The sequence below is a fragment of the Ralstonia flatus genome (genome assembly GCF_958439105.1).
GTDB classification, from domain to species: Bacteria; Pseudomonadota; Gammaproteobacteria; order Burkholderiales; family Burkholderiaceae; genus Ralstonia; species Ralstonia flatus.
The window spans coordinates 1-56,365 of the sequence record NZ_CAUDLI010000009.1 but is presented as its reverse complement, the minus strand read 5'-3'; the positions used below and the strand labels follow the sequence as shown (position 1 = coordinate 56,365).

Annotated in this window: 55 protein-coding genes (1 of these 55 cut by a window edge); 21 read left to right on the top strand and 34 right to left on the bottom strand. The window is 64.2% G+C overall.

The window, feature by feature from the left end; all coding sequences use genetic code 11:
- The 23 genes from purF to R2676_RS19240 all read right to left on the bottom strand — a co-directional run.
- Window positions 1-1,395, bottom strand: partial view of an amidophosphoribosyltransferase gene (purF, locus tag R2676_RS19350; RefSeq protein ID WP_206275213.1) — the 5' portion only. Its footprint begins 141 nt before the window's first position; only the first 1,395 of its 1,536 coding nucleotides appear in the window; the start codon lies at window positions 1,393-1,395; its stop codon lies off the left edge, out of view.
- Between the two features lie 98 nt (window positions 1,396-1,493).
- Window positions 1,494-1,991 carry a CvpA family protein gene (locus R2676_RS19345; RefSeq protein WP_102067533.1) on the bottom strand — a complete coding sequence of 166 codons (498 nt, stop codon included), beginning with the start codon at window positions 1,989-1,991 and terminating at the stop codon, window positions 1,494-1,496.
- A 66-nt stretch (window positions 1,992-2,057) separates the two neighbouring features.
- Window positions 2,058-2,903 carry an SPOR domain-containing protein gene (locus R2676_RS19340; RefSeq protein ID WP_206275212.1) on the bottom strand — a complete coding sequence of 282 codons (846 nt, stop codon included), beginning with the start codon at window positions 2,901-2,903 and terminating at the stop codon, window positions 2,058-2,060.
- A gap of 13 nt (window positions 2,904-2,916) precedes the next feature.
- On the bottom strand, window positions 2,917-4,215 hold the full coding sequence (gene folC / locus R2676_RS19335; RefSeq protein WP_206275211.1) for a bifunctional tetrahydrofolate synthase/dihydrofolate synthase: 1,299 nt from the start codon (window positions 4,213-4,215) through the stop codon (window positions 2,917-2,919).
- Between the two features lie 93 nt (window positions 4,216-4,308).
- Window positions 4,309-5,181, bottom strand: a complete 873-nt coding sequence (gene accD / locus R2676_RS19330; protein WP_027681093.1) for an acetyl-CoA carboxylase, carboxyltransferase subunit beta — start codon at window positions 5,179-5,181, stop codon at window positions 4,309-4,311.
- 30 nt (window positions 5,182-5,211) lie between these two features.
- Entirely contained in the window at window positions 5,212-6,009 is a 798-nt protein-coding gene (gene trpA, locus R2676_RS19325) for a tryptophan synthase subunit alpha (RefSeq protein WP_206275210.1), read from the bottom strand.
- 14 nt (window positions 6,010-6,023) lie between these two features.
- Window positions 6,024-6,845, bottom strand: a complete 822-nt coding sequence (locus R2676_RS19320) for a DNA-methyltransferase (RefSeq protein ID WP_206275209.1) — start codon at window positions 6,843-6,845, stop codon at window positions 6,024-6,026.
- 10 nt (window positions 6,846-6,855) lie between these two features.
- The gene (gene trpB / locus R2676_RS19315; RefSeq protein ID WP_102067528.1) at window positions 6,856-8,049 is read right to left on the bottom strand and encodes a tryptophan synthase subunit beta; all 1,194 of its coding nucleotides are present in this window, start codon (window positions 8,047-8,049) and stop codon (window positions 6,856-6,858) included.
- Between the two features lie 95 nt (window positions 8,050-8,144).
- Window positions 8,145-8,846, bottom strand: a complete 702-nt coding sequence (locus R2676_RS19310) for a phosphoribosylanthranilate isomerase (RefSeq protein WP_206275289.1) — start codon at window positions 8,844-8,846, stop codon at window positions 8,145-8,147.
- A 14-nt stretch (window positions 8,847-8,860) separates the two neighbouring features.
- The gene (gene truA, locus R2676_RS19305) at window positions 8,861-9,685 is read right to left on the bottom strand and encodes a tRNA pseudouridine(38-40) synthase TruA (protein ID WP_316887313.1); all 825 of its coding nucleotides are present in this window, start codon (window positions 9,683-9,685) and stop codon (window positions 8,861-8,863) included.
- A gap of 83 nt (window positions 9,686-9,768) precedes the next feature.
- A complete protein-coding gene (tapV, locus tag R2676_RS19300) occupies window positions 9,769-12,690 on the bottom strand; it encodes a FimV/HubP family polar landmark-like protein TapV (RefSeq protein ID WP_206275208.1) in 2,922 nt (973 codons plus the stop codon).
- A 387-nt stretch (window positions 12,691-13,077) separates the two neighbouring features.
- The gene (asd, locus tag R2676_RS19295; protein WP_206275207.1) at window positions 13,078-14,181 is read right to left on the bottom strand and encodes an aspartate-semialdehyde dehydrogenase; all 1,104 of its coding nucleotides are present in this window, start codon (window positions 14,179-14,181) and stop codon (window positions 13,078-13,080) included.
- 82 nt (window positions 14,182-14,263) lie between these two features.
- Entirely contained in the window at window positions 14,264-14,410 is a 147-nt protein-coding gene (locus R2676_RS19290; protein ID WP_009241003.1) for a hypothetical protein, read from the bottom strand.
- A gap of 110 nt (window positions 14,411-14,520) precedes the next feature.
- On the bottom strand, window positions 14,521-15,591 hold the full coding sequence (gene leuB, locus R2676_RS19285; RefSeq protein WP_206275206.1) for a 3-isopropylmalate dehydrogenase: 1,071 nt from the start codon (window positions 15,589-15,591) through the stop codon (window positions 14,521-14,523).
- Between the two features lie 29 nt (window positions 15,592-15,620).
- Complete coding sequence (gene leuD, locus R2676_RS19280; protein ID WP_065856633.1) at window positions 15,621-16,271, bottom strand: 3-isopropylmalate dehydratase small subunit; 651 nt, start codon at window positions 16,269-16,271, stop codon at window positions 15,621-15,623.
- Between the two features lie 23 nt (window positions 16,272-16,294).
- Window positions 16,295-17,704 carry a 3-isopropylmalate dehydratase large subunit gene (gene leuC, locus R2676_RS19275; protein ID WP_316887312.1) on the bottom strand — a complete coding sequence of 470 codons (1,410 nt, stop codon included), beginning with the start codon at window positions 17,702-17,704 and terminating at the stop codon, window positions 16,295-16,297.
- 228 nt (window positions 17,705-17,932) lie between these two features.
- Complete coding sequence (gene gltA / locus R2676_RS19270) at window positions 17,933-19,234, bottom strand: citrate synthase (RefSeq protein ID WP_004634431.1); 1,302 nt, start codon at window positions 19,232-19,234, stop codon at window positions 17,933-17,935.
- Between the two features lie 122 nt (window positions 19,235-19,356).
- Window positions 19,357-19,644, bottom strand: a complete 288-nt coding sequence (locus R2676_RS19265) for an FAD assembly factor SdhE (RefSeq protein WP_009241006.1) — start codon at window positions 19,642-19,644, stop codon at window positions 19,357-19,359.
- Between the two features lie 71 nt (window positions 19,645-19,715).
- The gene (locus tag R2676_RS19260) at window positions 19,716-20,417 is read right to left on the bottom strand and encodes a succinate dehydrogenase iron-sulfur subunit (protein WP_009241007.1); all 702 of its coding nucleotides are present in this window, start codon (window positions 20,415-20,417) and stop codon (window positions 19,716-19,718) included.
- A 22-nt stretch (window positions 20,418-20,439) separates the two neighbouring features.
- Window positions 20,440-22,218 (bottom strand): succinate dehydrogenase flavoprotein subunit, encoded by a 1,779-nt coding sequence (gene sdhA / locus R2676_RS19255; RefSeq protein WP_065856639.1) that lies wholly within the window; start codon window positions 22,216-22,218, stop codon window positions 20,440-20,442.
- A gap of 3 nt (window positions 22,219-22,221) precedes the next feature.
- Window positions 22,222-22,587 (bottom strand): succinate dehydrogenase, hydrophobic membrane anchor protein, encoded by a 366-nt coding sequence (gene sdhD, locus R2676_RS19250; RefSeq protein ID WP_012762259.1) that lies wholly within the window; start codon window positions 22,585-22,587, stop codon window positions 22,222-22,224.
- A gap of 10 nt (window positions 22,588-22,597) precedes the next feature.
- Complete coding sequence (gene sdhC, locus R2676_RS19245; protein WP_027681081.1) at window positions 22,598-23,008, bottom strand: succinate dehydrogenase, cytochrome b556 subunit; 411 nt, start codon at window positions 23,006-23,008, stop codon at window positions 22,598-22,600.
- 271 nt (window positions 23,009-23,279) lie between these two features.
- Window positions 23,280-24,089 (bottom strand): GntR family transcriptional regulator, encoded by an 810-nt coding sequence (locus R2676_RS19240; RefSeq protein ID WP_027681080.1) that lies wholly within the window; start codon window positions 24,087-24,089, stop codon window positions 23,280-23,282.
- Window positions 24,090-24,441: 352 nt separating this feature from the next.
- Here R2676_RS19240 and R2676_RS19235 point away from each other — a divergent pair, with 352 nt between their 5' ends.
- The 10 genes from R2676_RS19235 to R2676_RS19190 all read left to right on the top strand — a co-directional run bounded on the left by R2676_RS19235 (window position 24,442) and on the right by R2676_RS19190 (window position 36,024).
- Complete coding sequence (locus R2676_RS19235; RefSeq protein ID WP_316857566.1) at window positions 24,442-25,428, top strand: malate dehydrogenase; 987 nt, start codon at window positions 24,442-24,444, stop codon at window positions 25,426-25,428.
- A 117-nt stretch (window positions 25,429-25,545) separates the two neighbouring features.
- Window positions 25,546-26,526 (top strand): HpcH/HpaI aldolase/citrate lyase family protein, encoded by a 981-nt coding sequence (locus R2676_RS19230; RefSeq protein WP_206275204.1) that lies wholly within the window; start codon window positions 25,546-25,548, stop codon window positions 26,524-26,526.
- Window positions 26,527-26,549: 23 nt separating this feature from the next.
- Window positions 26,550-27,446: a methylisocitrate lyase gene (prpB, locus tag R2676_RS19225; RefSeq protein ID WP_027681077.1), complete on the top strand. Its 897-nt coding sequence runs from the start codon at window positions 26,550-26,552 to the stop codon at window positions 27,444-27,446.
- A 262-nt stretch (window positions 27,447-27,708) separates the two neighbouring features.
- Window positions 27,709-28,257, top strand: a complete 549-nt coding sequence (locus tag R2676_RS19220; RefSeq protein WP_206275203.1) for a hypothetical protein — start codon at window positions 27,709-27,711, stop codon at window positions 28,255-28,257.
- Window positions 28,258-28,292: 35 nt separating this feature from the next.
- Window positions 28,293-28,691, top strand: coding sequence for a 2-methylcitrate dehydratase (locus tag R2676_RS19215; protein WP_206275202.1), 399 nt, complete (start codon window positions 28,293-28,295; stop codon window positions 28,689-28,691).
- 76 nt (window positions 28,692-28,767) lie between these two features.
- A complete protein-coding gene (gene acnA / locus R2676_RS19210) occupies window positions 28,768-31,473 on the top strand; it encodes an aconitate hydratase AcnA (RefSeq protein WP_206275201.1) in 2,706 nt (901 codons plus the stop codon).
- Between the two features lie 216 nt (window positions 31,474-31,689).
- On the top strand, window positions 31,690-31,971 hold the full coding sequence (locus tag R2676_RS19205; RefSeq protein ID WP_206275200.1) for a hypothetical protein: 282 nt from the start codon (window positions 31,690-31,692) through the stop codon (window positions 31,969-31,971).
- A 97-nt stretch (window positions 31,972-32,068) separates the two neighbouring features.
- Complete coding sequence (locus R2676_RS19200) at window positions 32,069-33,280, top strand: DUF2863 family protein (protein ID WP_206275199.1); 1,212 nt, start codon at window positions 32,069-32,071, stop codon at window positions 33,278-33,280.
- 161 nt (window positions 33,281-33,441) lie between these two features.
- Window positions 33,442-35,040, top strand: coding sequence for an ABC transporter substrate-binding protein (locus tag R2676_RS19195; RefSeq protein WP_027681072.1), 1,599 nt, complete (start codon window positions 33,442-33,444; stop codon window positions 35,038-35,040).
- Between the two features lie 147 nt (window positions 35,041-35,187).
- Window positions 35,188-36,024, top strand: coding sequence for a BspC domain-containing protein (locus R2676_RS19190; protein WP_206275198.1), 837 nt, complete (start codon window positions 35,188-35,190; stop codon window positions 36,022-36,024).
- A 40-nt stretch (window positions 36,025-36,064) separates the two neighbouring features.
- On the opposite strand, the gene R2676_RS19185 is transcribed toward R2676_RS19190, so the two are convergent.
- Window positions 36,065-37,210, bottom strand: a complete 1,146-nt coding sequence (locus tag R2676_RS19185; RefSeq protein ID WP_206275197.1) for a M14 family metallopeptidase — start codon at window positions 37,208-37,210, stop codon at window positions 36,065-36,067.
- A 14-nt stretch (window positions 37,211-37,224) separates the two neighbouring features.
- A complete protein-coding gene (yaaA, locus tag R2676_RS19180) occupies window positions 37,225-37,998 on the bottom strand; it encodes a peroxide stress protein YaaA (RefSeq protein ID WP_206275196.1) in 774 nt (257 codons plus the stop codon).
- Between the two features lie 37 nt (window positions 37,999-38,035).
- On the opposite strand from yaaA, the gene R2676_RS19175 reads away from it, so the two are divergent.
- A complete protein-coding gene (locus tag R2676_RS19175; RefSeq protein ID WP_206275195.1) occupies window positions 38,036-38,560 on the top strand; it encodes a putative toxin-antitoxin system toxin component, PIN family in 525 nt (174 codons plus the stop codon).
- Window positions 38,561-38,572: 12 nt separating this feature from the next.
- Window positions 38,573-39,745 (top strand): pyridoxal phosphate-dependent aminotransferase, encoded by a 1,173-nt coding sequence (locus tag R2676_RS19170; protein WP_206275194.1) that lies wholly within the window; start codon window positions 38,573-38,575, stop codon window positions 39,743-39,745.
- Between the two features lie 20 nt (window positions 39,746-39,765).
- Here R2676_RS19170 and R2676_RS19165 read toward each other — a convergent pair whose 3' ends face one another.
- Entirely contained in the window at window positions 39,766-40,419 is a 654-nt protein-coding gene (locus tag R2676_RS19165; protein WP_206275193.1) for a glutathione S-transferase, read from the bottom strand.
- A gap of 46 nt (window positions 40,420-40,465) precedes the next feature.
- Here R2676_RS19165 and R2676_RS19160 point away from each other — a divergent pair, with 46 nt between their 5' ends.
- From R2676_RS19160 to R2676_RS19145, 4 genes are read left to right on the top strand one after another with little or no spacing between them, the layout of a single operon-like run.
- Window positions 40,466-42,037 (top strand): 3-hydroxyacyl-CoA dehydrogenase, encoded by a 1,572-nt coding sequence (locus R2676_RS19160; RefSeq protein ID WP_206275192.1) that lies wholly within the window; start codon window positions 40,466-40,468, stop codon window positions 42,035-42,037.
- A gap of 49 nt (window positions 42,038-42,086) precedes the next feature.
- Complete coding sequence (locus R2676_RS19155) at window positions 42,087-42,866, top strand: oxepin-CoA hydrolase, alternative type (RefSeq protein ID WP_206275288.1); 780 nt, start codon at window positions 42,087-42,089, stop codon at window positions 42,864-42,866.
- A gap of 12 nt (window positions 42,867-42,878) precedes the next feature.
- A complete protein-coding gene (locus R2676_RS19150) occupies window positions 42,879-43,613 on the top strand; it encodes a histidine phosphatase family protein (protein ID WP_027681063.1) in 735 nt (244 codons plus the stop codon).
- Between the two features lie 38 nt (window positions 43,614-43,651).
- Window positions 43,652-44,740 carry a phosphotransferase gene (locus R2676_RS19145; RefSeq protein WP_206275191.1) on the top strand — a complete coding sequence of 363 codons (1,089 nt, stop codon included), beginning with the start codon at window positions 43,652-43,654 and terminating at the stop codon, window positions 44,738-44,740.
- Between the two features lie 9 nt (window positions 44,741-44,749).
- Here the strand turns inward: R2676_RS19145 and R2676_RS19140 are convergent, their stop codons facing one another.
- Complete coding sequence (locus R2676_RS19140; protein WP_206275190.1) at window positions 44,750-45,169, bottom strand: VOC family protein; 420 nt, start codon at window positions 45,167-45,169, stop codon at window positions 44,750-44,752.
- Window positions 45,166-45,879, bottom strand: a complete 714-nt coding sequence (locus R2676_RS19135; RefSeq protein WP_206275189.1) for an SDR family oxidoreductase — start codon at window positions 45,877-45,879, stop codon at window positions 45,166-45,168. The genes R2676_RS19140 and R2676_RS19135 overlap by 4 nt, the downstream gene beginning before the upstream one ends.
- 118 nt (window positions 45,880-45,997) lie before the next feature.
- Between R2676_RS19135 and R2676_RS19130 the strand changes: the two genes are divergently transcribed.
- Window positions 45,998-46,984, top strand: coding sequence for a LysR family transcriptional regulator (locus R2676_RS19130; RefSeq protein ID WP_206275287.1), 987 nt, complete (start codon window positions 45,998-46,000; stop codon window positions 46,982-46,984).
- A 6-nt stretch (window positions 46,985-46,990) separates the two neighbouring features.
- Here the strand turns inward: R2676_RS19130 and R2676_RS19125 are convergent, their stop codons facing one another.
- Together R2676_RS19125 and R2676_RS19120 are read right to left on the bottom strand one after the other, a co-directional pair.
- Window positions 46,991-48,019 carry a transporter gene (locus tag R2676_RS19125; RefSeq protein ID WP_206275188.1) on the bottom strand — a complete coding sequence of 343 codons (1,029 nt, stop codon included), beginning with the start codon at window positions 48,017-48,019 and terminating at the stop codon, window positions 46,991-46,993.
- A gap of 139 nt (window positions 48,020-48,158) precedes the next feature.
- Entirely contained in the window at window positions 48,159-49,103 is a 945-nt protein-coding gene (locus R2676_RS19120) for a LysR family transcriptional regulator (protein ID WP_206275187.1), read from the bottom strand.
- 93 nt (window positions 49,104-49,196) lie between these two features.
- On the opposite strand from R2676_RS19120, the gene R2676_RS19115 reads away from it, so the two are divergent.
- The 4 genes from R2676_RS19115 (at window position 49,197) to R2676_RS19100 (ending at window position 52,623) form a co-directional block, all read left to right on the top strand.
- Window positions 49,197-49,634 carry a PaaI family thioesterase gene (locus tag R2676_RS19115; RefSeq protein ID WP_206275186.1) on the top strand — a complete coding sequence of 146 codons (438 nt, stop codon included), beginning with the start codon at window positions 49,197-49,199 and terminating at the stop codon, window positions 49,632-49,634.
- An 80-nt stretch (window positions 49,635-49,714) separates the two neighbouring features.
- Window positions 49,715-50,974 carry an acyl-CoA dehydrogenase family protein gene (locus R2676_RS19110; protein ID WP_012762281.1) on the top strand — a complete coding sequence of 420 codons (1,260 nt, stop codon included), beginning with the start codon at window positions 49,715-49,717 and terminating at the stop codon, window positions 50,972-50,974.
- Between the two features lie 169 nt (window positions 50,975-51,143).
- On the top strand, window positions 51,144-51,836 hold the full coding sequence (locus tag R2676_RS19105) for a glutathione binding-like protein (protein WP_206275185.1): 693 nt from the start codon (window positions 51,144-51,146) through the stop codon (window positions 51,834-51,836).
- A 127-nt stretch (window positions 51,837-51,963) separates the two neighbouring features.
- Complete coding sequence (locus R2676_RS19100; RefSeq protein WP_206275184.1) at window positions 51,964-52,623, top strand: methyltransferase family protein; 660 nt, start codon at window positions 51,964-51,966, stop codon at window positions 52,621-52,623.
- Window positions 52,624-52,690: 67 nt separating this feature from the next.
- Here R2676_RS19100 and R2676_RS19095 read toward each other — a convergent pair whose 3' ends face one another.
- The 4 genes from R2676_RS19095 to ureE all read right to left on the bottom strand — a co-directional run bounded on the left by R2676_RS19095 (window position 52,691) and on the right by ureE (window position 55,042).
- Window positions 52,691-52,993, bottom strand: coding sequence for a hypothetical protein (locus R2676_RS19095; protein ID WP_206275183.1), 303 nt, complete (start codon window positions 52,991-52,993; stop codon window positions 52,691-52,693).
- Window positions 52,994-53,071: 78 nt separating this feature from the next.
- A complete protein-coding gene (gene ureG, locus R2676_RS19090) occupies window positions 53,072-53,698 on the bottom strand; it encodes an urease accessory protein UreG (RefSeq protein ID WP_206275182.1) in 627 nt (208 codons plus the stop codon).
- 11 nt (window positions 53,699-53,709) lie between these two features.
- Window positions 53,710-54,399 carry an urease accessory protein UreF gene (locus R2676_RS19085; RefSeq protein WP_206275286.1) on the bottom strand — a complete coding sequence of 230 codons (690 nt, stop codon included), beginning with the start codon at window positions 54,397-54,399 and terminating at the stop codon, window positions 53,710-53,712.
- Window positions 54,392-55,042 carry an urease accessory protein UreE gene (gene ureE / locus R2676_RS19080; protein WP_206275181.1) on the bottom strand — a complete coding sequence of 217 codons (651 nt, stop codon included), beginning with the start codon at window positions 55,040-55,042 and terminating at the stop codon, window positions 54,392-54,394. Before ureE ends, R2676_RS19085 begins: the two co-directional genes overlap by 8 nt.
- Between the last annotated feature and the right edge of the window lie 1,323 nt (window positions 55,043-56,365).

Genomic DNA, 56,365 nt, shown 5'->3' with positions numbered 1-56,365 from the left:
GTACTTGCCGTCAAAGCACGAGGCGTCGAAATCCTTCAGTGCCGGGTTGACGTCGCGCACGGCGCGCTTCATGTCTTCCACGTCCTGATACACGAGCTGGTCTGCGCCGATGATCTTGGCGATCTCTTCGTGCGTGCGGCCATAAGCCACCAGTTCGCCGCGCGTCGGCATGTCGATACCGTACACGTTGGGGAACTTCACCGGCGGTGCGGCCGAAGCGAAGATCACCTTCTTGGCACCGGCATCGCGCGCCATCTGCACGATCTCCGACGACGTCGTGCCACGCACGATGGAGTCGTCGACGATCAGCACGTTCTTGTCCTTGAACTCGATCGCCATGGCGTTGAGCTTCTGGCGCACGGACTTCTTGCGCACCGCCTGGCCCGGCATGATGAAGGTGCGACCCACGTAGCGGTTCTTGAAGAAACCTTCGCGGTACGGCACGCCCAGGTGATTGGCCACCTGCATGGCAGCCGGGCGGGACGAATCCGGAATCGGCATCACCACGTCGATCCGGTCGGTCACCTCGCGCTTGATCTTCTCGGCCAGGTAATCGCCCATGCGCAGGCGGGCGTCGTACACCGACACACCGTCCATGCGGGAATCCGGACGGGCCAGGTAGACGTATTCAAAGATGCACGGCGAAAGCACCGGGTTGGCGGCGCATTGCTTGGTGTGCAGCTTGCCCTCGAGGTCGATGAAGATCGCTTCGCCCGGCGCGACGTCACGCTCGAACTTGAAGCCGATGCCTTCCAGCGCCACCGACTCCGACGCGACCATATATTCGATGTGGCCTTCCGGCGTTTCCTGGCTACCCAGTGCCAGCGGGCGGATGCCAAACGGATCGCGCACAGCCAGCACGCCGTAGCCCGAAATCTCGGCAGCGATGGCGTACGAGCCGCGCACGCGGCGGTGCAGGCCTTCCACCGCGGTGAAGATGGAATCGCTGTTCAGCGGAATATCGTTGCTGGCGCGTTGCAATTCGTCGGCCAGCACGTTGAGCAGCACTTCAGAGTCAGACTGCGTGTTGATGTGGCGGCGGTCGCGCCGGAACATCTCTTCACGAAGCTGGTCGGAGTTCGTCAGGTTGCCGTTGTGTGCCAGCACGATGCCGAACGGTGCGTTGACATAGAACGGTTGGGCCTCTTCCTCGCTGGACGAGCCTGCGGTTGGATAACGCACCTGGCCGATGCCGCTCGTGCCCGGCAGGCCGCGCATGTTGCGGGTGCGGAACACGTCGCGCACCATGCCGTTGGCCTTGTGCATGTGGAAAGTGCTGCCTGATGCGGTGGCGATGCCCGCCGCGTCCTGCCCCCGGTGTTGCAGAAGCAACAGGCTGTCGTAGATCAGCTGATTGACGGGCGTGGCGGAGACCACCCCAACGATACCGCACATGTCGAACTCCAGCGAGAACGTATTTGATGGCGCCCACACCCGTTGCGGGCACCGAAAAAGCTTCCCGGATCGCCTAGCTTGTGGCCAGACGCTCCAGATCAATAGTGAACATACTTTGCGACATCCGGCGGCAACAACGGCTTGGCCGCTTGTGCCGCCTGCTCCGCATAGGGCCGCGTGATCGCATCGCGCCAAAACGGTTGCTCGGGCAGACTGGTGAAACCGGCCACCGTCATCAACACGAGGATGATCACGCCACCGCGTGCCAATCCGAACACCATCCCCAGGCCGCGATCTGCGGGCTTGAGCCCTGCGCTTGCCAGCGCCGCCGAAAGCAGCGCACCAACCAGCGAAGTTGCAATCACCGTCACGATAAACAGTAGGACGAAACCGAGAATGGTGCGTGCCACCGGGCCACCAGGCAGCGATTCCGGCATCCAGCCCGCCGCTACACCCGAAAACGTGTACGCCACCCACGCGGCAAACAACCACCCGAGCAGCGCCAGCACTTCGCGAATCAGCCCGCGAAACAACCCGATCAGCGCCGACGTGACGATGATGAACAGCACACCGTAGTCAAAAAAAGTCGGTTGCATCAGGCAGCGGCTTGAATTGACGGTGGCGGAATGCGGCGTGCGCTGAATACACGGTCGGCCGCATCGTCATTGCTGTACGAGCTTGGGCGTCAGGCCGATCTGCTCGGCACGTTTCTGCGCCGCTTCGGCGGACGCACGATCGTTGAACGGGCCCGCACGCAGCAGCGCCAGATCGCCCTTTTCAGGCACCTTCTTGTGTTCGATGTAACCGGGAATCTTTTCGCCCTTGAGCTTGCCCAGCCAATTGCGGGCGCGGTCTTCGGAAGCGAAGGCGCCGATCAGCAGGATGAACTTGCCGCCGCTGGCATCGGTGCTCGGTGCAGCTGCTTGCTGTGCGGGTTGGGCGGGTTTCGTCGCTGGCTTGGGCTCGGCGGGTGGCGTCACGCTGGCGACGGGCTTGGGCGGTGTCGCCGGCTTGGCTGCAGCCGGTGCGTCCTGAGCTGCCGGCGCTTCATTGTTAGCGACGACCTCTTCGCCCTGATCAAGCGCCTGCGCCTGATCGCTCGACGAATTTGCAGGACGCGACGCAGAGCGCCGGCTGGCGACCTTCGGCTCGTCGGTCGACGGCTTTGCCCCACGATCGACCGGCTGATCCTGGATCTGCACGGCCACGGCATCCGCCACGGGGCGCGGCTTGGCGTCGAATATGAGCGGCAGCACGATCACGGCGGCGCCCACGAGCACCACGGCGCCGATCAGCCTGCGGCGAGCACGTTGTTTTTGCGGGAGTTCGGGATCAAGGCCGTCGTCGTCATCGTCGGTGCGACGCGAGGCCCGGCTGCGGGCATTCGACGATGCGCGAGATCCGCGCACCGCATCGCGGGCCACATCGGCAGCACTGCCGGCGGTTGCGCCGCGTGTGCGTTCGCCTTCAGCGTTCTTGCGGGAGGAGAAGATGGAAAACAGTCCCATGAGGGCCCCGGGTTTAGTGCGCGCGACTCTTGCGCTCCGCCAGCACGCCGGCAACGGTGTAGAACGATCCGAAGACCACGATTCTATCATCCTCGGTCGCCCGCTCCATGGCGTTGCGATAGGCTGTGGCGGGATCGCTGAATGTGCTCACGCTGGACTCCTTGCCTTCGCGGAAACCGGCATCGGCCAGCGCCTGGGCCAAGCTCGCGGCGCTCGCCGCGCGCGGCGTGGGCAAATCGGTCAGGCACCAGTGGTCGACCTTGTCGAGCATGTGGCCGAGCACACCGGCGATGTCCTTGTCCTGCATCGCGCCGAACACCGCGTAGGTGTAGCGGTAGAAGCCCATGTTCTCGAGGTTCTGACCAAGCGCGGCCGACGCGTGCGGGTTGTGGGCGACGTCCAGGACGACGGAAGGACGCCCCGGCAGCACCTGGAAACGCCCCGGCAGCACCACCTGCGACAGCCCCAGACGCACGTCCTGCGCCGAGATCGGCAACCGGTCGCGCACCGACTCCAACGCTGCCAGCGCGGCCGATGCATTCAGCAGTTGGTTCGCCCCGCGCAATGCCGGGTAGCCAAGGCTCGGCCAACGACGCCCGCGCCCGCTGAAGCCCCACTGCTGCTTGTCACCCTGGAAGTTGAAATCGCGGCCGATCAGCCAGAGGTCTGCGCCGATCGCTTCAGCGTGTTTGACCAGGGAAATGGGCGGCACCGGGTCAGAACAGATCGCCGGCTTGCCTGCGCGGAAGATACCGGCCTTCTCAAAGCCGATGGCCTCGCGGGTGTCCCCCAGGTAGGCCATGTGGTCGAGATCGACACTGGTGATGACGGCACAATCTGTATCGACAATGTTGACCGCATCCAGCCGACCGCCCAGGCCGACTTCCAGGATCACCGCATCGAGACCCGCGTTGGCGAACAGATGCATGATCGCCAGCGTGGTGAATTCGAAGTACGTCAGGCTGACGGGCTCGGGAAAGCTGCAGCGCGCGCGTTCCACCGCCTCAAAGTGCGGCAGCAGCATCGCGTCGGCGGCGATCTCGCCATTCACGCGTGCACGCTCGTTGAAATCGATCAGGTGCGGCGAGGTATGGCAACCCACCTTGTAGCCAGCGGCCAGCAGGATCGCCTCCAGCATCGCGCAAGTCGAGCCTTTGCCATTGGTACCGCCCACCGTGAAGACGACTGATTTGAACTCCAGCCCGAGCGCATCGCGCACGCGACTGATGCGCGCCAGGCCCATGTCGATGCCGACCGGGTGTGCGGTTTCCAGGTGAGCGAGCCAGTCGGGCAGCGTATCGAATGTAGGCATGCGAAATAGGTGGCGCGGCATCAGCGAATCGGGCCGCGCAAAAACAAGAAGCGCGGACTCTCGCCCGCGCTTCGGTTCAACAGATGTGCGGCATCAGGCCAGTGCGTCGGCCGGTTGCTTCTGCAGGAGCGCCAGAAGCTCGGCGATCTCGCGGCGCATGTTGCGGCGATCGACGATCATGTCGATGGCACCTTTCTGCAGCAGGAACTCGGCGCGCTGGAAGCCTTCCGGCAGCTTCTCGCGAACGGTCTGTTCGATCACGCGCGGGCCGGCAAACCCGATCAGCGCCTTCGGTTCGGCGATCACCACGTCGCCCATGAACGCGAAGCTGGCGGACACGCCGCCCATGGTCGGATCGGTCAGCACGCTGATGAACGGCAGCTTGGCTTCAGCCAGCTTCTGGATCATCGACGTCGTCTTCGCCATCTGCATGAGCGACAGCAGGCTTTCCTGCATGCGCGCGCCACCGGTGGCCGACACGCAGATGAACGGCACCTTCTGCTCCAGCGCCGTCTGTGCGCCGCGCGTGAAACGCTCGCCCACCACGGAGCCCATCGAGCCGCCCATGAATTCGAACTCGAAGCACGCCACGACGACCGGCAGCGCGTGAATGGCGCCGCCCATCACGACCATGGCGTCGGTTTCACCCGTGTCGTCCATCGCCGCCTTAATGCGGTCGGGGTACTTCTTCGTGTCCTTGAACTTGAGCGCGTCGACCGGGAGGATCTCCTGGCCCAGCTCATAGCGGCCTTCGGCGTCCAGCAGTGCGTCCAGGCGGGCGCGGGCGCCGATGCGCATATGGTGATCGCACTTCGGGCAAACGTGCAGGTTGGCCTCGACGTCGGTCCGATACAGCACTGACTCGCAAGCCGGGCATTTGACCCACAGGCCTTCGGGAATGCCCTTGCGCTGCGACGGGTCGGTCTGTTGGATCTTGGGCGGAAGCAGTTTGTCCAGCCAGCTCATGCGTGCTCCTTGAATGCAGTGTCGCGCAGATCAGGCGTCCAGCGCCTGGCGGATCTCCGCGATGAAATCAGTCAAGTATTGTACCGCTTGTTCGCGAGGAGCTTCCTCCAACAATTGCACAATGCGGGATCCGATGACCACCGCATCCGCAACACCGCCGATCGCACGTGCAGTTGCCGCATCACGGATGCCGAAACCGACGCCCACGGGCAGCCGCGCGTGCTGGCGGATCTGCGGGATGCGCTCAGCCACCGCGTCCAGGTCGATGGTGGCCGCGCCCGTCACGCCTTTGAGCGACACGTAATAGATGTAGCCACTCGCCACACGGGCAATCTGCGCGATGCGTGCTTCGGTGGAGGTGGGCGCCAAGAGGAAGATCGGATCGATGCCGACGGCCCGCATGGTCTTGGCAAAGGCCTCGCATTCTTCGGGCGGGTAGTCGACCACGAGCACACCGTCCACGCCCGCTTCGGATGCCGCCTTGGCAAAGGCTTCGACGCCCATCCGCTCGATCGGATTGGCGTAACCCATGAGCACCACGGGTGTCGTCGAGTCGGTGGTGCGGAAAGCACGCACATACTCCAGCACCGTGCGCAGGCCCACCTTCTTGGCCAATGCGCGCTCGGACGCACGTTGGATCACCGGACCATCGGCCATCGGGTCGGAAAACGGCACGCCCAGTTCGATGACGTTGGAGCCGCCCTTGACCAGCGCGTGCATTAGGTCGACCGTCATCTCGGGGTACGGATCGCCGGCCGTGATGAACGGAATCAGGCCCTTGCGGCCCTGCGCAGACAGTTGTGAGAAGGTTTGAGCGATGCGGGACATAGGGGGATCAGGTTTCAGGCGACCCTGATGGTCTCAGGCGCCTGCGATTCAGTCGGTTGCGCGTTGGCGTCAGCGGCGGCATGCACAGCAGCCACCCGTTCGCGCGCCACGCGGCAATAGTCGGCGTTGATCTCGAAGCCGGCGAAACGGCGGCCCAGCCTTGCACACGCGGCCGCCGTGGTGCCGCTGCCCAGGAACGGGTCCAGCACCAGGCCGCCCGGCGGGCAGCTTGCCAGGATCATGCGTTCCACCAGTTCCAGCGGCTTCTGCGTCGGGTGCTCGGCGCGCTCCGGATCTTGCCGGTGCAGGCGCGACACGCTCCACACGTCCTTCGGGTTGTAGCCGACTTCCAGCCACTTCTTGCCCTCGAAACGCTTGCGGCTGCGTGCTTTCTTCGTTTCGGCGTCGTACGGAATGCGCACGGCGTCGACATCGAAGTAGTAATCGCGCGAAGCGGCAAAAAAGCCGATGTTGTCGTGCACCGACGAGAACTTGCGCGTGCTGCCGCCCATGCTCGGCACGCGGCGGTCCCAGATGATCTCGTTGACCATGGTCAGGCGTCGCTTGAGCATCACGAACAGTTCCGGCGCGTATTGCCACGTGCAGAACAGGTAGAGCGATCCGTTGCGCGCCAGCTTGGGCAGCACCGCATCGATCCAGCGCTCAGACCAGGCGAGATAGGCATCGCCCGACAGCTTGTCGGAATCGTTGCCGTAATCTTTGCCCAGGCCGTACGGCGGATCGGCGATGACGAGGTCGACGCTACCGTCGGCCAGATGCCCGACCCCGGTAATGCAGTCCTCGTTGAAGATGCCGTCGATGGCGCGCTCGGTCATGCGGCGTCCGTCAGAGCTTGATGCCGGAGAATTCGGCGACGGTATGCATATCCTTGTCGCCGCGGCCCGACAGGTTCACCAGCAGGATCTTGTCCTTCGGGAGCGTCGGCGCCAGCTTGCACGCATACGCCAGCGCGTGGCTCGATTCCAGCGCAGGGATGATGCCCTCCATCCGGCACAGGTCATGGAAAGCCTGCAGGGCTTCCTTGTCCGTAATGCCGACGTATTCGGCGCGCTGCACGTCCTTCAACCAGGCGTGCTCCGGACCGACGCCCGGGTAATCGAGCCCCGCCGAAATCGAATGCGTCTCGATGATCTGGCCGTCTTCATCCTGCAGCAGATAGGTGCGGTTGCCGTGCAGCACGCCCGGCGAGCCACCCGTGAGCGACGCGGCGTGGCGGCCGGTTTCGATGCCCTCGCCCGCCGCCTCCACGCCGATCAGCTTGACGTCGGCATGGTCGATGTACGGATAGAAGATGCCCATGGCGTTGGAGCCGCCGCCCACGCAGGCGATCACGGCATCCGGCTGGCGCCCGGTCATCTCGGGCATCTGCACCTTGCATTCCTCGCCGATCACGGCCTGGAAGTCGCGCACCATCATCGGATACGGGTGCGGGCCTGCCACCGTGCCGATGATGTAGAAGGTGTCGGCCACGTTGGTCACCCAGTCGCGCATGGCTTCGTTCAGCGCGTCCTTGAGCGTGCGTGAGCCCGATTCCACCGGCACCACGGTCGCGCCCAGCAGCTTCATGCGGTAAACGTTCGCGGCCTGGCGGCGCACGTCTTCGCTGCCCATGTAGACGACGCATTCCATGCCGTAGCGGGCCGCAATCGTGGCGGTGGCAACGCCGTGCTGGCCCGCGCCCGTTTCCGCAATCACGCGCGGCTTGCCCATGCGGCGCGCCAGCAGCGCCTGGCCGATCACGTTGTTCACCTTGTGCGCGCCGGTGTGGTTCAGGTCTTCGCGCTTCAGGTAGATCTGCGCGCCGCCGCAGTGTTCGGTCAGGCGGCGTGCGTGATAGATCGGCGACGGCCGGCCGACGAAGTGCTTCAGCTCGTATTCGTATTCCTTGATGAACTCGGGATCGTGCTGGTAACGCGCATAGGCGTCGCGCAGTTCATCCAGCGCGTGGGACAGCGTTTCCGCAACGAAGGTGCCGCCGTAGGGGCCGAAATGGCCGTGGGCGTCGGGCAGGTTGTACATGGCAATCTCTCGAGGCGTCCGCCGAGGTCAGGGTGAAGCCCCGTCGGCGGAGATATTCAGGAAGGCGTGCGTCGCGAAAGACCTGCCGGATCGGCTCAGGCCTGCACCGATGCGCCCAGGGCTGCATCGGCCTCGCGGACCGCACGCACAAATGCGGTCATCCGGGCGTGATCTTTCACGCCCCGTGCGGCTTCGATTCCGCTGCTGACGTCAACAGCGTAAGGCCGCACGCGTTCAATCGCGCCAGCGACGTTTTGCGCGCTCAACCCACCACTCAAAACGAGCCGAGGAGCGGCGCTTGTGGTTGGCAAGGATGGCGATTGCGGGAGCCATTGCGGAGGAATGAGGGTCCAGTCGAAGACGTGGCCGCCGCCGCCATACCCCTCGACAAATGCGTCGAGCAACAGGCCTTGAGCAGCGGCAAACCGATCCGTGAATTCTACCAAATCGGCCCCAGGCTGAACACGCAGGGCGCGCAGCCATGGCAGCCGGGCCTTCCTGGCAATCTCTGCGCACAGCTCTGCCGGCTCATCACCGTGGAACTGAAGCAACGTCAGCGGCACTTGGTCGAGCACGCGCGCCACGTCATCCGCGGTGGCGTTGACGAACAGGCCCGTCACGGTGACGAACGGACCCGCGCGGCGCGCCAGCTCAGCCGCGCGGTCGATGGCGACGTAACGCGGGCTGGGCGGATAGAACACCAGACCGATCGCGTCGGCGCCGAGCGCGACCGCGTGGTCGACGTCGGCCGGCTGGGTCAGGCCGCACAGCTTGATACGGGTACGGTGCAACGGCATGGCGGAAGCGGGATTCACAGGCCGGCGTGCTCGTCGAACACGCCGCGAAACAGGCTGGACGATGCCGGAGACGCCGGCAACGAGAAAGCATCAGGATAGCCGACCTCGGCCAGATACAGGCCGTCGGGCATGAAAGTTGGCGCGGCGGCTACGCGGCTGCGGGCGGCCAGCACATCGCCCATCCAGGACACCGGCTGGCGGCCGCGCCCGATTGCCACCAGGGAGCCCATGATGTTGCGCACCATGTGGTGCAGGAACGCGCTGCCGCGAATGCGCACGAACACCCATTCACCCTCGCCTCGCACCTCGATCGAATACATCGTTTTGACGGGCGACTTGGCTTGGCATTCGGCCGCGCGAAACGACGAGAAATCGTGCTCTCCAACCAGCACCTGGGCCGCCTCGTTCATGGCTGCCACGTCAAGGGATTGGCCTGGCGGCAGCATCACGTAGCCGGCCTTGTCTTCGAGCAGCGGAGCCCGCGTCGGGCCAAAGGTCAGTGCGTAGTAATAGGTGCGGCGATGCGCGGAGAAACGCGCGTGAAAATCGTCCGGCATCTCCTGCGCCCATCGCACGGCCACCGTCGGCGGCAGAAAGGCGTTGGTTCCGCGCACCCAGGAGAACGGTTCGCGCACGAGGTCAGTGTCCAGATGGACCACTTGGCCCAGCGCATGCACACCGGCGTCGGTACGGCCGGCCACCGTGGTCGGCAACGCCACGCCGGCAAACTGCCGCAGCGCCGCCTCCAGCGCGTCCTGCACGGTATTGCCGTGCGGCTGCGATTGCCAACCCGAAAACGCGGCACCGTCGTACTGGATGCCAAGCGCGATGCGCGTCATGCCGTGTGAATCCTCATGCAGAAAGAAAAACGCCGGCAGGATACCACCCTGCCGGCGCTGTCGATGGCGTAGAACGCGGTGCGTCAGCCGATCTGGCGCATCAAGGCTTGCGCCTCGGCGTGGAACGACGGATCGCCCAGATCCAGCACTTCCTGCAGCAGTTCGCGAGCGCCTTCCTTATCGCCAATCTCGATGTAGGCCTTGGCCAGATCGAACTTGATCTGCAGATCGCGCACACCATCGGCACCATGCTCGCCCGACAGCGTGTGCGGCAGGTTGGTGTCCAGACGGATGGCCGATTGCGGCTCGTCGTTGGCAACCTCGGCGTGCTCCGCATGATGTGGCTCGGATTCGAAGTGCATCGGAGCCTGCGACAGATCCGCCGGCTGCGCCCAGCTCGGCAGGCTTTCCTCGGCAGCGACCGATGCTGCCGGAGCCGCCGTTTCCGCCGCGGGCGGCGTCGGGTTCAGGTCCAGCGACAGGTCCGACAGATCCATGTGCAGCGGCGGCGTAGCGACGGGCTGATAAGCCTCGCCAGCGTGCGCGTTGAACTGGGGCAGATCGGCCTGGGGTTCGGCATGCACCTTGAAGATATCCGAGGCCTCTTCCGGCGCGGTGATCGGCTCGCCCGCTGCCGGCGCCGGGAAGGACTCCAGCGGCAGATCGAAATCGGCCAGTTGCGGTGCCTTCGTCGACGGCGCGGACGGATCCAGATCCGGAGACAGCGTCGTCCAGTCATCACCGCGACGGGTGGTCTGCCCCGTCACCGTCGGGCTGAAGGCTTCGGCGGCCACCGCGGCGCCCAAACCTGCCAGCGCAGCGGCGCCTGCAACCGCGGCACCTGCATGGCTGGGCTCTGCGTGCGCTTCGGCAACCGGATGGCTTCCGTCACCCTGCACCGTCAGATACAGCGGATTGGCCGGATCGAACTTGCGGCCCATTGCGGCAGCCTCCGCCCATTCCGGCGAGGCGGCGCCAACCTGCGCCAGCATCTCTTCAGCAATGGTCTGGAAGCCGTGGGCATCCTGACGATTGGCGTAAATTTCCATCAACTTCAGGCGAATGGCTTGGCGCTCCGGATGCTGCTCCAGTGCCTCGCGCAGGATTTCTTCGGCTTGCACGTCGCGGCCGTAGGCGATGTAGACATCGGCTTCGGCGATCGGATCGACCTCGTTGCTCTCGTTGCCGCCGCCAATGCGGAAATCCGCACCGAACACGCTGTGCTGCGAGGTGTCGACGCTTTGACCGCCGGCCGCGCCGAACAGCGAGTTGGCTCCCGCCATCACGGTGCTTTCCTGTGACAGCAAGCTGTCCTGGAAGCCATGTGCCTGCTCAGGCTTCTGCTGGCGACGGCGATACACCACCAGACCGCCCAGCAGCGCGACGACCAAGCCACCCAGGCCCAAGGCCATCGGGTTGCCCAGCAACGACGAGAGGAACGATTCTTCTTGAATCGGGGGCGGCGGGGCCACAACCACCGGTGCCTTCTTCGGTGCGGCGGCGGGCGCGGAAGCAGCTGCCACCGGGGCGCTGGCCGCCTGCGGTGCCGAAGCTGCCGCTACCGGCGCCGATGCCGCTTCCGGCGCAGAAGCTGCCGTCGCAGCCGTCGCAGACGATGCCGGTGCAGCAGCGGCCATTTCTCCAGGTGCAGCGGCAGCGGCAGCAGGAGCCGGCGCTGACGAAGCAGCAGCGGCCGGTGCGGGTGCCGGGGCATTGGCCGCGGCCACCGCAGGCGCGGCCGTCGACGGCGCAGCACCAGCGGCAGGCTTGGCGGCGCTGGCCGCCTTGGCCAGCTCGGCGTTCTTCAATTCGACCAGGCGCTGCATGTCGGAGAGATTCTTCTCCAACTGCGCAACGCGCGATTCCATTTCCTTGAGCGCACGCTCCTTGGCGACGAGTTCCTCATCGCGGGCGGCTGCCGCACCCGCCTTGCCGGTACGGTCTGCCTTGGAGAGACGCAGTTCGTCGCGGCCGCTGGCAGCCGGCGTGGCTTGATCCTGCACACGGGCCGACACGCTACCGCTCTGCTGGCGGGCGGAGTCGGTATCCGTGGCGGCGTTGGCTTCAGCCGCCGTGGCCAGGCGGTTGCGATACCCGGCAAAGCCGGACGTCTGCGCAATGACTTCGCGGCGCGCTTCACGCGCTGGCGTTTTCTGCGCTTCGGCCTGCGACGGCACCTTCAGTACCGAGCCGGTACGCAGCCGGTTGATGTTGCCACCAATGAAAGCGTTGGGATTGTTGCGATACAGCGCCAGCAGCATCTGGTCGAGCGAAACGGCGTCCTGACCTTGCGCGGCCGTCGATGCCACGTCGTACAGGCTATCGCCACGCTGCACCGTGTACGAACCACCGGGCGTAGCATCCGGGGCGGCGGCAGCAGGCGCTGCTTGCTGCGGACGTGCCGCCTGACGAGTAGCACGGGGCTGCCGCGTCGGTGCCGGCGAGGCGGCAGCCGGCGCCGCCGCTTGCGGTTGAGCAGTCGAAGCGGACGGTGCCGGTTCTGCCGCGCCAGGCGTCGTGGCCTGGACGACCGGCGTCGGTGCGAAATTCTGTGCGGTATTGCTGGAGCCGACCGGGTCCAGCAGGAACGTATAGGCGCGCGAAACGTGGCCGCTCGCCCAGTTCAAGTCGACCAGAACATCGACGAACGGCTCTGCGACGGGCTGCGTCGAGCGCAGGCGCACCACGTAATTGCCGTTCGACTGGCGTTCCAACGAGGCACGCAGCGAGGAGACGATCGGGTTGTAGGTCAGCCCGGCACGCGAATAGGCATCCGGTGCAGCCAGCTTGGCGACCAGGTTTTGCGCCTCTTCGGGCGTCACGCCGGTCAGATCGATTTCGGCCTGCAGCGGCTGGCCGAGGCTGGAACGCACATGCAGCGCGCCGAAACCCGCCGCTTGCGCAGCGGGCTGGATCAGCAGCAGGCTCGCCGCAGCAAACGCGACGGCCGACCAGCGAGGACTGCGATGGGACGATTCTCTCCGGCGGTATTGGCTCACCCTCACCTTCGACTCCGTTATCTTTTAATGTGCAAACGAACTTAACATCAACGAGTTAGCGCAGCAAGTTCACCCAAAACGTGAAATGCTGGACAAGAACCGCCGTCAATTTTTATGAAAACGACACAATTGGCGAGATTCTGAAGCACCCGACGTACCCCCCGGAATGCGCGTGCTTCATGTGGCGCTAACCCTTCCCCGTGCTCCGTCCACCCCACGAATGGGCGGACGGCGTTCCGGCCGCTATTGTGTACCAACGTTACAAGCCGTGGGCATCCAGATGGCACAACGCCGCGCAGGCCGCGCGGCGTTGGTTGAAAAAGCACACTTTCTGTTGTCAGGCCGCAACGACGGCCTTCGATGCACGGCCCGATAACGAAAGCAAAGCCTGAATCACTTGCCCAGCAGGATACGGAGCGTACGGCGCAGCGGCTCGGCGGCGCCCCACAGAAGCTGGTCACCGATCACGAAGGCGCTCACATATTCCGGCCCCATGTTGAGCTTGCGCACGCGACCCACACCGATTTCCAGGCCACCCGTGATGGATGCCGGCGTGAGTTCCTTTTCGGTGATGCTGCGATCGTTCGGGACCCACTTCACCCACGGGTTGCCCGAGCGGATGATCTGCTCGATTTCGTCGAGCGGCAGGTCGCGCTTGAGCTTGAGCGTCAGGCCCAGGCTGTGGCAGCGCATTGCGCCGATCCGCACACACAGGCCATCGACCGGAATCGTCTGCGCCGTACCCAGGATCTTGTTGACCTCAGCCTGCCCCTTCCACTCTTCCTTCGACTGACCGTTGTCGAGCTGCTTGTCGATCCACGGAATCAGGCCCCCAGCCAGCGGCGCGGGGAAGAATTCGGTCGGCACATCTTCGCGGATGGTCTTGGCAACCTTGCGGTCGATGTCCAGGATGGCGGAAGCCGGATTGGCCAGCTCATCGGCCACGGCACCGTGAATCACCCCCATGCCCTTGAGCAGTTCGCGCATGTGGTTCGCACCACCGCCCGAAGCCGCCTGGTAGGTCATCGAGCTGACCCATTCGACCAGACCTTCGCGGAACAGGCCGCCCACGCCCATCAGCAGGATGGAGTTGGTGCAGTTGCCGCCGATGAAGTTCTTGGTGCCGGCCGCCACCGCGTTCTTGATGAGCGACAGGTTGACCGGGTCCAGCACGATCACGGCATCGTCTTCCATGCGCAGCGTCGAGGCGGCGTCAATCCAGTAGCCGTTCCAGCCGGCAGCGCGCAGCTGCGGGAAGACTTCGGTCGTGTAGTCGCCGCCCTGGCACGTGATGATCGTGTCGCAGGCCTTCAGTGCTTCGATGTCGTTGGCGTCAGCCAGGGGCGCATCCGTCTTGGCGAATGCGGGCGCCTTGCCGCCGGCGTTGCTGGTGCTGAAAAACACGGTGTCGATCAGGTCGAAATCCTTTTCTTCCTGCATGCGCTGCATCAGCACGCTGCCGACCATGCCGCGCCAACCGACGAGACCTACCTTCATGATTGTGAACCTCTAGTGATTTTCCCCGCCTCGGTCGCCCGGCGTGACCGCGCGGGGAAGGCGAACGGGCACGACGGACGATCTAGGAGATCGTTTTTTTGGTAATGATTTTGGTGGTCGTGCGAATCTCGACAGGCGTCATGCGAGCGCGCGCGGCGGTGCCCTTGGCGGCGATAGCCAGGGTGCCCAGAATGCCCAGTACGAGGACGGGGAGCGCGATCGAGATCATCTACAAAAATATACACGATTTGGCGGCCACACAATGCACTGCAACATGTGTCCACCGAAAAAACGACGATTGCGGCGCCGGATGTGACGGCACCGCAACGCGCGTTTCGTTTACAGGGCAGCGACCACCGCGTCGCCCATCTCCACCGTACCGACCTGCTTGCAACCCGGCGTCAGGATGTCACCCGTGCGATAGCCCTGGGCGAGCACCTTCTTGACGGCGTTTTCGATGCGATCGGCCTGCTCGGCCTTGTTCAGCGAGTAGCGCAGCATCATCGCGGCGGACAGGATCGTCGCCAGCGGGTTGGCAACGCCCTTGCCCGCGATGTCCGGCGCGGAACCGTGCGACGGCTCATACAAGCCCTTGTTGTTCGCGTCGAGCGAGGCCGACGGCAGCATGCCGATCGAGCCCGTCAGCATGGCCGCCTCGTCGGAAAGGATATCGCCGAACATGTTGCCGGTGACGATCACGTCGAAGTTCTTCGGCGCCTTGACGAGCTGCATGGCCGCGTTGTCGACGTACATGTGCGACAGCTCGACTTCCGGATACTCCTTGTGCACGTCGGTGACGATGTCCTTCCAGAACTGGAACGTCTCGAGCACGTTGGCCTTGTCGACGCTGCACAGCTTCTTGCCCCGCTTGGCGGCAGCCTGGAAGGCGACGTGCGCGATGCGGCGAATTTCCGGCTCGGCGTAGCGCATGGTATCGAAGCCTTCGCGCGCGCCGGCGAACACACCGTCCGGTGCGGCACGCACGCCCCGCGGCTGGCCGAAGTAGATGTCGCCGGTCAGTTCGCGCACGATCAGGATATCGAGACCGGACACGATCTCGGGCTTCAGGCTCGATGCGCCGGCCAGTTCGGGATAGCAGATCGCCGGACGGAAATTGGCGAACAGCTGCAGGTGCTTGCGCAGGCCCAGAATGGCCTGTTCCGGGCGCAGTTCGCGCGCCAGCGTGTCGTACTTCCAGTCGCCCACGGCGCCGAACAGGATCGCGTCGGCTTCCTTGGCGAGGTTGAGCGTGTCTTCCGGCAGCGGATGGCCCTTGGCCTCGTAGCCCGCGCCGCCCACCGGGGCGAATTCCATCTCGAACGACTCGCCCAGCACCTTGAGCACCTTCACGGCCTCGGCGACGATTTCCTTGCCAATGCCGTCACCCGGCAACACTGCAATCTTGGTCATGTGGTTGTCCTTGTTGTTCTGGTATCCGCTCAGCCGACGAGCTTGTGGGCGAGCCACGGCATCCTGGCCAGGCGCTGCGCTTCGTAAGCCTTGATCTGGTCCGCGTAGCGCAAGGTCAGGCCGATGTCGTCGAAGCCGTTGAGCAGGCAGTATTTGCGGAACGCCGTGATGTCGAACGGATAGGCCGTACCGCCCGGCGTGACGACGACCTGCTTGTCCAGATCGACGGTCAGCTGGTAGCCCGTAAAGGCTTGCGTCTCGTTGAACAGATGGTCGACTTGCGACTCCGTCAGCACGATCGGCAGCAGGCCGTTCTTGAAGCAGTTGTTGAAGAAGATGTCGGCAAAGCTCGGCGCGATGATGGCGCGGAAGCCGTACTGCTGCAGCGCCCACGGTGCGTGCTCACGCGAGCTGCCGCAGCCGAAGTTCTTGCGCGCCAGCAACACCGAGGCGCCCTGGTAACGCGGCTGGTTCAACACGAAGTCCGGATTCAGCGGTCGCTTGCTGTTGTCCTGGCCGGGCTCGCCCACGTCCTTGTAGCGCCACTCGTCGAACAGGTTCGGGCCGAAGCCGGTGCGCTTGATCGACTTGAGGAACTGCTTCGGGATGATCGCGTCGGTGTCGACGTTCTCGCGGTCGAGCGGGGCCACGAGGCCGGTGTGGATGGTGAATTGTTCCATGATTGCTCTCTCTATCCTGCCGCTCAAGCGAGCTTGCGCACGTCGACGAAGTGGCCTTCCAGTGCGGCCGCAGCGGCCATCGCCGGGCTTACCAGGTGGGTGCGACCACCCGCGCCCTGACGGCCTTCGAAGTTGCGGTTGGACGTGGATGCGCAGCGCTCGCCCGGCTCGAGGCGGTCCGCGTTCATTGCGAGACACATCGAGCAGCCCGGCTCGCGCCACTCGAAACCTGCCGCCTTGAAAATCTTGTCGAGCCCTTCGCGCTCGGCTTGCTCCTTCACGAGACCCGAGCCCGGCACGACCATCGCCAGCTTCACGTTCGACGCAATGCGCTTGCCCAGCTTCTGCACGACCCACGCCGCGGCGCGCATGTCTTCGATGCGGCTGTTGGTGCACGAGCCGATGAAGACCTTGTCGATGTTGATGTCGCTGATGGCAACGTTCGGCTGCAGGCCCATGTATTCGAGCGCGCGCTCCATGGCGTTGCGCTTGTTCGGATCTTTCTCTTTGTCGGGATCCGGCACACGGTCTTCAATGCTGACCACCATTTCCGGCGACGTGCCCCAGCTCACCTGCGGGCGAATCTCTTCCGCACGCAGCTCGACCACCTGATCGAAATGCGCACCCTCGTCAGAATGCAGCGTGCGCCAGTAGGCGACGGCCTGCTCCCACTCCACGCCTTGCGGCGCGAACGGGCGGCCCTTGACGTACTCCAGCGTGACATCGTCCACGGGGACCATGCCGGCGCGGGCGCCTGCCTCGATCGCCATATTGCACACCGTCATGCGGCCTTCCATCGACAGCGCGCGGATGGCCGAGCCGCCGAACTCCATGGCGTAGCCCGTACCGCCTGCGGTGCCGATCTTGCCGATGATGGCGAGCACGATGTCCTTGGCCGTGCAGCCACGCGGCAGCGTGCCTTCCACCTTCACGAGCATGTTCTTGCTCTTCTTGGCGAGCAGCGTTTGCGTGGCCAGCACATGCTCAACTTCCGACGTGCCGATGCCGTGCGCGAGCGCACCAAATGCGCCGTGCGTGCTGGTGTGCGAATCGCCGCAGACCACCGTCATGCCCGGCAGCGTCGCGCCCTGCTCCGGCCCGATCACGTGCACGATGCCCTGACGCTTGTCGTTCATCTTGAATTGCGTGATGCCGTAGCTGTCGCAGTTGGCATCGAGCGTGTCGACCTGCAGCTTGGAAACCGGGTCGGCAATGCCGTGCGAGCGGTCGGTGGTCGGCACGTTGTGATCCGACACGGCCAGGTTGGCGCTGATGCGCCACACCGGACGCTCGGCCATCTTCAGGCCCTCGAACGCCTGCGGGCTCGTCACTTCGTGCAGCAGTTGACGATCGATGTAGAGGACGGTCGTGCCGTCTTCTTCGGTATGAACGACGTGATCGTCCCAAAGTTTGTCGTAGAGCGTCTTGGCCATGATGCGATCCGTACACAACGCGCCCTTTTTTGGAAATTCAGGGCCGCTGCGCGAGCTGTTTCGTGGGGAGTGATCGATTATGCCACCCGGTGCATTGGGCACCGGACGTGACTGGCGAAAGGGGGTTTCGCCATTTCGCGAAGGCCCTTTCCGGGCACCTCAAGCGGCGCCCAACAAAAAACCCCGCCGGTTTCCCGGGCGGGGTTTCTGCAAGGCGAACAGCTTGGCTTAGCGCTTGTCGATCGACGGCACTTCGCGGGTGGCTGCGCCGTTGAACAGCTGGCGCGGACGGCCGATCTTGTATTCCGGATCGGTGATCATCTCTTCCCATTGCGAAATCCAGCCCACCGAGCGGGCCAGCGCGAAGATACAGGTGAACATCGAGGTCGGGATGCCCAGCGCGCGTTGCACGATGCCCGAGTAGAAGTCGACGTTCGGGTACAGCTTGCGGCTGACGAAGTATTCGTCTTCCAGGGCGATCTTTTCCAGCTCCATCGCCAGCTTGAACAGCGGGTCGTTATGCAGGCCCAGCTCGTTCAGCACTTCGTGGCAGGTTTCGCGCATCAGCTTGGCGCGCGGGTCGTAGTTCTTGTACACGCGGTGGCCAAAGCCCATCAGGCGCACGCCGCTGTTCTTGTCCTTCACCTGCTTGATGAATTCCGGCACCTTGTCGACGGTACCGATTTCTTCCAGCATGTTCAGCGCAGCTTCGTTCGCGCCGCCGTGCGCCGGGCCCCACAGGCAGGCGATACCGGCAGCGATGGCAGCGATCGGGTTGGTACCCGACGAGCCCGCCAGACGCACCGTCGACGTCGAGGCGTTCTGCTCGTGGTCTGCGTGCAGGATGAAGATGCGGTCCAGTGCCTTTTCCAGCACCGGGTTCACCTTGTAGTCTTCACACGGCGTGGCAAACATCATGCGCATGAAGTTACCCGTGTACGACAGGTTGTTCTGCGGATAGATGAGCGGCTGGCCGATGTTGTACTTGTATGCCATGGCCACCAGCGTCGGCAGCTTGGCGATCAGGCGAATCTGCGAAATCTCTCGCTCGCGCGGGTCATTGATGTTGGCAGCGTCCGGATAGAACGCGCTCATGGCGCCGACCAGGCCCGTCAGCACGGCCATCGGGTGGGCGTCACGGCGGAAACCGCGCAGGAAGAACTGCATCTGCTCGTGGACCATGGTGTGATTCGTCACCACATGGTTGAACTCTTCCTTCTGCTTGGCGTTGGGCAACTCGCCCTTCAGCAGCAGATAGCAGATTTCCATGAAATCGCACTTGCTGGCCAGATCGTCGATGGCGTAGCCGCGGTACAGAAGCTCACCTTTGTCACCATCGATGTAGGTGATCTTGGAATTGCACGACGCGGTCGACATGAAGCCGGGGTCGTACGTGAACTTGCCCGTCTGACCGTACAGCTTGCGAATGTCGATCACGTCCGGGCCAACCGTGCCCTTGTAGATCGGCAGCTCGACGCTGGGCGAGCCATCGGAAAACGATAGGGTGGCTTTCACTTCGGACGGCGTCATGTCGGTTTCCTTCTCTGCTGTTTATAAAAATGAAGTCGGGAGACTCCCGCCAGACGGATCAAGGGGCGCCGGCCGGGGGCGGCTGGATCGATTCGTCTTGCGGCAACCTCTCGCGCGCCGGTTCAGACCGAGCGCAGCAAGGTCAGGACGTGCTGAATATGGGGCACGTCGAGTTCGCCCTCCGGCTCCTTGCGTGCAAGCAGGAGATCCATCAGGTCGTTGTCGGGTAGCTCGAACAACTGCGAGAGTGCGGCAACGTCGTCGTCCGACAGTTCCGTCTCATAGCGGTTGAAGAAGCGCTCGACGATGATGTCGTTCTCAAGCAGGCCGCGTCGGGCACGCCAGCGCAAACGGGCACGCTTGTGCGGATCGGACTGATGGGAGAACGTCGGAGTGTTCACAGCAACCATACTTTCTAGAAATGTGCCGCCGGAGAAACCGCTCCGGCGACACACAATGCCAAAGTGCCCTGACTCGCGCCTTACACAGCGCGACGCACCATCAATTCCTTGATCTTGCCGATGGCCTTCGTCGGGTTCAGACCCTTCGGGCACACATCAACGCAGTTCATGATGGTGTGGCAGCGGAACAGGCGGTACGGGTCTTCCAGGTTGTCCAGGCGCTCGCTGGTGGCCTGATCACGGCTGTCAGCGATGAAACGATACGCCTGCAGCAGACCGGCCGGGCCGACGAACTTGTCCGGGTTCCACCAGAACGACGGGCACGACGTCGAGCAGCTCGCGCACAGAATGCACTCGTACAGGCCGTCAAGCTCTTCACGCTCTTCCGGCGACTGCAGACGCTCCTTCTCGGGCGGCGGCTCGTCGTTGATCAGGTACGGCTTGATCGAGTGGTACTGGTTGAAGAACTGCGTCATGTCGACGATCAGGTCGCGCACCACGGGCAGCCCCGGCAGCGGACGCAGCACAATCTTCTCGGGCAGTTCACGCATGTTGGTCAGGCAGGCCAGACCATTCTTGCCGTTGATGTTCATGGCGTCGGAGCCGCACACGCCTTCGCGGCACGAACGACGGAACGCGATCGACTCGTCCAGCTTCTTCAGCTTGACCAGCGCGTCGAGCAGCATGCGCTCGTGACCGTCGAGTTCAACCTCGTAGGTCTGCATGCGGGGCGCTGCGTCCTTGTCCGGATCGTAGCGATAGACTTCAAAAATACGCTTCATTTTTGTGGGTCCTTCTTATCCGTTAGAACGTACGCGCCTTGGGCGGCACGGTTTCCACCGACAGCGGCTTCAACTGCACCGGCTTGTAGTCCAGGCGGTTGCCTTCGGAATACCACAGCGAGTGCTTCATCCAGTTTTCGTCATCGCGGTTCGGGAAGTCGCTGTGGGCGTGTGCACCGCGCGACTCCTTGCGGGCGGCAGCCGACACCATCGTTGCCTTCGCCACTTCCACCAGGTTGGCCACTTCCAGCGCTTCGACGCGCGCGGTGTTGAACACCTTGGACTTGTCCTTCAGGTGGATGTTGCCAGCGCGTTCGGCCACTTCCAGGATGCGCTCGACGCCTTCATCCATCAGCTTCTGCGTACGGAACACGCCAGCGTGCGACTGCATGTTGCGGCGGATGTCGTTGGCGACGTCCTGCGCGTACTCGCCCGAGCTGGACGAATCGAGCTTGGCCAGGCGCGACAGCGCACGGTCGGCAGCGTCGGCCGGCAGCGGCTTGTGCTCGCGGTTCTTCAGGTTCTGCGCAATGATGTGGTTGCCCGCCGAACGGCCGAACACCACCAGGTCGAGCAGCGAGTTCGTGCCCAGGCGGTTCGCGCCGTGCACGGACACGCACGAGCATTCGCCGATCGCGTAGAAGCCGTTGATGACCTCGTTCGGGTTGCCGTTCTTCGGCACCACGACCTGACCGTGATAGTTCGTCGGAATGCCACCCATCTGGTAGTGGATGGTCGGCACCACGGGAATCGGTTCCTTGATGGCGTCGACGTTGGCGAACTTCAGGCCGATCTCGCGAATCGACGGCAGGCGCTTCATGATCGTCTCGGCACCGACGTGCGTCAGGTCGAGCAGCACGTAGTCGCCGTTCGGGCCGCAGCCGCGGCCTTCCTTGATTTCCTGGTCCATCGAGCGCGACACGAAGTCACGCGGCGCCAAGTCCTTCAGCGTCGGGGCATAGCGCTCCATGAAGCGCTCGCCATCCTTGTTACGCAGGATGCCGCCCTCGCCGCGCACGCCTTCCGTGATCAGCACGCCCGCGCCGGCCACGCCGGTCGGGTGGAACTGCCAGAATTCCATGTCTTCCAGCGGAACGCCTGCGCGCGCAGCCATCCCCAGGCCGTCGCCGGTATTGATGAAGGCGTTGGTGGAAGCCGCGTAGATTCGACCTGCACCGCCCGTAGCGAACAGCGTCGTCTTCGCTTCGAGGATGTAGACCTCGCCGGTTTCCATTTCGAGCGCCGTCACGCCCAGCACATCACCTTCTTGGTCGCGGATCAGATCCAGCGCCATCCATTCGACGAAGAAGTGGGTCTTGGCCCGCACGTTACGCTGATACAGCGTGTGCAGCAGCGCGTGGCCGGTACGGTCAGCCGCGGCGCAGGCACGCTGCACGGGCTTCTCGCCGTAGTTCGACGTGTGACCGCCGAACGGACGCTGGTAGATCGTGCCGTCGGCGTTGCGGTCGAACGGCATGCCGAAGTGTTCCAGTTCATAGACCACGTTCGGCGCCTGGCGGCACATGAATTCGATCGCGTCCTGGTCGCCGAGCCAGTCGGAACCCTTGACGGTGTCGTAGAAGTGATAGTGCCAATTGTCTTCGCTCATGTTGCCCAGCGAAGCACCGATACCACCCTGCGCCGCAACGGTGTGCGAGCGGGTGGGGAACACCTTGGACAGCACGGCCACGGAGAGGCCGGCTTCTGCGAGCTGCAGCGATGCGCGCATGCCCGAACCGCCCGCACCGACGATCACGACGTCGAATTTGCGGCGCGGCAGCCCAGTCTTGACTGCGACCATGTCTTAAACCCTCCAGAGAATCTGAGCTGCGTAGCCCGCACAACCGACGAGCCACAGAATCGTCAACACTTGCAGCGTCAAACGCACTGCCACGGGCTTCACGTAGTCCATCCAGATATCGCGGACACCGATCCAGGCGTGATACGTGAGCGACACGAATGCCAGGAACGTCAGCATCTTCATCCACTGGTTCGAGAACAGGCCGGCCCAGCTTTGGTACGACGTGTCTTTCGAGAGCAGGAATGCAGCCAGCAACACGATCGTGTAGACCGCCATGATCACGGCGGTGACGCGCTGCGCGAGGAAGTCCTTCAGGCCGTAGTGCGCGCCGACAACGAGGCGCTTGGGACCGATATTGTTATTTGCCATCAGGGACTCCTCAGAACAGGCCGAACAGCTTGGCGCCGAACACGACCGTCAGCAGCAGGCTGACGATGAGGACGCTCACAGCGGACTTGGAGGCCGAGGTCTTGTCGATGCCGATATGCAGATCGAGGATCAGGTAACGGATGCCTGCGCAGAAATGGTGCAGATAAGCCCAGATGAGCGCGAGGACGACAACCTTGGCGAAGCCGTTGGACAGAAGCGCCGAGAACTTGGCGAAACTGATTTCCGACGTGAGACTTTGCTCGAACAAGTACAGCACGAACGGAAGAAGAAGGAACATCAACGCACCGCTGGCACGGTGGAGGATGGACACCTTACCGGCCCAGGGCAAGCGGTAGCGGGCGATATCGCCCAAACCGATGTTCCTGTAGACCGGCCTGGCTTTCTTGATGGCTTCTGCCATGGTCAGACCCCAATTGGCTAATCAACAAACAAAACAGCTTTGCACAAATCCGCGAGATTCTAGCGCGCTTTTGTTGCGCAGCGCACCAATAATTCCATGCGACGCGCTCCACTTTTGTGCTTCGTGCCCTCGCCTGCCAGTGGCGTGATACGGGGGCAGATTGTCCTCTTTACCCTGCCTTCATGACGCGCAATGCGCTGTTGCGCGACGCACAAGGTGAAACGCCATTGAGTTGGCTCCAGCCGCACGAATCGCGCCTGAGGACGCACCGTCAACTCAGCTCGTTCTGGTAGTAATGCCGCGTCGTGACGTACAGGCCACGGCGTATTTCCACCGGCTTGTCGCCGAACGTGTGCGAGACGCGCTCCACCGACAGCAGCGGCGAGGCAACCGCCACCGACAGCAACTCGGCCGTAGCGGCGTCCGCTGCCACAGCGCGGATGCGCTCCGTGGCACGCAACATGCGCACGCCGAACTCCGCCTCGAAGAACGCGTACATCGGCCCCTTCCACTCCGTCAGCTTTTCGGCTGTGAGGCCCTTGAAGCTCGCCCCCGGCAGCCAGATCTCCTCCAGCACCGTCGGCTCGCCTGAAAAGAACAGGATGCGGCGGATCTGCACGACGCTGTCGCCGGCCTTCAGTTCGAGCAGCCTGGCGATCTCGGCCGGCGCCCGCATGCGCTTGCACTCGAGTACGCGGCTGCTCGGGTAGTGCTGCTCGCCCTGCTCCGGCATCAGACGCAAGAAGCGGAACTGCACGCCTTCTTCGTAATGCGTGGTCACGAAGGTGCCCTTGCCCTGGCGCCGCGCGACCAGGTTTTCGGCGGCCAATTCGTCGATCGCCTTGCGCACGGTCCCCTGGCTGACCTTGTAGCGGGCCGCCAATTCCATCTCGCTGGGGATCATCTCGCCGGGCTTCCATTCGCCGGCTTGCAAGCTTTGCAGGATCAGCGTCTTGATCTGCTGATACAGCGGGCTGAAGGTGGGAGAGCCGCCCGCGCCGCCAGCGGACGCAGGCGACGCGCCGCCTTCGCCGCCCGAGGGCGGCATCGCAGCAGATAGAGGGCTGGGTGTGCTCGACATAACTGCCGATTTCACCACAAAAGCGACAAAGGCGTCCAGCCCGTTTATAGAATGTCTTATGTCTTATATAAGACAGAAGATTAATTGACTTTCGAGCAAGGCCGGACCTACACTCGCGCCTGTTCCGGGCGACGGCCCACACACACGCCACGACGGCCTCAAGGTCAATCGCAAGTGTGTTTCCACATCGTCATGCGGACGCAGTAAACTGCGAGGCTCTTGCCGATTCTGAGCCGACCGCCCACGAGGCGCCGACCGTTGCCGGCAATGCCTGCGAGGCTGCACCGACATCCTGCCGGGATGCCCGCCGCGCGCAGTGCGATCCGCTTTCACTACCGTTTGGAGAGTTCTCATGGCAAAAGCACCCATGCGCGTCGCAGTGACCGGCGCTGCTGGACAGATCGGTTACGCCCTGCTGTTCCGCATCGCCGCCGGCGAAATGCTGGGCAAGGATCAGCCCGTCATCCTGCAACTGCTGGAAATCCCCGATGAGAAGGCCCAGAAGGCGCTCAAGGGCGTGATGATGGAGATCGAGGACTGCGCATTCCCGCTGCTGGCTGGCATGGAAGCGCATTCCGACCCGATGACCGCGTTCAAGGACGTCGACGTGGCCCTGCTGGTCGGCGCCCGCCCCCGCGGCCCGGGCATGGAGCGTGCAGACCTGCTGTCGGCCAACGCCCAGATCTTCACGGCACAAGGCAAGGCCCTGAACGCCGTTGCCTCGCGCGACGTGAAGGTGCTGGTGGTCGGCAACCCGGCCAACACCAACGCCTACATCGCCATGAAGTCGGCGCCGGACCTGCCGCGCGAAAACTTCACCGCCATGCTGCGCCTGGACCACAACCGCGCCCTGTCGCAGATCGCCGCCAAGACCGGCAAGCCGGTGTCGAGCATCGAAAAGCTGTTCGTGTGGGGCAACCACAGCCCGACGATGTACGCCGACTACCGCTACGCCACGATCGACGGCAAGAGCGTCAAGGACATGATCAACGACCCGGTGTGGAACAACGACGTGTTCCTGCCGACCGTTGGCAAGCGCGGCGCCGCCATCATCGAAGCGCGCGGCCTGTCGTCGGCTGCTTCGGCTGCCAACGCCGCCATCGACCACGTGCGTGACTGGGTGCTCGGCAGCAACGGCAAGATCGTCACGATGGGCATCCCGTCGAACGGCGAATACGGCATTCCGAAGGACGTGATGTTCGGCTTCCCGGTCACCACGGAAAACGGCAAGTACAAGATCGTCGAAGGCCTGGAAATCGACGAGTACAGCCAAGGCAAGATCAAGATCACGCTCGACGAGCTGGAAGGCGAGCGTGCAGGCGTGCAGCATCTGCTGTGATCCGCATGATCTGAAAGAAGAAACCGGAGCGGATCGGCAGCGACCCCTCCGGTTTTTTTACACCTGCATTTCGAACAAAACGCAGGCGTTACCGCGCCGCCCAACCGATACCACCCCGTGCACCCCACCGAGGTTTTGTTCCAGGACGATGCCCTGCCGGCCCAGCTGCCGGTCTGCGACCACTACGCGGGCGCAGAAAAACTGATGCGCAAGTCGCTCGCCCTGCAACAAGCCCTTGGCCCCGTTTTCGATATCACGTTTGACTGCGAAGACGGCGCCGCCGTCGGCCAGGAACGCGCGCATGCCGAACTCGCCGCCGCGCTCATCAACAGCGACGACAACCGCTTCAACCGCGTCGGCGTGCGCATCCACGATCCGAACCACGACGCGTGGACGCAAGACGTCGACATCCTCGTCGGCCTTGCCGGCAGCCGCCTCGCCTACGTGACCGTGCCGAAAGTGCGTGACGTGGTGGAAGTGGCACGCGTGACCGATCGCATCAACCAGGCCGCCAAGGCGGCGGGCATTGCACGGCACCTGCCGATCCACGTCTTGATCGAAACGCATGGCGCGCTGGCGCAGGTGTTCGACATTGCCTCGCTGGTACAGGTTGAATGCCTGAGTTTCGGCCTGATGGATTTCGTTTCGGCGCACAACGGAGCGATTCCCGGCGCGGCGATGGGCTCGCCCGAGCAGTTCGAGCATCCGCTGATCCGCCGCGCGCTTGCCGAGATTTCCGCCGCCTGCCACGCGCACGGCAAGGTGCCGTCGCACAACGTCAGCACCGATATCAAGCACCCGGACCGCGCCGGCGCCGATGCCGCCCGTGCCCGCAACGAGTTTGGCTATCTGCGCAAGTGGAGTATCCATCCGGACCAGATCGCGCCGATCGTTTCGGCGTTCCGCCCATCGCACGAAGAAGTGACACACGCGAGCGCCATTCTTGCGGCTGCGCAGGATGCCGCGTGGGGCCCGATCCAGCATGAAGGCCGGCTGCACGACCGCGCGAGCTATCGGTATTGGTGGGCCGTGCTGCAACGCGCGCACACCACCGGCGTGGAAATGCCCGCCGACGCCGTTGCGCGCTTCTTCGCGTGACGAGCATAGAGAGGAGATTCGCCATGACGGCAAACACCCAAACCAGCGCAGGTGCCCGCTTCCGCCAGGCGTTGGTCGAAGAATCGCCGCTGCAGATCGTCGGCACCATCAACGCCAACCACGCGCTGCTGGCCAAGCGCGCCGGCTATCGCGCGATTTATCTGTCGGGCGGCGGTGTGGCGGCAGGCTCGCTGGGCTTGCCTGACCTCGGCATCTCTGGCCTGGACGACGTTCTGACCGACGTCCGCCGCATCACCGATGTGTGTGACGTCCCACTGCTGGTGGACGTCGACACGGGCTTTGGCGCTTCCGCCTTCAACGTGGCGCGCACGACCAAGTCGCTCATCAAGTTTGGCGCCGCGGCCATGCATATCGAAGATCAGGTCGGCGCCAAGCGGTGCGGCCATCGGCCCAACAAAGAGATCGTCTCGAAGGACGAGATGGTCGATCGCATCAAGGCTGCCGTCGATGCCCGCACCGACGCCAACTTTGTCGTCATGGCCCGCACCGATGCGCTGGCCGTCGAAGGGTTCGACCGCGCCCTGGAACGCGCCGTGGCCTGCGTGGAAGCCGGCGCGGACGCGATCTTTCCCGAGGCGATGACGGAACTGTCGATGTACCGCAAGTTTGTCGACGCGGTGAAGGTGCCGGTGCTGGCCAACATCACCGAATTCGGCCAGACGCCTCTGTTCACGCGCGACGAGCTGGCCTCCGCCGGCGTGTCGATGATCCTGTATCCGCTGTCGGCATTCCGCGCGATGAACAAGGCTGCGGAGAACGTGTACGCAGCGATTCGCCGCGATGGCACGCAACAGAACGTCGTCGACACCATGCAGACGCGCATGGAACTCTACGACAGCATCGGTTACCACGATTACGAAGCCAAGCTGGACGCGCTCTTCGCACAGAACCGCGGCTGAGCCGGCCAGCATCCATCCAAACGCAAGCAAGGAGAACGGAAGGCAAAAGTGGCCAGGTAAATTGCCCGGGAACGCCCCAAAAACGATGCTGATGCCGGCACGACACCCCCGTTTGGCGGAGATGTCGGTCCCGCATGTAACAGAACGTTGGGCACGGCGTGCAAATCGGTCAAAATACCGGCCGGTGTGCGAAATGCCGTGGCATCCGTGACCTGGCTGCCGCCTCCCTACTCTGTCTTACCGAATTACCGAAGGAAACCCTATGAACAAATTCATCGTGGGCGCCTGTGCCGGCGTTCTTTCGCTGGCTGCATCGCAGTACGCAACCGCCCAGACCGCGCCCGCAAAGCCGGCCGCCAAGAAGGCTCCAGCCAAGAAGAAGGTCACCAAGAAGGCAGCGCCTGTTGCCGCCGCCAAGCCTGAAGGCGTGCAATGGAAGTGCGAACTCGGCAACGAGCTCTACATTGCAGGCGACATGACGCGTGACCAGATCATCAAGCTCCACTGGAAGGGCAAGAACTACGACCTGCCGCGCCAGCTGACGCGCACCGGCGCTGACCGCTACTTCGACCAGAAGACCGGCTTCGACCTGGTGGTGATCCCGGCCAAGGCCATGCTGTTCGACCGCAACGAAGGCCACCGCCTGGCCGATGAGTGCCAGACCGCCGAAATGGCTGCCGGCGCACCGGCCCCGACGCAAGCCGGCGCCCTGCGCGCTCCGGCCGGCCTGCCGCTGATGACGCCGGACAGCGCGGCTCCAGCCCCGGCCCCCGCTCCGGCACCGGGCACGGCCCAACCGGCCCAGCAATAACGCGCTATCGCGCAACAGGCCCACAGGAACCGCCCATGTCCGCACCCGTTGCGAACATCCGCCCGCATCCGGACAAGGTCATCGTCGACGCTGTGACCTTGCATGGATGCGCCGGGCGCCTTGGGCCCGCCGCAGCTGGAGCCGTCGAGCCACATGGCACGACGGCTCCGGGCACCGCCCTCGCCGCCCCTCGGGCAATCGAGGCGCACCAAGATACCGTCGCCCGCGGCCAACGCAGCCATGCGCTGCGCATGAAAATTGCCCGCGTTGGCGACAAGCGTTTCACCACGAATGACCTCGACGCCAAGAAGCGTTCGATCGCCCATGGCATCTCCGCCGGCATCCACGGCGGCAAGACGTTCAGCGGCGTCGTGGCGCAGTACCCGACCGGCCAGAAGCCATGCCGGTCAATGCATTTGCCGGTTTGTATGTGATTGATTTTGTCGATTTGATGTATCCGCACGGGGCGCCCCGGCACCCCGCGCAATCCTCAAGCCTTGGAGTCATGCCATGCCCCACAATCTGAAAAAAACACTCAAGGAATTTAAGATCAACGGCGGCCAGACCGGCAAGTTCTACTCCCTGCCGCAATTGGGCAAGGAACTGGGCGTGGCGATCGAGCGCCTGCCGGTGTCGATCCGCATCGTGCTGGAATCCGTCCTGCGCAACTGCGACGGCAAGAAGGTGACCGAAGAGCACGTCGCGCAACTGGCCAACTGGAAGCCGACCGCCGAGCGCGTCGACGAAATCCCCTTCGTGGTCGCCCGCGTGGTGCTGCAGGACTTTACCGGCGTGCCGCTGCTGGCCGACCTGGCCGCCATGCGCAACGTGGCCGAGCGCATGGGCAAGAACCCCAAGAAGATCGAGCCGCTGGTGCCGGTCGACCTGGTGGTGGATCACTCGGTGCAGATCGACCACTTCCGTGAGAAGAAGGCGCTGGACCTGAACATGCAACTGGAGTTCTCGCGCAACAACGAGCGCTACCAGTTCATGAAGTGGGGCATGCAGGCATTTGACACGTTTGGCGTGGTGCAGCCGGGCTTCGGCATCGTCCACCAGGTCAACCTGGAATACCTGGCGCGCGGTGTGCACAAGAAGGACGGCGTGTTCTACCCGGATACGCTGGTCGGCACCGACAGCCACACCACCATGATCAACGGTATTGGCGTGGTGGGCTGGGGCGTGGGCGGCATCGAGGCAGAAGCCGGCATGCTCGGCCAGCCGGTGTATTTCCTGACGCCGGACGTTGTCGGCGTTGAGCTGAAGGGCCGCCTGCGTGAAGGCTGCACCGCCACCGACCTGGTGCTCACGATCACCGAAATGCTGCGCAAGGAGAAGGTCGTCGGCAAGTTCGTCGAATTCTTCGGCGAAGGCACGGCCAGCCTGTCGCTGCCGGACCGCGCAACCATCGGCAACATGGCTCCGGAATACGGCGCCACGATGGGCTTCTTCCCGGTCGACGAAAAGACCATCGATTACTTCAAGGGCACGGGCCGCACGCAGGAAGAAATCGCTGCGTTCGAAGGCTACTTCAAGGCGCAGAAGCTGTTCGGCGTACCGAAGGCCGGCGAAATCGACTACACCAAGACGCTGACGCTGGACCTCGGCACGGTGGCCCCGTCGCTGGCCGGTCCGAAGCGCCCGCAAGACCGCATCGAAATCGGCAACGTGAAGTCGACGTTCTCGTCGCTGTTCTCGAAGCCGGTTGCGGAGAACGGTTTCAACAAGAAAGCGGAAGACCTCGACAAGACCTTCACGACCACGAACGGCGTCGACGTGAAGAGCGGCGACGTGCTGATCGCGGCCATCACCTCGTGCACGAACACATCGAACCCGAGCGTGCTGCTGGCAGCGGGCCTGCTGGCCAAGAAGGCCGTCGAAGCCGGCTTGGAAGTGGCGCCGCACATCAAGACCTCGCTCGCCCCGGGAAGCCGCGTGGTGACGAAGTATCTGGAAGCCGCCGGCTTGCTGCCGTATCTGGAAAAGCTCGGCTTTGGCGTGACGGCCTACGGCTGCACGACCTGCATCGGCAACGCCGGCGACCTGACGCCGGAACTCAACGAAGCCATCGTGAAGAACGACATCGTTGCGGCCGCCGTGCTGTCGGGCAACCGCAACTTTGAAGCGCGTATCCACCCGAACATCCGCGCCAACTTCCTGGCGTCGCCCCCGCTGGTCGTCGCCTACGCGATCGCCGGCAACGTGACGCGCGACCTCATGACCGAGCCGGTCGGCAAGGGCAAGAATGGCAAGGACGTGTATCTGGGCGACATTTGGCCAAGCTCGGACGAGATCGCCAAGCTGATGAAGTTCGCGATGAACGCCGACACGTTCCGCACGAACTACGAGCAGGTCAAGAAGCCGTCCAAGCTGTGGGCCAACGTCAAGGGCACGAAGGGCCAGGTCTACGACTGGCCGAAGTCGACTTACATCGCCGAGCCGCCGTTCTTCGAAGGCTTTGACATGACGCCGGCGGCTGCTTCGGCATCGGTCAAGGGCGCCCGCGCACTCGGCGTGTTCGGCGATTCCGTGACGACCGACCACATCTCCCCGGCCGGTTCGATCAAGGAAACGTCGCCCGCCGGCAAGTACCTGCTGGCCAACGGCGTGCTCAAGGCCGACTTCAACAGCTACGGTTCGCGCCGCGGCAACCATGAGGTGATGATGCGCGGCACGTTCGCCAACGTGCGCATCAAGAACCTGATGATCCCCGCCAAGGCCGACGGTTCGCGCGTGGAAGGCGGCGAGACGCTGTTCCAGCCGAGCGGCGAACAAATGTCGATCTACGACGCCGCCATGAAGTACATCGCCGAAGGCACGCCGACGGTCGTGTTCGGTGGCGAAGAGTACGGCACGGGCAGCTCGCGCGACTGGGCCGCCAAGGGCACGCAGCTGCTGGGCGTGAAGGCCGTGATTGCACGCAGCTTCGAGCGTATCCACCGCTCGAACCTGGTGGGCATGGGCGTGCTGCCGCTGCAGTTCAAGGGCAGCGACTCGGCGCAATCGCTCGGCATCGTGGGCGACGAAACCTTCGACATCGAAGGCCTCGACGGCGAAATCAAGCCGCAACAGAACGTCACCCTCGTCATCCATCGCGCCAACGGCGAGACCACGCGTGCGCAAGTGCTGCTGCGCATCGACACGCCGATCGAAGTCGACTACTACAAGCACGGCGGCATCCTGCCGTTCGTGCTGCGCCAGCTGCTGGCGGCTTAAGTTTCAAGCCCCCACGCTGCGAACGTGCAGATCGAAAGCCGGCTCTTCGGAGCCGGTTTTTTATTGCCTGCCAAATCAAACAAGGTGACGATGCCCCAATCGGCAAGCAGGCTTTGGTACAGTGTGCCGAATCGGCCGTGTGATGTGCCCGCCCCGTTGCAGGCACGCTCGCCGCCCGGCCTCGCCTGACCGTTTCATTGCTGGAGTCCCGCACCCATGGCCCAAGTGGTACTTGCCTTCATCGTCGTGGCGGCTGCCGTGTTCTACATCCTGTTCAAGGCACCACAGACCGACGGCCAGGCGCCAGCGGCGGCAACGCCCGCCGTAGCAGCGGCGCCTGTGCCCCCGCCTCCGCCAATGGCAGCTTCCGCGCCGGTTGCCGAGACGCATCCGGCACCGGCCAGCACGCCCGCCGCATCCGAACCCGCAGCGGCTTCCGCACCTGCGAGCGCAAGCAGCGCGGCATCCGAAGCCTCGGCGCCTGCGGCCAAGCCTTAAGGTTTTCGCCTGACAGGTTTCGCAACGGGCGTCGCGCAGCAGCGTACAAGGGTAAAATAACGCCCCTTCATTCTTCCAACGAACGGTACGGCACAGCATGGCAGGATTCCGCTCCAAGGCTCCCCAACGTCTTTCCCCCGATGCAGAACGGCTGGTGGCCGATGCGCTGGCGCTCGACGCGTCGGGCAGCCGCATCGAAGACGTCTATTGGGAACAAAGGCTGTCCGAACGTCTTTCCCGGCTGCTCAAGAACGGCAGCCAGACCGCGCTCGACGCCGCGCTAGACCATCTTTTCAAGCACAACGAGGAAGCCTCCGACGTGCTGGCCGAACAGGCCGAGACGCTCGCCGAATCAGCCATCCTCAGCTCGGGCGGCGTCGAATATGACGCGCTGCTGATCGCGGCGCCCATCCTGGCGCACACCCGCTACATGATCCCTTCGGGCACCATCAAGCCCGAGATGGCGCAAACGCTGCAGGTACACCTGCAGGCGCATGTGATGGCTTCCAACGCCCGCGTGGCGCTGGCCCCTTACCTGTACAGCATCGATCAGCTGCCGCGCACGCATTCCGACACCTTTGCGCTCACGCACAAGCTGGCCGCGTATGCGCTGTCGGGCCAGCCGGCCAAGGTTGAACTGCGCGACATGCCGGAAACGGCGCCGATCCTGGCCGACCCTCGCTACCTGGTGGCGATCGTCATGGCGCAGCACGGCCAGGCGCTGTTCCGCTGGCAGGAAGACGCCAAGGAGCACCACGCAGAGCGCTCCGCCTGCCTGGAGCAATGGCGCGAACAGGTCACGCCGACCATCTCCACGCTGATGCCCGGCTGCGAGTTCGACCTGCTCCTGCCCGACGCCTTCTTCCTGTCCTGCCGCGAGTCCGACAAGCAGATCCGCCCGCTGACCGTGCGCGCTGCCGTCAATTACCTGCAGGGCGCGCTCGATATGCCGGCCAACCGCTTCGGCGCCATCATCGGCGCGTTCGGTGAAGAGCAGATCGAGGAATACCGCGTGGCCTTCACGGTGCGCGGCGAGAAAGACCTCATCTACGGCATTGTCTGGCCCGTCTACGGCCGCGACGGCGGCGCCACGGATGTCACCGCGGAAGGCGAACCGGGCAGCCCGCTTGAGCAGATTTGCGATGAATTGCGTGCCTGCGGCATCGAAGACATCTTCCGCCACGGCCAGCTCTTCGAACCCGAGTACTGCGAAGACTGCGGCGCCCCGCTCTATGCAGACCGCTCGGCCGAAATCGTCCACGCAGAAATGCCGGAAGACGCGCCGACCCAGCAGCCACTGTTCCACTGACGGGCGACGCGCGTGATCAAAGCCACCTTCGGGTGGCTTTTTTATTGCTCCGCGATCGTTCATATTGATTGTCGGTTTGCGTCGCACGCGCCCCGCCGGGCTGCGGCACAATGACGGTCTTCCGCCACATGGCATCACCGCCGAACCCCAGGAGCCTCCCGATGACAACCCGTGCCCTCTTGTGTGTTCCCATCCGCGCCCTGATCCGCAACCTCGCAGCCTGTGCGCTGGCAGCGGCTGCCGCGGCGCCGTTCGCCGCGCACGCCGACGACCTGCGCATCGGCCTGTCCGCCGACGTCACGTCGATGGACCCGCAGTGGAACAACGCCGGCCCCAACAACGCCATGGCGCTGCACATCTTCGAGTCGCTGGTCTTTCTCGACAAGAACGGCCGCTACACGCCTGGCTTGGCCACGTCTTGGAAGCCCGTCGACGCCAACACCTGGGAGATCAAGCTCCGCCCCAACGTGAAGTGGAGCGACGGCACGGCGTTCACCGGCGAAGACGTGAAGGCATCGATCGAGCGGCCGGCGCGCCTGACCAACAGCCCGGGCCCCTTCACGAGCTATACGAAGTCGATCACCGAAGTACAGATCGTCGATCCGCTGACAGTGCGCTTGAAACTGTCGACACCGAATTACGCGAGCATTCCCAACGATCTGAACAGCCTGCCCATCATCCCGAAAAAGGTGGCCGATGCGGCGCAGGCGGACTTTGATGCGGGCCGCGCCATGATCGGCACCGGTCCGTTCCTGTTCGACCACTTCACGCGCGGACAGGAAATCGTCCTGAAGAAGAACCCGCACTACTGGGGCCGCGCACCGCAGTGGGACAAGGTGACCTTCAAGATCATCACGGACAATGCGGCGCGCACAGCCGCGCTGCTCTCGGGCGATGTGGATGTCGTCGAGGCCGTACCGGCTGCGGACGTGCCGCGCATCAAGCAAGACCCCAAATTCCACCTCGAACAGCAGGTGTCGTGGCGCACGATTTTCTGGCAGATGGATCAGAGCCGCGATGCTTCGCCGTTCGTGACCGACAAGGCCGGCAAGCCCCTCGCCAAGAACCCGCTCAAGGACCATCGCGTGCGCGAGGCCATCGCGCTGGCCATCAACCGCGATGCCATCGTCAGCCGCGTGCTGGAGGGCCAGGGCGTCGTGGCATCGAGCATCGTGTCGCCGCAGATCTTCGGGCATCCGGGCGGCAAGCCGATCGCATATGACCCGGCGCGCGCCAAGAAACTGCTTGCCGAGGCCGGTTACCCGGACGGTTTCGGGCTCACGCTGCACGCCACGAACAATCGGTATCTGAACGACGCGCAGGTCGCGCAGACGACTGCCCAGCTGCTCACGCGCATCGGCATCCAGACGAAGGTGGAAACGTTGCCGGTGGCAGCATATTTCTCGCGCGCACGTCAGGGCGAGTTCTCGTTCATGATGCTCGGCTGGGGCTCGGTGGCGGCGGATGTGGCGCTGCGCAGCATTCTCGGCACGCCGAACGCGCAAACCGGCTACGGTTCATGGAACTGGGGCCGCTACAGCAATCCGGAGCTGGACAAGCTGGTACAGACGTCGCTCTCGACGGTGTCGAGCGAACAGGCACACGAGCAGGCCGCCAAGACCGCGGCGCGCTTTGCGCAGACCGACTACGCGATCATCCCGTCGCATCACCAGCTCGCTACGTGGGCCATGCGCAAGGGCATCCGTTACGAGGCCCGCACCGATGAATGGTCGCTTGCCTGGTTGTTCACCAAGCAATGATGATGGGTTGGTAACGAACACCGTGCCGTAACGCGCTGTTACAGCAAATTCGCCTGATGTGCCGCATTGGGGTAACCAGCAGGAACTTTCGTCCTGAGCTTTCCTCTATCATGGCGATTTCCACGCCGACACCCTGTAACACTCGTGATGTTGCGACCCAAACTACTCTGTCTCGGCGTCGTCGCTTTGCTGGCCGCCTGCTCCAACTTGCAGACTGAGCCGACCGATGCGTCGGCCCAGGCCACCAACGCCACGCCGAGCACTCCGGCAGCGCAAGCCAAGCCGGCCACCCCGCCCGCCCCGACCACGCCGCCCATCGTCTTCGGCTCGACCGACAGCAGCGGCACCACCACGGTCAACCTGCCGTCCAAGGACAAGATGAGCTTGTCCGAGTACCGCGCACAAACCCGTGACCGCCTGATTCAATCGGAAGGTGCCCGCCCCGACGTGGCCGACTGCGCTGCGCATGCGAGCTGGATCATTCCGCGCTCGACCAATTTCGATCAGTTCCGCCTGCCGACGGGTGCGCTTTCCAACGACCAGGCCAAGGTCGAGCCATGGGATTCGCGCTTCTCGTCCAGCAAGCAAGGTGCGATCAAGGTGTCGAGCGTGATCACCTTCAATGCCGCCGTGCACAAGCGCGGCACGGGCAATGACCAGTGGGAACCCGTGCGCGTGCGCTGCGGGTATGACGAAGGGATGATGCTGGCGTATGAACTGCTCGACGCCAACGGTCAGCCATTCGCCGCGCCGGCCGCTGCGCCTTCGTCGTCGACAGCGCGCACGCACTGCCGCCGCGGTCATCGCTGCACGACGAGTGCGGCAGCACACGGCAAGGCCACCGCCAAGGGCAAGGCCTCGACAAAAGCGACGGCCAAGTCAGCCAAGGGCGGCGGTACCGCCAAGACCAAGTCGACCACGGCAAGCAAATCCACCGCCAAGTCGACTGCAAAGAAGACGACGAAGAAGTCGTCCTCCAACTAAGCGTAACGCGCCGCCGACCCAGGCGGCGCAGCGTTTATCTTCAGCCGAGATACTCCAGGATCGCCTGCAGCATAGCCGCGCCCAATGCGGCGCTGCGGGCGCCATCCCAGCCCACGCGCGCGTCGGGCAGGTCGGCGTTGTCCTTGAACGGCATTTCCAGCGTCAACGACAGGCAGCCATACGTGTGGCCGATGTACTTGGAGGCGAGCTTGAGCGCGTCTTCGTTGTACTTGCTCGCCTCGTAGCCGTATCGCGTCTGAAAATCCGGTGATGCCCGCAGGAACGCCGCCACAAAGCGGTCCTGGTCGGCGCGCTGTGCATCGGTAAAGCCAGGCAGCATTTCACTGCCGGCCACGAACACGTAAGGCAGCGCCTCGTCGCCGTGGATATCGAAGAACAGGTCGACGCCGGTTTGCTCGATGGCCTGGCGCACCGCCAGCACTTCCGGGCTGCGCTGCGCGTCGGGTTCCATCCATTCGCGGTTCAGGTTCGCACCCGCGGCATTGGTGCGCAGGTTGCCCAGCGACGAGCCGTCCGGGTTCATGTTCGGCACGATATGGAAGACGGCGCGCTCGGCAAGCACACGGCCGACGGGATCGCCGCTCCAGACGCCTTGGCGCGTCAGACGCGCGAGCAAGCCCTCGACGAACCACTCGGCCATCGTCTCGCCCGGATGCTGGCGCGCGATGATCCACACGTTTTTCTTGCCGGGGCCGGGTTCGCCGACGGTGATGCTGGTCATGTCGCGGCCCTGCACCGTTTGCCCCAAGCGCTGCGTGCGCACACCCGGCTTCGTTTGCGCAGCGGCCACGAGCGAAAGGTGGCGCTCGTCCGAATACGGCTCGAAATAGGCAAACCAGATGCTGTCGTGCTCGGGCGTCACCTCGATCGTCAACGTCTTGCCGTCGTAGCGGGTCGGCACACGGAACCAATGCTCGCGGTCGTACGAGGCGACGGCGCGGTAGTCCTTCCAGCCGGCGGCGTAAGTGCATTCGCCGGCGTTTTCCAGTGCGAGCTTGCAGGCCTGGCCCCGCACGCCTTGCAGGCGGAAGTGGAACCATTGCGTGAAATCTGCGTGCGAATCGCGGCGAATGCGCAGGCGGATGGCATCGGCGCGGGCGACATCGACGATTTCGATGGCGCCGCTGTCGAATGCGCTGGAAATGTGCGGTTGATTGGCAGTCATGTCGGATCCTGTCATCAGGTGAGCTTGCGGCGGAAGACCCAGCGCTCGTCGTCGGACTCGGCAGCGGCAAAGGCATAGCCGTCGACATCGAACGCCTTGAGCTTGCGCGGATCGGTAATGCGATGCTCGATCGCGTAGCGCGCCATCAGACCACGCGCACGCTTCGCATAGAACGAAATGATCTTGTACTGGCCGTTCTTCCAGTCTTCAAACACCGGCGTGACGATGCGCGCCTTGAGCACCTTGGGCCGCACCACCTTGAAATACTCTTCCGACGCGAGATTGACGAGCACGGGATCGTCGTCCTGCTTGAAGAGCTTGTTCAGCGCCAGCGTCACCTCGTCGCCCCAGAAGGCGTACAGGTCTTTGCCGCGCGGATTGGCAAGGCGCGTGCCCATTTCCAGCCGGTACGGCTGCATCCAGTCGAGCGGGCGCAGCACGCCGTACAGCCCCGACAGAATCCGCAGATGCTTCTGCGCGAACTGCAGATCGTCGACCGCCAGCGAATTGGCGTCGAGCCCGCCGTAGACGTCGCCGTCGAAGGCCAGCGCGGCTTGCTTGCTGTTCTCGGCCGTGAATTCGGGCGACCAATCTGCGTAGCGCGTGGCATTGAGCGCCGCCAACGGATCGGAAATGTGCATGAGCGTGCCGATCTGGGCCGGCGACAGCTTGCGAAGCACTTCGATGAGTTCTGCGGAGCGCGCGATGAAATCGGGCAGCGTGTGGGTCTTGGTGCGCGGCGGCGTGTCGTAGTCGAGCGACTTGGCCGGCGAGAGGACGATGATCATGTCAGAATCGCGGTTCACAAGTCTGGAATTGTATCGAATGGCAGACGCTGCCGCCCTCGCCCACTCCACCCTGGCTCCGGCCCCGCGCGTGGTGCTGGACTCCAACATCTGGGTCGACATCCTGATCTTCGACGATGCGGTTGCGCGCCCCATCCGCGCCGCGCTGGAAGCCGGCCGGCTGGACGCCATCATCAGCCCCGCCTGTCGCGAAGAACTGCGCCGCGTGCTCGACTATCCGCAATTCGCCCGCTACGCCGTCGACGCCCAGGCCGCACTCGCGTGGGTCGATCGTGTGACCCGGTCCGTCGCCGATCCTGAAGACGCGGCCCGCGTGCAAGGCGAAGCGTTCGTCCCGCGCTGCAAGGATCGCGACGACCAGAAATTTCTCGCGCTGGCCGATGCCGCCAACGTTGCCTATCTCGTTTCCAAGGACCGCGCCGTGCTCAAGCTGAAGCGCCGCATGGCCAAGTATTGCGACGTGGCGGTGCTGCCGCCCAAGCAGTTCGTCGCGCTGGTCCAGTTGGAAAACACGCCCCTAGCTGCCATCCCGAATCAAGCCTGAAGCCGTCTCGTCATGACCACTGTTGAATCGCTCGCGCCCATCGCCCCGCCGCCGTCGCGGCTGCCGAATGTCGGCACCACCATCTTCACCGTGATGTCGGCGCTGGCCGTGGAAAAGCAGGCCGTCAACCTGGGCCAGGGCTTTCCGGATTTCGATTGCGATCCGCGCATCGTCGATGCAGTGTCCGACGCCATGCGCGCCGGCCTGAACCAATACCCGCCGATGACGGGCGTGCCTGCGCTGCGCCAGGCCATCGCCGCGAAGATCGCCAATCTGTACGGCCACATTTACGATGCCGACCGCGAGATCACCATCACCGCCGGCGCCACGCAGGCGCTGCTGACGACCGTGCTGTGCTGCGTGCATCCGGGCGATGAAGTCATCGTCTTCGAGCCGACGTACGACAGCTACATTCCGTCGATTGAACTGGCGGGCGGCAAGGTCGTGCCGATCACGCTGAACGCGCCGGACTTCCGCATCCCGTTCGACACGCTGGCGGCGGCCATCACACCGCGCACGCGTCTGATCATGCTGAACACACCGCACAACCCGACCGGCACGGTCTGGCATGCGGACGACATGCGCAAGCTCGCTGAGATCCTGGCGCCGACCAACGTGCTGCTGCTCTCCGACGAGGTGTACGAGCACATGGTGTACGACGGCGTGCCGCACGCCTCCGTCGCACGCATTCCCGAACTGGCGCGGCGCGCCTTCGTGGTGTCGAGCTTCGGCAAGACGTATCACGTGACGGGCTGGAAGGTCGGCTACGTGGCGGCCCCCGCCGCGCTGATGGCGGAATTCCGCAAGGTGCACCAGTTCAACGTGTTCACCGTCAACACGCCGGTGCAGCACGGCCTCGCGAACTACATGGCGGATCCGCGTCCGTATCTGGAGTTGCCGGCCTTCTATCAGCACAAGCGCGACCTGTTCCGCGCCGGGCTGGAGAAAACGCGCTTCAAGCTGCTGCCCTGCCAGGGCACGTACTTCCAGTGCGTGGATTACAGCGCCATCTCGGATCTGCCCGAGGCCGAGTTCGCCAAGTGGCTGACGAGCGAGATTGGCGTGGCGGCAATCCCCGTATCGGCGTTCTACTCGCAGCCGCACGAATCGGGCGTGGTGCGCTTTTGCTTCGCCAAGAAAGACGAAACGCTCCAGGTTGCCCTGGAGCGCTTGTCGAAGGTGTAAGACCGTAAAGCTGAGGCCGATCAGCGCTTGCTGGCGTAGTGCGCCAGCATCTTTTCCAGATTGGCCTTGCTGTCTGCCCGAACCTTCTGCACGTTCGGGTTTTCCGCCATCTGGGCCAGGTAAGGCTTGACGCCCTCCACCTGCGCCAGCAGGTCTTCACCGTAGATGATCTTGGTGGCCTGGCTGACCAGCGGGAAGTGCACGATGGCCGCGCAGTCCGCAATGGTGAACGTGTTGCCCGCGACGTAAGGCGAGAACTTGAACAGCTTGGCCGCCGCCGGGATGTTCTTCTGCAGTTGCTCGCGCACCTTGACCTTCAGGTTGTCGCTGATCTTGCCGCCAAAAAACGCCTCGGGAAACAGTTGGCGCGCCACCAACTCCAGGTGCAACTCCAGGAAGGTCACCACCTCCCGTACCTTGGCCGCCTGGAACGGATCGGCCGGAATCAGCGGATGTTCCGGATAGCGCGCTTCCAAGTAGTCGACAATGACCTGCGATTCGCACATGCCGCGATCGCCATCTTTCAGATACGGCACCTTGTGCAGCGGCGAGATTTCGCCGTCGGTCTGCTCCGGCCAGCACAGTGATTCCTCAAAAGGGATGCCCTTTTCCAGCAGGGCCAGCTTGACCTTGTTGTAGTAGTTGCTCGCAGAAAAGCCGTAAAGCGTCAGCATGAACGCGTCTCCTTGGTAATTTGGCCGCTGGTTATGGTCGGTGCGGATGCCAGAAATCGCACGCTCGTGCTATTTTAGCCAGACTTCTTTCGATCGCAGCGGATTTCATATGCAGACTATCGGGATTGTGGGCACGGGCGCCATGGGGCGCGGCATTGCGCAGATCGCGGCCCAGGCAGGTTTGCGCGTCAAACTGTTCGACGCCAACCCGCAAGCCGTCGAAGCGGCGCGCAATGCACTGGCCGATACGCTCGCCAAGTTGGCCGCCAAGGGCAAGATGACGGCGGAGGAAGCCGACGCCACCGTCGCGCGGCTCATTCCTGCGGGCGCGCTCGCCGATCTGGCCGACTGCGATCTCGTGGTTGAGGCCATCGTCGAAAAACTGGACGTCAAGCGCGACCTCTTCCGCCAGCTCGAAGACATCGTCCGCGCGGATGCCATCCTGGCGTCGAATACCTCATCGCTGTCGATCACCGCGATTGCCGCGACATGCAAGCACCCCGAACGCGTCGCTGGTTTCCACTTCTTCAACCCGGTGCCATTGATGAAGGTGGTCGAAGTCATCGACGGCCTGCGCAGCGCGCCCGCCACCGGTGACGCTCTGGCCGCACTGGCCAAGCGCATGGGGCACACCGCCGTGCGCTGCATCGACATGCCGGGTTTCATCGTCAACCATGCCGGACGCGGCATGAATACCGAAGGCCTGCGCGTGGCGCAGGAAAGTGTGGCCGCCTATGCGGACATCGACGCCATCATGCGCGAGCAGGCCGGTTTCCGCATGGGGCCGTTCGAATTGATGGACCTCACGGGGCTGGACGTTTCGCACCCTGTGATGGAATCAGTCTACCGCCAGTTTTATGACGAGCCGCGCTATCGTCCGTCGCAGATCACGGCGGTGCGCTTTGCCGGCGGCATTCTGGGCCGCAAGACGGGCGAAGGTTTCTACCGCTATCCGGAAGGACAGAAACAGGTGCCGGCGGAAACGCCCGCCCCGTCCGCGCGCCCGTCTTCGGTATGGATCAGCCGCGCGCATGACGCCGGCCACGCCGCAGCGCAGCGCCTGTTGCTCGATCTGGGCATCACGCCTGAAGGCGGTTCCAAACCGTCCGCCGATGCATTGATCATCGTGACGCCGCGCGGGCTGGATGCCACGGCCTGCGTGGCCGCCGAGGGGCTCGACGCACGCCGTACCGTCGCGCTCGACACGCTCTATCCGTTTGCCGCCACCAAGCGCCGCACGCTGATGACCACGCCCGCCACCGATGCGGCCTACCGCGATGCCGCACACGGCTTGCTGGCCTCCGACGGCGTGCCCGTTACGGTGATCCGCGATTCGGGTGGCTTTGTGGCGCAGCGCATCGTCGCGTGCATCGTCAACATCGCGTGCGACATCGCCCAGCAGCGCATTGCCACGCCCACCGACATCGACCTCGCTGTCACGCTGGGGCTCGGTTATCCCAAAGGGCCGCTGGCACTCGGCGATACGCTGGGCACGAACGCCATCCTTGAAGTCCTGCAGAACCTGTACGTGCTGTATGGCGATCCGCGCTATCGCCCGAGCCCGTGGCTGCTGCGCCGTGCCCGTCTCGGCATGTCGCTGCTCACGCCTGATGCCTGATACTCCTGACGCCCGACGCCTGATTGCCGCTTACCCTGACGAGGCCGCCATGACCGCGCAATTGCTTTCCAAACGCATCGGCTCGACGCTGGTGCTAACGCTGTCCAACCCTGACGCGCGCAACGCGTTGGACCCGGTCATGTACACCGCGTCGATGGAAGCGCTGGACCGCGCCGCCAACGACAACGAGATTCGCGCCATCATCTTCACGGGCGACGGCAAGGCGTTCTGTGCGGGTGGCAACCTGAACCGCCTGCTGGAAAACCGAAGCAAGCCGAGGAGCGTGCAGGAAGACGGCATCGACGCGCTGAACCACTGGATCGAGACGATCCGCACGTTTCCCAAGCCCGTGATTGCGGCCGTGGAAGGCCCAGCGGCCGGCGCGGGCTTCTCGCTGGTGCTGGCGTGCGACTTTGCGATTGCCGCGTCGGACGCGAAGTTCGTGATGGCGTATGTGAACGTCGCGCTGACGCCGGACGGCGGCGGCTCGTGGCACATCGCGCGCTTCCTGCCGCGCCCCCTGGCGAGCGAAATCATCATGCTCGGCAAGCCTGTCAGCGCGGAGCGGCTCGCGCACTTCGGCCTCATCAATGAGGTCGTCAAACCCGGCGAGGCGCTGGACCAGGCGCTGGCACTGGCGGAAAAACTCGCTGCGCAATCGCCGCATGCGGTGGGCCGCATCAAGGGCCTGATCGCGCACGCCGAAGACGCCTCACTGCACGATCACCTCAAGGCCGAGCAGCACAGCTTTGTCGAAGCGCTGCATCACGCCGATGGCAACGAAGGCATCTCCGCCTTCCTGCAAAAGCGCAAACCCCAATACCGCTAATTTCCGCCTCGCATGGTCCCCTTTCCGACACCCAACCGCCGACGCGTCTACCTGATGCGTCATGGCGCGGTGACGTACTTCGACGAAACCGGCCGGCCCGTTCCGTCGCCCGAAGCCGTGCCGCTCAACGAACTCGGCCGCAGCCAGACCACCGCCGCCGGCAAGATCTTCGCCGCCGAGAACATCGTCTTCGACCGCGTGATTGTCAGCGGCCTGCCGCGCACGGTAGAAACCGCGCAGCGCGTGCTGGCCGAGATGCCAGCGATGCAGGAACGCGGCATCGCGCTTGAGCACTGGCCCGAGCTGCAGGAAATCCGCGGCGGCAAGCTGGCGGAAATTCCCGAGCACGAACTCGCGCAAGCCTTCATCGGCGCGTTTGAAGGCACGGTGTCCGAAGACCGGCGCTTCCTCAATGGCGAGAGCATCGGCGAATTTCTTGACCGCGTGATTCCGGCCATCGCCCGGCTGCGCGCGCAAACGGACTGGGACACCGTGCTGCTCGTGCTGCATGGCGGCACCAACCGCGCGATCCTCTCGCATGCCATCACCGGCGGCGAGCGCGTGTTCTTCGGCAGCCTTGCGCAGACCGCCGGCTGCATCAACGTGCTCGATGTTGGCGAGGCCCCGACCGACTGGGTGCTGCGCATGAGCAATTTTTCGGCGCCCTCGCCCGCGCATGTCGGCTCGCGGCTGACGACGATGGAAGTGCTGCTGCAGCAGTACCTTCGCCATCGCCAACCGACCTGAACTTTCCTCGATACACAACAAGATTCGGAGACACACCCATGGCACAAACGGACCAGCAGGATTTCTCGGCCTTTGAGGGCACGCGCCCGGTGGCAGATCAGCAGAAGTTCGACATCGGCGCGCTGGAAGCGTGGATGCGCGAACACGTGGATGGCTTTGCCGGCCCGCTCACGGTTGAGCAGTTCAAGGGCGGCCAGTCGAACCCGACGTTCAAGCTGATGACGCCGTCGCGCACGTACGTGATGCGCGCCAAGCCCGGGCCGAAGGCAAAGCTGCTGCCGTCCGCACACGCCATCGAACGCGAATATCGCGTGATGGATGCTCTCGCCAAGACCGACGTGCCCGTCGCGACGATGTATGCCCTGTGCGAAGACGAAGCCGTGATCGGCCGCGCCTTCTACATCATGGAGTTCGTGCAGGGCCGCGTGTTGTGGGATCAGGCCCTGCCCGGCATGGCGCCCGCCGAGCGCACCGCGATCTATGACGAGATGAACCGCGTCATCTCTGCGTTGCACACGGTGGACTATGCCGCCATCGGCCTGGCCGATTACGGCAAACCCGGCAACTATTTCGCGCGTCAGATCGAGCGCTGGAGCAAGCAGTACAAGCTGTCGGAAACCGAGTCGATTCCGGCCATGGACAACCTGATCGAATGGCTGCCCAAGCACGTGCCGCAGGAAGCCGAGGAAATCACCAGCATCGTTCACGGCGACTACCGGCTCGACAACCTCATCTTCCATCCGACCGAGCCGCGCGTGCTGGCCATCCTCGATTGGGAGCTGTCGACGCTCGGCCATCCGCTTGCCGATTTCAGCTACCACTGCATGAGCTGGCACATCGAGCCGGGCCAGTTCCGCGGCGTCGCCGGCCTGGACTTCGCCGCGCTGGGCATCCCCACAGAAGCCGATTACATCCGCCAATACGAACAACGCACCGGCCGGCGCATCACGGGCGACTGGAACTTCTACCTCGCCTACAACATGTTCCGCATTGCCGGCATCCTGCAGGGGATCATGAAGCGCGTGGTGGATGGCACGGCGTCGTCGGCGCAGGCGATGGAAGCGGGCAAGCGCGCCCGCCCGATGGCCGAACTGGGCTGGAAGTACGCCCAGCAGGCCGGCGCATGATGTTGCGCCTCACTCCGTAGCCGGCTTCTCGTACTCGCGCGCCGCTTCCAGCGGACCGGACAGCGGCGCTTCCAGCTCCAGCACCACCCCGCCCGGCAACTGCACGAAGATCTGTGCGGCAGGCCGCGCGGGGTGTTTTCTGACCTGGTGCGGCACGCCGCTTTCGCGCACGGCGGCCAGCACATCGGCCGCGTCCTTCCCGGTGCGGAACGCGATATGCGAGAACACCAGCTCCGGCGTATTGCCCTCCTGTGTCACGAGATGGACCAGCGCATCGTCGTTCTGATACAGCCACGTGCCGGGAAACGGAAATGCCGGGCGCGGCCCCGGTTTCCAGCCGAGCACATCAGCGAAGAATTTCAGGATGGGCGCCTCTCCTGCCACGTGAAAGTTCACGTGGTCGAAGGTCCAATCGCTGTCAGTCGTCATAGCAAACCGCCTCCTTCAATGTCGATGATGGCGCCGGTCATGAAGCCGTTGTTCATCGCCAGCAAGTAGCCTTCGGCGAGGTCTTCCGGCGTGCCGACGCGGCCGACCGGCAAACCGCTGCCGATGCGCGCGAGCATGGCCTGCCGATCGGCCGGCGCGCCCCACACTTCCGTATCCACCACCCCGGGGCTGATCACGTTGACGCGGCGCGGTGCGAGTTCCTTCGCCAGGTTCTTGGCGGCGGCTTCCACTGCAGCATTGATCGAGCCACGCAGCAAGCCGGTTGCCGTCGCCTTGCGCGAGAGCAGGCCCGAGGTGAGCGTAATCGATGCGCGTTCCGTCAGATACGGCAACGCTGCCTGCACCGCCATCAGCGCCGCAAACAACTTGGTGCCGAAGGCCTGCTCAAGATCGGCACGCTGCAGCGAAGCAAACGGCGGCGGGCTCGTGCGCGAGCCGATGGTGATGACAAGGTGATCGATCTTGCCGCTGGGCGACAACTCGGCTGCCTGCGCCAACGCGCTGCCCAGCGACGCCGTATCGTTCGCGTCGACGGCAATGCCGTGCGTGCCGTCCGTCGCTTTGCCCGAGCGCCCCAGCACCGTCACGCGCGCGCCCTCGGCTGCCGCCGCGCGTGCCACCGCCTGGCCAATACCGGCCGTACCGCCCAACACCACCACGGACTGGTCCTGCAAGGTCTTCGAAGTCATGCCAATGCTCCTTTGAGAAGAGAAAGAAAAACCGTCAATCGACTGGGGCCATTCTTTCATCAAACAAAAGCAAGATAATCTGGCTATGCTTTGATGATTCTCCAAATCTGCTTTGACAATGATCGCCCTCGACGACCTCCGCCTGCTGGTGCGCATTGCTGACGCCGGCAACCTTTCCGCCGCCGCGCGCCAGCTCGGCTGGCTGCCCGCCACCGCCAGCGCAGCGCTCAAGCGCGTGGAGACCGAACTCGGCGCCCGCCTGTTCGAGCGCACCACGCGCAGCATGCGTCCGACCGAAGCCGGCCAGCGTTATCTGGGGTATGCAAGACAGGCGCTGGAAGCGCTGGACGAAGGCGCCGAAAGCCTGGGGCAGGATCGCACCGAGCTGTCCGGCCCCATCCGCATTGCGGCCACATCAGACCTGGGGCGGCACATCCTGCGCCCATGGCTCGATGCCTTCTGCGACGAGCATCCCGGCGTGCGGATCACGCTGGTGCTCGGCGACCGGCTGGCCGACCTGATGCGAGAAGACCTCGACTTCGCGCTGCGCTATGGGCATCTGCAGGATTCGGCGCTGGTGCGGCGGCCGCTTGCGTCGCATCCGCGTGTGATCGTGGGCGCGCCGTCGTATTTCAAGCAGCACGGCCGGCCTGCACACCCGAGCGACCTCGCCGACCACCGCTGCCTGATCCTCCTGCGCAACGGCGAGCCCGTCACCCGCTGGCAACTCACGCACGCCAGCGGCCCCGCCCCGATCGACGTACGCGGCGATTTCCAGTGCGACGACGGCGCCGTGGTGCGCGACTGGGCGATCGCGGGGCGCGGCCTGGCCTTCAAGTCGTGGCTGGATGTCGCGCAAGACGTGAGCGCGGGACGGCTGGAGGTGGCCTTGCCGGCATGGAGCCATGCCCCCACGCCGCTGCAGCTCGTGGCCCTGGCGCGCCGCCATCGGCCCGCGCGGCTGACGGCGTGCGCGGATTTTCTTGCCGCGCGTTTTGCGGAGTTCAGCGCGCGCTACCCGTTCCCGGCTGCAAAGACGGCAAAGGCGGCAGCGGCATCGCCCAAACCCGCCAAAGCCAAGTCGGCCGTCACCGCAAATACGTAGACGTTCTTATTGGTTGTTGCGGCGGCGGACCACCCACCAGGCCACGACGCAGGTGAACGCCGCCACCAGCCCCACCATCAGCCAGAAGCCGTGATGGTTGTCGGCCAGCGGCACGCCGCCCACATTCATGCCGAAGAGCCCCGCGACAATGTTGATCGGCAGGGCCAGCACGGTCACCAGCGTCAGCGTGAACAGCGTCCTGTTGTTCTGCTCGTCCAGGCGCGCAATCACCTCTTCCTGCAGCAGCTTGATGCGCTCGATCAATCCGCTCATGTCGCGCAAGACGACGGAGAACTCCTCGGTTGACTCGCGCAATTGCTGCACATCTTCCGGATGCAGCCACGCCGGCGGCCGGGCCAGCAGGCGAAAGACCGAACCCGGCTCCGGTGCCAGCATGCGCTGCAGGCGCACCAGGACGCGGCGGGTACCCGCAAGCTCTTGTCGCCCCGACGTGATCTTTGATGCAAGGAAACGGTCTTCGATGCGGTCGATATCGATGCCGGTGGTGCGGACGATCTGCGTCATCAGGTCAGCCTGATCGCACATCAAATGGCCCAGCAGGTCGGCGGGCGAGCGAAACGTCTCGCCGCTGCGCACGCACTCGCGCAGGCGGTCGACCGAATGCAATGGCTTGCGGCGTAACGTGACCAGCAGGCGCCGGTGTGCGTACACCCACTGCGTTGCCACCTGCGTGGGCGTGCGCTCGAAATCGAAGATCACATCATTGAAGACCGCGACGAGCGCACCGTCCTGCTGCTCGATGCGCGTGGAGTGCGCCTCCTCGCCCAGCAACTCGAGAAACGATTCGGGCAGATCGAGATGGCCCTGCAGCCACCGCATGCAGCCCGCGCGCGACAGGTTGAAATGCAGCCAGATGAATGCGTCGCCGGCATCCTCGCTCTCTGCATGCTGGAGCGCATCCGCAATCCCGGACGAATCCAGCGCCACGCCGGGCTTGCCCGGTTCAAAGCGAAAACCGCAGATGAAACCGGTGTTGTCAGATTGGAAACTGATCGCGGACGCAGTCGCAGTCATACATCGGAAGAGAAGACGGTTTGCTGGGAGCGCAGGGGCTGGACAGTGGCACACCGAATGCCATCAATCTGTCATAAACCGGCGTAGTTACGCCATTTGCGCCGCGCAGCCCCGATGATTGCGTCCGCCCTTGCGTTCGTCAACGCCCGTCTGCGAATGCCGCCACGGCGTCGTCGAGGGCCACCTCTGCCATCGCGGCGAATACGTGGTCGCGCAGCCAACGGCTGGCGGCATCCTGGTCGCTGTTGGTGTGCCAGTACAGATACAGCTCCAGCGGCTGCACGTTGAACGGCAGCGGCAGCATCACGTTGCCATACGGCTCGTTGGCGATGCGCGCGTAGCGGATCGGCAACGTGGCGAGCAGATCGGTGCAACTCACGACGCGGCAGGCGGCGGGGTAATGCTGGCAACGCAGCCGCACGCGCCGCTCGTGCCCCAAGCGGCGCAACTCCACGTCTTCCAGCCCGGCCCCACGGCGCCGCGACGACACATGCACGTGCTCGCACGCGAGGTAACGCTCCAGCGTCAGCGGTTCATTGGCGATGGGATGGCCGGGGCGCGCCAGCACCACCATCGGGTCGGTCAGCAGCGGCGCATGCCGGATGGCCGGGGATGCCGGCAGCAGAATGTCCGCTGCCGCGTCGATGGTCCCGGCCAGCAACTCGGTCTCGAGCAGGCGGCGGTCTCCGCGCACGGTCGTCACGTCGATGCGCGGCGCCTCCTTGGCGATGGCGGCCATGAGCGGCGGCAGCAACGTCGCTTCCAGCGCATCGCGCATCGACAGCGTGAAGCGGCGCTCGCTCGTAGCCGGGTCGAAGCGCGTGCCCTCGCGCAGGGTGCGCTCGAAGCCCTGCAGTGCCGTGCGGACTTCGGCGATCAGCGTGCGCGCCAGCGGCGTCGGCACCATGCCCTGCCCGCGCCGCTCAAACAGCGGGTCGTCAAACAGCTCGCGCAGCCGCCCCAGGGCGTGGCTCACGGCCGGCTGCGTCAGATTGAGCGTGCGGGCGGCCGCCGTAATCCCGCCTTCCGTATAGATGGCGTCGAAGACGACAAACAGGTTCAGATCGACGCGCGATATATGCATGGCATTGATGGACTGCAATCTACGAAATTCATTTCTCTTATTGTAGGCGAAGGCTTATTCTGCGGACACCACTTGTGAGTTGCGCCGCGTGCCATGACCACAACCCCCAATCTCGCCGTACCGACGGGCTTTGACCTGCTGAACAAGCCGAGCCCCTTCCTGACGATGCTGGGGTCGGTGTATGCCAAGGGGATGGGCGCGTCGATGGTGATGGGTTTTCACGTACAGCATCACCACCTGAATCGGCGCGGCATCCTGCATGGCGGTGTGGTGGCATCGCTGGCCGATGCGGCGCTCGGTTATTGCCTGGCCGAACCGGGCGAAGGCACCGGCGGCGCGCTGGCCATGTCGACCGCCAGCCTGACGGTGGATTTCATCGCCTCTGCCGGAGAAGGCGACTGGATCGAGATCACCCCGGAAGGGTTGCGCACCGGCAGCAAGCTGGCCTTTGCGCAGGCCCTCTTCCATCGCGGCGACCGGTTGATTGCGCGCACGAGTGCCGTATTTGCCGTGCTCGGCGGGCGTGTTTGACGCATGGCCGCGCGCGTCTGGTCTGAACTGATTGATGGCTGCCCGTTCGAGGCGCTTGTTCGATGTACTGAGGAGACACCATGAATTTCGATTACACGCCCAAGGTCAAGGAAATGCAGGCACGCCTGCTTGAATTCTTCGACCAGCACATCTACCCGAACGAGCACCGCTTCCACGAAGAAATCGAGGCCAACCGCCGTGCCGGCAACGCGTGGATTCCGACCAAGGTCATCGAAGAACTCAAGCCGCTGGCACGCAAGGCCGGGCTGTGGAACCTGTTCCTGCCGCGTTCGCCGCGCGCGCCCGAAGGGCTGTCGAATCTCGAATACGCGCCGCTGTGCGAAATCATGGGCCGGGTGCCCTGGGCGCCCGAAGTGTTCAACTGCTCCGCGCCCGACACCGGCAACATGGAAACGCTGGAACGCTACGCCTCTGAAGAACTGAAAGACCGCTGGCTGGAGCCGCTGCTGCGCGGCGAAATCCGCTCCGCCTTCCTGATGACCGAGCCGGCCGTGGCCTCGTCGGACGCCACCAACATCGAATGCCGCATCGAACGCCAAGGCGACGAGTACGTCATCAACGGCCGCAAGTGGTGGTCGTCGGGCGCCGGCGACCCGCGCTGCGCCGTCTACATCGTCATGGGCAAGACCAACCCCGATGCCGGCCGCCACGAGCAGCAATCGATGATCGTGGTGCCGGCCAACGCGCCGGGCATCACCGTCATGCGTCCGCTGAGCGTGTTCGGTTACGACGATGCGCCGCACGGCCACATGGAAGTCGACCTCAAAGACGTGCGTGTGCCGGTGGGCAACATCCTGCTCGGTGAAGGCCGCGGCTTCGAGATCGCGCAGGGCCGCCTCGGCCCGGGCCGCATCCACCACTGCATGCGCAGCATCGGCGTGGCCGAGCGCGCGTTGGAGTTGATGTGCAAGCGCTTGAGTTCGCGCATCGCGTTCGGCAAGGCCATCGCGCAGCACAGCGTCTGGCACGAACGCATTGCCGAAGCCCGCTGCATGATCGAACAGGCCCGCCTGCTGACGCTCAAGGCCGCGTACATGATGGACACCGTCGGCAACAAGGTCGCCAAGGCCGAGATCGCGATGATCAAGGTCGTGGCCCCGAACATCGCCTGCCAGATCGTCGACTGGGCGATCCAGGCACACGGCGGCGGCGGCGTGTCGGGCGACTTCCCGCTGGCGTCGGCCTACGCGCACCAGCGCACGCTGCGCCTGGCCGACGGCCCTGACGAAGTGCACCGCGCCGCCATCGCCAAGCTGGAACTGGCCAAGCATCTGCACCTGAAGGACGTTGTCGACATGCCCGTCACGCGCGGCGCCTGATACGCCGCACGGCCGTACCGTTCACTCCTTAACCCCGCCTTGAGCGGGGATTTTTTTGCCCGCTGCCCGGCGTCTGCGCGTTTCTGCGTTCTGTGCTGGAATGGAACACTTTGCGGGCTGCTGGTGGCCCGCCCCTCTCTTCCCGGCCAGAAGCCAAGGAGCCAACTCGATGATCGACGTCTATAGCTGGGCCACGCCCAACGGGCACAAAGTGCACATCATGCTGGAAGAATGCGAGCTGCCTTACCGCGTTCACGGCATCAACATCGGCGCCGGCGACCAGTTCAAACCCGACTTCCTCAAGATCAGCCCCAACAACAAGATCCCGGCCATCGTCGATCAGGATGGCCCGGACGGCAAACCGATCTCGCTGTTCGAATCGGGCGCGATCCTGCTGTACCTCGCCGGCAAGACGGGCAAGTTCCTGCCCGACGACGTGCGCGGCAAATACGAAGTGCTGCAGTGGCTGATGTTCCAGATGGGCGGCGTCGGCCCGATGCTCGGCCAGGCGCATCACTTCCGCATCTACGCGCCCGAGAAGATCGAGTACGCAGTCAACCGCTACAGCAACGAAGCCAAGCGTCTGTACGGCGTGATCGACAAGCGCCTGGGCGAATCGAAATTCCTTGGCGGCGCGGATTACTCCATCGCCGACATAGCGACGTGGCCGTGGCTGCGCAGCTGGAAGAACCAGGGGATCGAGCTGTCGGATTATCCGAAGCTGCAGCGGTGGTTTGAGGCCATTGAAGAACGCCCGGCCGTGCAGCGCGCGGTGAAGGTGCTCGCCAAGGAGCGACCGGCTGTGCAGGACGACAAGGCGAAGGAGATTCTCTTCGGCGCAACGCAGTACGAACGGCGCTGATTCGGCGTTTTCGCATCGGGAAAAGGCTGCATAACGCGGCCTTTTTCAATTGGCAGCCGTCAATACGGAGCGCGAGCGAGCCGCCTACACTGGCTGCATTCCACTCACGCGTTCGCGCACAAACGATATGGCAGCCTCACTGAAGATGGGCCTGGCAGCCGCGGTTTCCATCGCGGCCTATCTCGGCCTTGCCGCGCTCGGCTGGGGCGGCGTCGGCGCGTTTCTTGCCAACCCGGCACGCGTCGCCCTCGTGGTGATCACGGTGGTGCTGGCCATCGCGGCACTGCTTGCCGGTGGCAACCTCAGCGCCGGAGAACGTGAAGACCGCGCCAACCGCTGGGTGCTGGCGGTGTTCGGCCTGATCGGCTTCGTCAGTGCGTGGCTGCCGGCGTACACAGACCGCCACGACCTCTGGTGCATCGATGGCGAAGCCGTCCGCTGGCTCGGCGTGGTGCTCTATGCCGCTGGCGGCGCGTTGCGGGTGTGGCCGGTGGTCGTGCTGGGCAATCGATTCAGCGGGCTGGTGGCGATCCAGCCCGGCCATACGCTCGTGACCGGCGGCATCTACCAATACGTGCGCAACCCGAGCTACCTGGGGTTGCTGATCGGCACGCTCGGCTGGGGACTGGGATTCCGCGCACTGGCCGGCGTGGTGCTGACGCTCCTGCTGATTCCCCCACTGGTGGCCCGCATGCGCGCCGAAGAAGCGCTGCTGCAATCGCAGTTCGGCGCCGAGTACGACGCATACCGCGCCCGCACATGGCGGCTGATTCCCGGGCTTTACTGAAGCATGCGCCGCGGGTTGTCAGGCGTTGGCCGATGCGGTGGAAGCTGGCAGGAGAAACCCGACCGCCCTACCGGGGCAACGCAAAGCACTGGACGTCCGGCGCGGTATAGACCGTCGGATACGGCGACCGCGGCCCCGTCTGCAAGCGCAGCGGCTGCGTGGCCAGCACTTCGGCTTCGTTACGCTCGCGCACCGTCAGGGGCTCTGGCGGCGGACTGGGTGAATGCGCCGGCTGATTCACCGCGCACCGCACGGGTTTCCCATCGGCCAACCGCACATCCATCGTGTAATACGGCCCGACGATGGTGGGTGCACAGGCCGCCGCGCCCAAGACCACCGCCGTCAGCACCGCAGAATGCAGCGTCTTCATCACCCACCTCCGCAACGCACGCTTCAGTGTTTTTGACTCACTGCATCCTGCACAAGTGCCGTCCATCAGTGCCGTCCATCACGCAGCCGCCGTCAGCATCCCCTGCTTCTCAATAAACCGAATCACCTCATCCAACCCACCCTGCGCCCGCAGATTGCACATCACGAACGGCCGGTCGCCGCGCATCTTGCGCGTGTCGCTCTCCATCACCTCCAGCGATGCCCCGACATACGGCGCCAGGTCCGTCTTGTTGATGATGAGCAGGTCCGACTTGGTGATGCCCGGGCCGCCCTTGCGGGGGATTTTCTCGCCGCCCGCCACGTCGATCACATAGATGGTCAGGTCCGACAGCTCGGGGCTGAACGTCGCCGCGAGGTTGTCGCCGCCCGACTCAATGAAGACCACATCCGCATCCGGAAACTTGGAGAGCATGCGATCCACCGCTTCGAGGTTGATCGATGCATCTTCGCGGATGGCGGTGTGCGGGCAGCCGCCGGTCTCGACGCCCATGATGCGTTCGGCCGGCAGCGCGCCGGAGATGGTCAGCAGGTGCTGATCTTCCTTCGTATAGATGTCGTTGGTGATCGCCACGAGGTCGTAGCGCTCGCGCATGGCCTTGCAGAGCATTTCGAGCAGCGTGGTCTTGCCGGAGCCCACCGGGCCGCCCACGCCAACGCGCAGGGCAGGAAGTTTCTTGGTTCGCATAATGGTCAGGTTCAGGATCGAAAGAGTCGTGAGTATTGCGTTTCATGCCGGGCAGACAACACGCCCAGCCCCGGCGAAAACGTAGACAGTTCAGGCGGATGACAGGCCGCACGGCGCGTGGCTTCTTCCACCGCACGCGCCACCGCGGCGTGCAGACCAAAGAGAATCCGTTGCCCTGCAGCCTGCCCGAGCGGCACGGCCTTCACTGCCGCTGCCATCTGGTTTTCCACCCAGGCAAAGCAGTACGCCGTCACGCCGTCGCGCGGGTCGACATTCAGGGCGGCAGCAGCGGCGGCAAAGGCGGTCGGAAACGTCACGGATGCGCGCGCGGCCAATGCGCCGCGCAGTGCGTCATCGCCCCACGCCATCTGCTGGATGAGTCGACTGAGCGACCAGCCCATCTGCGACGTTTCTAGCCGCAGCTCGCGCGTCTCGCGGGTCGCGAGGAACCACGCATCGCGCTCCGCCACGGCATCGAAGCGGCCGGCCTGCCAGTCGGCAAACTGCAGCAGCCACAGCGGCGCCTCGCAGGCGGCCAGCACGTCGAGCCCCTCGGCAATCCACGCGGCAGCCGACGCTTCATCGGTCACGTGCCGGACATCCACCGCCGCCTCCAGGCCCTGCGAATAGCTGAACGCGCCCACCGGCAGCGCCGGCGACGCGAGATGCAGCAAGGCGGTGAGCTGCGCCGCGTTAGTCATGGTGATGGTGGTGATGGCCGCAGCCGGGGCCATGCACATGGCCGTGGTCGTGGTCGTGCGCGTGATCGTGGCTATGCGCGTGACCATGGCCGTGGTCATGCGCGTGACTGTGGCCATGATCGTGCCCGTGGTGCTCGTGATACAGCGCCTGCGCGGCCGCGTAGTCCTCTTCGAACGTCGCATCGTGGCCGTGACGATGGCCGCCGCCATAGGCGCCCGCCTCGGGCTCGAACGGCGCTTCCACGTGCGCGACGGTCACGCCGAGGCGGACCAGCATGTCTTCAAGCACCGGATCGGCCTCGAGCTGCAGCGCATCGGCACTGACCTGCACGGGCGTGTGGCGATTGCCGAGGTGGTAGGCAGCGCGCATCAGCGCAAGACGGTTGTCGCTGCTCACGCGCAGCACCTGCTCCGGGGCGGCCTGCACTTCCACCAGCGTGCCGTCTTCAGCGACCAGCACATCGCCGCCGCGCATGACGGTGCCGCGCGGCAGCACGACGGCCACTTCACGGCCATCGTCGAGGGTGGCGCGCAGGCGGCTGCGGCTGCGCTCAAGGAATGGGAGCACCAACTTGGGTGCACGCTTGACCAGCACGGAGGCCAGGCCATGTGGTGCGGGGAGGTGTTTGTTGATGGAAAGCATCGTTGGGGCCTATTCACAATCTCGCGACTGCCCAGCTTGGAGCTGAGCCTGTCAAATACCGGGGTCCGAGCCTCAATCGTCAGGCTCTGAGGCTCAATTGCCAAGCTCTGACACTCGACAGTGGGGCTCTGAACTCCGACTTTCACACTTTTGGTTTCGAATCCCAAGGGTTGAGGGTCGAACGTCGGGCTCGGAGGTCGGAGCACGAGGCTTTTTGCATCGAGCATGGCCCTCGGAGGCCCGAAAAATTCTGCATTTTTGCTTCGGTTGCGTCTCGTTTTGTCTAGATCGGGTCTTGCGGCCGAATTGCTTCGCCTCGTTGGCTCTTATTCGATATCTGGAGTATCGAATTTGAGGGTTGGAGGGTCGTGGTTGGGGGTCTGAGCTTCGGGCTTCGAGGTCTGAGGCTCGTTTTCCTTTTTCTCTTCCCCTCCTCTGCCGGGGGCGGGGCTTTATTGGTTTGCTGCTCTTTCAACCCCTGCCGGGGGCGGGGCTTGTTGGTTTGCTTCTGTTTCACCCCCTGCCGGGGGCGGGGCTTGTTGGTTTGCTTCTGTTTCACCCCCTGCCGGGGGCGGAGCTTGTTGGTTTGCTTCTGTTTCACCCCCCTGCCGGGGGCGGGGCTTGTTGGTTTGCTTCTGTTTCACCCCCTGCCGGGGGCGACTCACTTTCTTTGTCTTGCCAAAGAAAGTAAGCAAAGAAAGGCGCGCCCGAGATGGCGACCCATCCCTTGAATTTTCGTAACCGGTCGGAGACGGGAAAAACTCGCTTCGCTCAGACAGTTTCCCGTCTTTTTTCCGCCCGCTTACGAAAATTCAAGGCGCCATCTAGGGCAGGGGTGAAGCACACAATCTTCTGCCCGTGCGCCACTCCGTTGTACGACTGGAACCATCGCACGCTCTTGCTCTTGCTCTTGCTCTTGCTCTTGCTCTTGCTCTTGCTCTTGCTCTTGCTCTTGCTCTTGCTCTTGCTCTTGCTCTTGCTCTTGCTCTTGCTCTTGCTCTTGCTCTTGCACTCGCCGAGCCCCGGCGCCGACCTCAGTTCCCCGCCGGTGTGGCCGTTGACGTTCCTGCCCTAGATGGCGCCTTGAATTTCTGTAAGCGGGCGGATAAAGGAAGGAGGCCTGTTTGAGCGAAGCGAGTTTGCCTCCTTCCCCGCCCGGTTACAGAAATTCAAGGAAGGGGTCGCCATCTCGGGCGCGCCTTTCTTTTGCCTGGCGGTTTCAAGCTCCAAGTGCAACAGCGGGGTCAATGACGATTCCGTGCTTGGCGCAGTTCTCAATAAAGGCTTCTGCGGGAGTGCGCCAGCCGAGTGTTTTACGCGGTC

Bases quoted from the DNA above. Each gene is read 5' to 3' on its own strand.
- R2676_RS19320 (WP_206275209.1), bottom strand. From the start codon at position 6,845: ATGACCGAGCGCGCCATCGACGGCATCTTCAACGAGGACTGCATTACC.
- R2676_RS19215 (WP_206275202.1), top strand. From the start codon at position 28,293: ATGTCCGCACCCGTTGCGAACATCCGCCCGCATCCGGACAAGGTCATC.
- R2676_RS19185 (WP_206275197.1), bottom strand. From the start codon at position 37,210: ATGACTGCCAATCAACCGCACATTTCCAGCGCATTCGACAGCGGCGCC.
- R2676_RS19220 (WP_206275203.1), top strand. From the start codon at position 27,709: ATGAACAAATTCATCGTGGGCGCCTGTGCCGGCGTTCTTTCGCTGGCT.
- R2676_RS19160 (WP_206275192.1), top strand. From the start codon at position 40,466: ATGCCAGAAATCGCACGCTCGTGCTATTTTAGCCAGACTTCTTTCGAT.
- R2676_RS19130 (WP_206275287.1), top strand. From the start codon at position 45,998: ATGATCGCCCTCGACGACCTCCGCCTGCTGGTGCGCATTGCTGACGCC.
- trpA (WP_206275210.1), bottom strand. From the start codon at position 6,009: ATGTCCCGCATCGCTCAAACCTTCTCACAACTGTCTGCGCAGGGCCGC.
- R2676_RS19095 (WP_206275183.1), bottom strand. From the start codon at position 52,993: ATGAAGACGCTGCATTCTGCGGTGCTGACGGCGGTGGTCTTGGGCGCG.
- R2676_RS19085 (WP_206275286.1), bottom strand. From the start codon at position 54,399: ATGACTAACGCGGCGCAGCTCACCGCCTTGCTGCATCTCGCGTCGCCG.
- R2676_RS19135 (WP_206275189.1), bottom strand. From the start codon at position 45,879: ATGACTTCGAAGACCTTGCAGGACCAGTCCGTGGTGGTGTTGGGCGGT.
- sdhA (WP_065856639.1), bottom strand. From the start codon at position 22,218: ATGGTCGCAGTCAAGACTGGGCTGCCGCGCCGCAAATTCGACGTCGTG.
- R2676_RS19175 (WP_206275195.1), top strand. From the start codon at position 38,036: ATGGCAGACGCTGCCGCCCTCGCCCACTCCACCCTGGCTCCGGCCCCG.
- R2676_RS19265 (WP_009241006.1), bottom strand. From the start codon at position 19,644: ATGGTTGCTGTGAACACTCCGACGTTCTCCCATCAGTCCGATCCGCAC.
- R2676_RS19105 (WP_206275185.1), top strand. From the start codon at position 51,144: ATGATCGACGTCTATAGCTGGGCCACGCCCAACGGGCACAAAGTGCAC.
- gltA (WP_004634431.1), bottom strand. From the start codon at position 19,234: ATGACGCCGTCCGAAGTGAAAGCCACCCTATCGTTTTCCGATGGCTCG.
- accD (WP_027681093.1), bottom strand. From the start codon at position 5,181: ATGAGCTGGCTGGACAAACTGCTTCCGCCCAAGATCCAACAGACCGAC.
- R2676_RS19195 (WP_027681072.1), top strand. From the start codon at position 33,442: ATGACAACCCGTGCCCTCTTGTGTGTTCCCATCCGCGCCCTGATCCGC.
- R2676_RS19290 (WP_009241003.1), bottom strand. From the start codon at position 14,410: ATGATCTCGATCGCGCTCCCCGTCCTCGTACTGGGCATTCTGGGCACC.
- R2676_RS19140 (WP_206275190.1), bottom strand. From the start codon at position 45,169: ATGACGACTGACAGCGATTGGACCTTCGACCACGTGAACTTTCACGTG.
- R2676_RS19310 (WP_206275289.1), bottom strand. From the start codon at position 8,846: ATGCCGTTGCACCGTACCCGTATCAAGCTGTGCGGCCTGACCCAGCCG.
- folC (WP_206275211.1), bottom strand. From the start codon at position 4,215: ATGCCTACATTCGATACGCTGCCCGACTGGCTCGCTCACCTGGAAACC.
- leuD (WP_065856633.1), bottom strand. From the start codon at position 16,271: ATGGAACAATTCACCATCCACACCGGCCTCGTGGCCCCGCTCGACCGC.
- asd (WP_206275207.1), bottom strand. From the start codon at position 14,181: ATGAAGGTAGGTCTCGTCGGTTGGCGCGGCATGGTCGGCAGCGTGCTG.
- R2676_RS19190 (WP_206275198.1), top strand. From the start codon at position 35,188: ATGTTGCGACCCAAACTACTCTGTCTCGGCGTCGTCGCTTTGCTGGCC.
- sdhD (WP_012762259.1), bottom strand. From the start codon at position 22,587: ATGGCAAATAACAATATCGGTCCCAAGCGCCTCGTTGTCGGCGCGCAC.
- sdhC (WP_027681081.1), bottom strand. From the start codon at position 23,008: ATGGCAGAAGCCATCAAGAAAGCCAGGCCGGTCTACAGGAACATCGGT.
- R2676_RS19170 (WP_206275194.1), top strand. From the start codon at position 38,573: ATGACCACTGTTGAATCGCTCGCGCCCATCGCCCCGCCGCCGTCGCGG.
- ureG (WP_206275182.1), bottom strand. From the start codon at position 53,698: ATGCGAACCAAGAAACTTCCTGCCCTGCGCGTTGGCGTGGGCGGCCCG.
- R2676_RS19120 (WP_206275187.1), bottom strand. From the start codon at position 49,103: ATGCATATATCGCGCGTCGATCTGAACCTGTTTGTCGTCTTCGACGCC.
- R2676_RS19125 (WP_206275188.1), bottom strand. From the start codon at position 48,019: ATGACTGCGACTGCGTCCGCGATCAGTTTCCAATCTGACAACACCGGT.
- truA (WP_316887313.1), bottom strand. From the start codon at position 9,685: ATGACGCGCATCGCGCTTGGCATCCAGTACGACGGTGCCGCGTTTTCG.
- ureE (WP_206275181.1), bottom strand. From the start codon at position 55,042: ATGCTTTCCATCAACAAACACCTCCCCGCACCACATGGCCTGGCCTCC.
- R2676_RS19145 (WP_206275191.1), top strand. From the start codon at position 43,652: ATGGCACAAACGGACCAGCAGGATTTCTCGGCCTTTGAGGGCACGCGC.
- trpB (WP_102067528.1), bottom strand. From the start codon at position 8,049: ATGTACAACCTGCCCGACGCCCACGGCCATTTCGGCCCCTACGGCGGC.
- R2676_RS19150 (WP_027681063.1), top strand. From the start codon at position 42,879: ATGGTCCCCTTTCCGACACCCAACCGCCGACGCGTCTACCTGATGCGT.
- R2676_RS19100 (WP_206275184.1), top strand. From the start codon at position 51,964: ATGGCAGCCTCACTGAAGATGGGCCTGGCAGCCGCGGTTTCCATCGCG.
- R2676_RS19235 (WP_316857566.1), top strand. From the start codon at position 24,442: ATGGCAAAAGCACCCATGCGCGTCGCAGTGACCGGCGCTGCTGGACAG.
- R2676_RS19115 (WP_206275186.1), top strand. From the start codon at position 49,197: ATGACCACAACCCCCAATCTCGCCGTACCGACGGGCTTTGACCTGCTG.
- R2676_RS19260 (WP_009241007.1), bottom strand. From the start codon at position 20,417: ATGAAGCGTATTTTTGAAGTCTATCGCTACGATCCGGACAAGGACGCA.
- R2676_RS19165 (WP_206275193.1), bottom strand. From the start codon at position 40,419: ATGCTGACGCTTTACGGCTTTTCTGCGAGCAACTACTACAACAAGGTC.
- R2676_RS19110 (WP_012762281.1), top strand. From the start codon at position 49,715: ATGAATTTCGATTACACGCCCAAGGTCAAGGAAATGCAGGCACGCCTG.
- R2676_RS19200 (WP_206275199.1), top strand. From the start codon at position 32,069: ATGGCAGGATTCCGCTCCAAGGCTCCCCAACGTCTTTCCCCCGATGCA.
- R2676_RS19240 (WP_027681080.1), bottom strand. From the start codon at position 24,089: ATGTCGAGCACACCCAGCCCTCTATCTGCTGCGATGCCGCCCTCGGGC.
- yaaA (WP_206275196.1), bottom strand. From the start codon at position 37,998: ATGATCATCGTCCTCTCGCCGGCCAAGTCGCTCGACTACGACACGCCG.
- leuC (WP_316887312.1), bottom strand. From the start codon at position 17,704: ATGGCCAAGACGCTCTACGACAAACTTTGGGACGATCACGTCGTTCAT.
- R2676_RS19345 (WP_102067533.1), bottom strand. From the start codon at position 1,991: ATGCAACCGACTTTTTTTGACTACGGTGTGCTGTTCATCATCGTCACG.
- acnA (WP_206275201.1), top strand. From the start codon at position 28,768: ATGCCCCACAATCTGAAAAAAACACTCAAGGAATTTAAGATCAACGGC.
- R2676_RS19205 (WP_206275200.1), top strand. From the start codon at position 31,690: ATGGCCCAAGTGGTACTTGCCTTCATCGTCGTGGCGGCTGCCGTGTTC.
- prpB (WP_027681077.1), top strand. From the start codon at position 26,550: ATGACGGCAAACACCCAAACCAGCGCAGGTGCCCGCTTCCGCCAGGCG.
- R2676_RS19340 (WP_206275212.1), bottom strand. From the start codon at position 2,903: ATGGGACTGTTTTCCATCTTCTCCTCCCGCAAGAACGCTGAAGGCGAA.
- leuB (WP_206275206.1), bottom strand. From the start codon at position 15,591: ATGACCAAGATTGCAGTGTTGCCGGGTGACGGCATTGGCAAGGAAATC.
- R2676_RS19155 (WP_206275288.1), top strand. From the start codon at position 42,087: ATGACCGCGCAATTGCTTTCCAAACGCATCGGCTCGACGCTGGTGCTA.